Here is a 56,098-nt window from a genome sequence, read left to right on the forward strand (position 1 = left end):
CGATCTTGATAATTTTCGCCGACAATATTTTGTGTCGCGCCCATACCGGTCATCAAAAACGCAGTAACATTAAGCGCTTGCCATACCATTAAATCATCGCGCAAAATCACTTTAATTTTACTATCGAATTGCATAAGAACCCCCTTACATCATGGAAAAATAAAATATTTTCTGAACCTGCTCGCCGCATAACCATAGCGCCATAACGAGCATTGTCAGCGCCGAACCGCGTCCGAATAGTTGTGCATAATCGGGGCGTTTTTTCAGTGCAACGCCTACGCCCAAGCCCACCATCGGGTAAAGCAGTAGACAATTTGCCATGTGTATCAAACCTAAAATAAAGCTTTGCCAAACCGGATTTAACGCGGCGTGTTGATCCATAAATTGCGGTATTACCGCCAGAAACAACAGCAACACTTTAGGATTAAAACCGCTAACCACAATGCCTTTAAGCAGCCACTGTTTAGCGGAAGCGAAGGCGTTTTGCGTCTCCTGTACCCGAACCGGCGTACGCCATGCCAGAATCGCGATATAAAGCAGATACAACGCACCGGCAATATTTACCGCATACATCAAAAACGGATGATTGACTAAAACGCCTCCTACGCCCAGCATCACCAACAAACTCACCAGCAAATAGCCAAGCAGCACCCCCGCCAAGGCAGGCAATACCCGATGCAAAAGCCCTGCCGACATCATATATGCCCAGTCAATTCCCGGCACCAAACACATAGAAAAAGACACCAGCCAAAACGCCGATAACAATGCAGTATTCATATTAACTCCTTAAAAACGTTAAACACAGTTTACGCAAAAAAGCATAAAAAAGGTTTGCGAACTTTGCTATAATCTGGCTTATTTTTAGAAAAATTTTGCGCATGGATAAATTAGATAAGAAAATTTTAGCGATATTACAGGAAAATGGACGAATTTCTCTCACTGAACTGGCGGAAAAAGTAGGACTTAGCATTTCGCCCTGTCAAAGACGCGTAAAGCAATTAGAGCAGGACGGTATTATCACAGGCTACCGCGCCGAGGTTGCACCTGAAAATGTGGGGTTGAATTTTTCAGCGATTGTATTTGTCAAAATGAAAAACAATAAAGGCGACAACATCCGCGAATTTGAACGGGCGCTTTCGGATATTCCTGAAATCGTACAGGCGCAGTCTTTACTTGGCGATCCTGATTTTATTTTGCACATCGTCACGGCAGATATGAAAGCCTTTCAGGATTTATATGACCGCCGTTTAACCAAATTGCCGCACATCACGGGCATTACCTCAACGCTGGTGATGAAAACCATCATCGCACCGAGGGCGTTGTTAATTCCGTAACATGCGGCTTTTTTAATCAAAACACTCAAAAAAACGACCGCACTTTTACTTCACGGCCACAGCTTTCGAACCCCAAATTACCGGGTCGGTTTCAATCACTTTGCGGGATAAAATCATTGCTTTTGCGCCGTTCAGCCATGTTTGGAAATGCTCGGATACGCGGTGCGCCTGATAAGCGGCTTCATCAGCATAAACTTCTACGATATAGAATTTCGCAGGATCTTGCTTGTCGGTCAGCACATACATTGCCAACACGCCCGCTTCGGTATTGACCGATTGGCGAATATTATGTTCACCTAACTGTTTAAATTGCTCCACGCTTTCAGGCTTAATCTGCATTTCAAATATGCGGATAATCGGCTCGGCGCGGCTTAACGCTGCCGTCATTAAACTTGCTCCCGGAATTTTGAAAGTTTATACGAAATCTGTGTTTCAATGCGGGTTTTACCGCGACATGAACTGCAAGCGCCGCAAGCCAATTAACCGAACACTTGCTGCAAATGTCGTTGATAATCGGCCATAAACCGCGGCACATCGGGGGATTTTATCACATCATTGCAGATAAACGTCGGCAGCCTACCCATTCCGATAAATTCATGAGCTTTGAAAAAATGCAAATAAACCTCGTCCACGCCTTTGCCGGCAAAAAAATCGCCGGGCTCGGTGAACGCTTCAATCGGTGCGTTCCATGTGAGCGAAAGCATACAATTTTTGCCCTGCATTAGCCCGCCTTTGCCGTAGTTTCGGGTCGGATCGTTCCGGTGGCGGCCATCGCTGGTATAGAGCTTGCCATGCCCTGCGGTGAACACATCATCCATGTATTTTTTCACTATCCAAGGCTCGCCCATCCACCAAGCGGGCATTTGCCAGATCACGGCGTCCGACCAAAGAAATTTGTTTACTTCCTGCTCAATATCATAGCCCTGTTCAATAACGGTTTCCTGCACTTGATGCCCGAGTGTTTGCAGGGTCTCTTTGGCAACCGCCTGCAACGTGTGATTTAAAGCTCCGCCGGAATGGGCAAATTTCATACCGCCGTCCAATAATAAAATATTCATCTTTTTCTCCATAAATTCAAAAAGTTACAGGCTTAACTTGGCTTTTGCGCTTTTCACAATGCCGTCCAGCCATTCCTGGTGTCCGTTAATCATTGGGTTCGGCACGGTTTTGGCAAGCTGCTTGGCAGGTTCGCCGTTTTGCGATTCTTGGGTTAAAATCCGCACCCGTCCGCCGTCTAATGCTTCAATCAGCCAAGCGTGAATCACGTCTAAACGCTCTGCCGTACCTTGCTTGCCCGCCCAGCCGTGCCACGAAATTCGTCCTGCTACGCCGGCTTTCGGCTCAACGTATTCGACGATTTCCGCTTCCACAGGAAAACCGAAGGTTTTAAAGAAAAAACGGGCGTTTTCATAAAGTGCCGTGCCTTGATAGCCGTTGTAAAAACGTACGTCCGCCACGTTGCTGTAATAATGCGGCCAGAATTTGGTATCGTTTAAATAGTGCCAAACTTCTTCAACGCCTAAACCCGCCACAATCACTTCGTTGGAACAGAAATTATCGGTAAAGCCCGGAATATAACCTTGCGGCCAGTTAATTGAATGTTGCATTTTAATGTCCTCTGTTGAAAATCAATGCCGGCATTGTACTTTTGCTTTAGATATAAGTACAATCGTTATCCTTAATAATTAACATCAATTAAAATGATATGAAAGAGTTACGCACGCTGGATTTGAATTTACTCAAAGCCTTTCATGCCCTGATGGAAGAAAAAAGCGTCAGCCTTGCGGCACAACGCCTTGCGCTGACCCAACCGGCGATGAGCGGCACGCTGGCACGGCTACGCGACAGCTTTGACGATCCGCTGTTTCTGCGCGCACAACGTGGCATTCAACCCACCACCTTTGCCGAACAGCTCGCCCCACAAGTGAAACAGATTTTAGATCAGGTAGAAGCCTTGCTTAAACCGCCGGTGTTTGACCCTCTCACCGCGGAAATGACAATGAATATCGCCGCCACCGATTATGCTATGCGCGCCGTATTATTGCCGTTTTTGCAGTTGTTACAGCAAGCCGCCCCGAATATCAAAGTGGCCGCTTTCGCCCTTGATGAAAGTACGCTTGCCGGTCAACTCGCTCAAGGAAAGCTGGATTTCGCGCTCACTACGCCGGATTTTCAGGCGGCGGATATTCACGCCAAACCCCTGTACGACGAGCATTATCTCTGCGCCATGCGTGCCGACCACCCGCTTGCAGAAACAACACTGGATATCACCGCTTTTTGTCAAGCCAATCACGCTTTAGTGTCTTATCACGGCGGCGGATTTTCTGGCGTAACCGACCAAACGCTGACACAACTCAATCAACGTCGGAACGTCACCCTTTCTGTGCAAAATTTCCTGATTTTGCCCGACATTTTACGCACGACCGACTTAATCGCCGTGCTACCGGCACGATTGTTAAACGGCATTTCAGGCTTAAAAACCGCCGAACCGCCAATTCCTGTGCAAGGTTTTACCAAAACGCTGGTGTGGCATGCCAGAACACACCGCGATCCCGCTTTTATCTGGTTGAGGGAGTTGATAGGAAGGGCTTGTAAATAAGCGGTCGGGTTTTTCAGAGATTTTATAAAGTTATTTCAAATGGTAAATCATTCAATCACACACCAACGGTTTATCATGTTGAACAGGCTTGAACGCACATTCCAATCCCCATTTTATTTCCGTGATGGCTTTTTCAATCACCACCTTTTTATCGCACACCGCCGTGCCTTCGGCTCGTACCAAATGGCGTTTTTCAAAGCCTAATTTTTTGAACATTGCTTCCAGATAAAAATAGGCAAATTCCAGCTCGGCAAATTCGCTGTTACCTGAAAAAATTGAACCGCTTGTTTGGATAAAAATCACTTCTCGTCCGTCGTTGAGCAGCCCTGTGAGTTTGCCGTCTTCGCTGTAACGGAAAGTTTCTCGTGGCACAAGCACGTTGTCTAAATAATCTTTGAGCTTGGCGGGAATATTGTAGTTAAACATCGGATAGACAATCACTATGCGTTTGTGGGCTTTAAATTGTGCCAAAAGTGCGGTACGTTTTTCGGCAATTTTTTGCTCATCAAAAGACAACGTTTCGCCGATTTGTTGCTTGTAAATTAACGCCAAACCTTGCTCGTTCAACGCAGGCAAATCAGGAATTTTATATAAATCCACAAATTCGCTCTCTGCGGGTAGCATTTCGCGAAGTTTCGCCAAAATTTGGGCGAAAACGGATTGTGGCGACGTGGCGGGTGTGGCGTTGATAACGAGTGTTTTCATTATTTTTCTCCGTTGTTATTTTTCTTTGTGAAGCATAAACCATTGTGGGTGGTAATCAAATTTTTGGTATTTGAAATTGCCGTTTGCATCTCTAACGATTTCCACATCGTAATACGCACCGAACAATTTTTCACCGTTTTCGGTGTGGGTTTGCTCAGGGATAATGCGACCGAGTTTAACGGTGGCGTGTTTGTCGTCAATCTGCGTGATTTCCAGCACTTCGGTGGCGTGGAACAATTCGCCTGCCGCCAAGCGAAAAGCTCGCAACTGCCCAAAGGTTTCACGCAGGGTCTGGCGTTTGCCCATTGGCGTTAAATCCGATGTGATATTTTCGTCAAACACGCTGGCAAGCAAGGCGAAATCGGCAAAATCCAAGCCCCAAGCGTATTTGGCGTATAGTTCGGCGATTTGCGTTTCGGCGGTTTCGGCGTGAAATTCGTTATCGGGGAACAAATGCCAAGGGCTGTCTAGTTCGCTGACAATCGGGCGTGTTGGGTCGGCTGGCTGCCAATCTCGGCGAACCTGTTTGCCGTTTAGCCAATGTTTTGCCAACGCATTGCCGTTTAAGGCGTGCGTGCTACGGATTTCGTCAATTTGCCAATCTTGTTGCTTGGAGAGTTTCAACAGCAACACGCCGTGAAAGCTGTGTTCGCCCAGTTTGCCGTAAATATAGGCACTGACCGCCGCTTTGTCGTGTTTGCCAGCGATGTAAAGATTAGTGTATTGCACATTAAGCGGCAATGCCGAACGCTCGTTTTGAAGTTGGGTTAAAACGTCTTCTTTACCGAAAAAGCTGCCTGAAAAATTATGCAGTTGCACGTTTTCGCTTAAAAAAGGCGATGCTTCGTTGTCGTTCGTCCAAGCATTTAAAAAATCGGTAAAACGGTTTTTGAGTGTTGTTCTGGTCATTTTTTATTCCTTAAATTAAGGCGGTCGGATTTTTGAAAAATTTGCAAAATTCTCAAAAAAACGACCGCACTTTTCGCTATTTATTCCACCTATTTATTTAATTTCGCCAACACATTCTCCGCCAAATCCTGCAAGGTTTCCGCCGCTGGGCGTTCGGTCGGTTTGAGATTGACCGTAACGTGCGCCAAGCCTTGCGCTTTCTGCTCTTGCCAAAATTCCAGTAAACCTTTTGAACCGCCACGCAGATAAATGTTGTTGAACAATCGCGCAGGCTCGTTCGGATTTTCGGCAAGTTCCACAAAATTCGCGTAACCAAACGGATGCCACGCGCCGTCTTGATTGAGTTCCGCCAACGTCTGAACAATGTTCTTCGTGTCTTTTGGATTCACGCCGTGCCAAATCCAAGCGTCCGCCGTGTTCGCCAACCAGTCCAATTCTTGCCGTGCACGTCCAATCGCCACCATCGGCAGGGCAGTTTTGACTTTCGGCGTAACGTCAATATTGCCCGTCAAATTGCCGTAATGGCTGCCTGAAAAATGCGGAAAATCATGGGTTTGCGGATTAGTCAGCGTGCGGATTAAATCCCAACTCTCACGAAAACGCTCGGCGCGATTGCCAAATTCTTTTTTGAACGCAGGATATTCCACAGGGCGGTCGCCGCTGGAAAGTCCGAGAATAAAGCGACCGTTGGTTAAAGCATCCACGCTTGCCGCGCTTTTGGCGATATGAATCGGCTCACGCAGCGGCGACACAATGCCCGCCGTGCCGAGTGCAATGGTTTTGGTGCGCGCCGCCAAATAACCCAAGCTCACAAAGGGATCAAGCCCTTGCCCCACATCGCCAAAATTCGGATCGTAAAACGGCACATCACGCAACCAAAGGGCAGAAAATCCCAATTTTTCAGCGAGTTCTGCCACATCGCCCAAATCTTCCACATTCGGAATCGGCGTATCGGCATAGCCCTTGAACGGTGCAATCAAACCAAGCGTCAATTTATCTTTTTGGAACACTTGCGAAAACGCCTTGTGATTCGCCAAATGGTCTGGCAAATCCGCTTGGGTATTGGCGACGTTGTTTTCGTGGAATAGTTGGCTATTATCTTGACCGAGTACAGAAAGATTAGGCACGTTTAATTTTGTCATTTTGAAATCCTTGTAAATGGAGTAAAAAATCCGACCGCTTGTGGGTCGTGTTCTGATGTGGTGCAGTATAGATTTTTCTGTTTAAAATGATAATATGGCAAAATTTAGAAACTCTTTTGCATTTTCCGCAAAATAAGGATCACTAAAATGGACTACTTCTCCGCCTTAAACATCTTCCACCACGTTGCCGACACGGGCAGTTTTAGCCGCACGGCACAGCAACTTGGCGTGGCGGTGTCGTCCGTTACACGCCAAATTGACAGCCTTGAAAACGAACTCGGCGTGGCGTTGTTTAGCCGCTCCACGCGGCAGATTTCGCTCACCAACGCAGGAATGCTTTATTTGCAAAGCACCCGCCCGATTTTGGACGACTTGGACGCAGCGAATTTGTCGCTCAAACTGGAATTGGATCAACCACAAGGCAAGCTCCGCATTACTTTTTCGCACTCCTACGGCTCATCGGTGCTTGCCCCGATTTTGACGGAATTTGCCTTGCAATATCCGAAAATTAGGCTTGAAATTTGGGCGTCGGACGATTATGTAGATTTGCAAGCGGAACGCTTTGATTTGGCGGTGCGACTCGGCAAAGTGGACGACCCAAATCTCATCGCCAAACGCCTTACCCCACAACGCCGCTTGCTCTGTGCCAGCCCTGAATACTTGGCTCGTAAGGGAGAACCACAAACGCCAAACGACCTACAAAACCACAACTGTCTGCTGTTTTACTATCGTGGCTACACCCAACGCTGGCATTTCAAGCAGCCTGAAACGTCAAGCCAAATGGTTAGCGTTAAAGGCAGTTTGCTCGGCAACAGCACCGAAATTTTGCGTGAATACGCTTTGCGTGGCATCGGCATCGCCCACTTGCCCGATTGGTTGATTAAAGACGAACTGGCAAACGGCAAACTCATCAGTGTCTTAAACGACTGGCAAATCCAACCCACCGCCAACCCCGCCGACGACGCAATTTACGCTGTTTACCCCGCAGGCAGTCGGCAGATTGTGAAAATCAATTTGCTGGTGAAGTTTTTGGCGGAGAGATTGGGGGAGTAAGTGGTTAAAAACGTTTCAAAAAATCACCGCACTTTTACTTCACGTCCACGGCTTTCGAACCCCAAATTACCGGGTCGGTTTCAATCACTTTGCGAGACACTATCATATCCTTTGCCCCGTTAAGCCACGCTTGGAAGTGGGCGGAGTTTCGATGGGCTTGATAGGCGACTTCGTCGGCGTAGGCTTCGACGATGTAGAATTTTGCAGGATCTTGCTTGTCGGTCAGCACATACATTGCCAACACGCCCGCTTCGGTATTGACCGATTGGCGAATATTATGTTCACCTAACTGTTTAAATTGCTCCACGCTTTCAGGCTTAATCTGCATTTCAAATATACGGATGATCGGTTCGGCATAGGTGAATGCGGCGGTCATTAGGCTTGCTCCTAAAATCAATAATTGGCTGAGTTTTTTAAACATTGGTTTTCCTTGTTTTTAGGTAATGGCCGTTAGATTTTAAATTGCGCTATATTTTCCGCCACCATTTTCGGCACAAATTCGCTAATTTCGTATTTGGCCACATCGGGATAATAACTGTCTTCTGCCAAAATGCGATCCAACTCGGCACGGTTTGCGGTTTGGGCGATGATCACGCCCGCCCGTTCACGTTCGGTGAAAGGTCCGACAATTAAAAAATTGCCGGCCTGAAAATATTTTTGAAACCACGCAACATGTTGGGAAAACAGGATTTCCTGCTGTTCGGTGGAAACATCTTCGTTTACGCGAATATCAATAATGTACATTTTTTGCTCCTATAATGCTTGAATTGCGGCGATTAAGCGCTCGGCGTGTTGTTTAGCGACAATTTTTTGCTCGGCGATTTTGGCTTCGTCTCGCCCAACATAGCTAATGCCATTGGTGTAAATCGGGGCTTGATAATCCAAGCCGCAAAGCGTGGCGAAGGTTTCAAATTGCGGCAAATAATCTTCTACGCAGTGCTTGAAAAAACCGTCTGCGGAATACACTTTGCCCGGTGCGCCTGTGGTAAACGACACGATAAATTTTTTGCCTGCGATTTTAGCCGTTGAGCCGTGGGCAAAACCGTGTACGAACACTTTATCGATCCACAATTTCATCAAGCCCGGCACGGAATACCACGAAAACGGAAATTGAAAGACGACAATGTCAGCTTTTTCAATTGCCGCTTGCTCGGCGGCGATGTCAAATTGATAGTTGGGATAAAGCTCGTCCAAACGGCGAATTTCGGCGGTTGGTAAGGCGTTTGTCACTTCGTTCAAAATGGTTTGGTTGGCGACAGAGTTGGCTAAATCCGGGTGTCCGGAGACGATTAGAACGTTTTTCATTATGTGTCCTTAGAGTGTATTTAAAAGTGCGGTCAATTTTTCAAACGTTTTTACCGCTTGCGTTAATGAATGTATTATACGCAAGAAAATTGTTATGATTAGTCACACAATTTCAAAAACACTTTTAGGAAAAAGCGAAAAATGGATAACGCGTTTTACGGACAACTGCATATTTTCCAAACCATCGCCCAGGAAGGCAGTATTTCCGCCGCCGCACGCAAATTAAATATCGCCGTGCCGTCCGCCAGCCAATCGCTCAAACTGTTGGAACAGAAAATCGGCGTGCCGCTGTTTTATCGCACCACACGCCAAATTCAGCTCACGGATGCTGGCGAACAGCTTCTAGAACGCACAAAGCAAGCAATGGCGACCATTCATCAAGCCTTTGACGAGGTGCAGAATTTCGGTGAAACGCCGAGTGGCACGGTGCGGATTACCCTTGCCCGAATTGCTTATCAGCTCATTTTGCGTCCGTATCTTGCCGAATTTTCGCAGCGCTACCCGCAAATTCAGCTGGAAATTTCGCTTAATGACGGCTTATCAAATTTGATTGAAGAGGGTTTTGATTTGGGCGTGCGTTTTGGCAACCGCTTGGACGAAGGAATGGTGGCACGCCAACTGCTGCCGCCGATGAAAGAGGGCTTGTATATCAGCCAAAGTTACGCCGAACGCTACGGCATTCCCAAAACGCCTGCGGATTTGGCAAGCCACAAATTAATTGGCTACCGCTTTATCTCGTCCAACCGCATCGAACCTTTGGTTATCAGCCAAAACGGACAAGAAGCCGCCCTTGAAATGGCAACGCCGATTGCCTGCAATGATCCCGAAGTGCTGCTGGATGCTACTCGCCAAGGCATCGGTATCGGACGCATTTTCGAGCGCAATATGCAACTTTTGGACGACAAAACGCCGTTTATTCCCATATTGCAAAAACATTGGCGGCAATATCCGGCGCTTTATTTGTACTATCTGCAACACAGCCAAAAAGCGAAAAAAATTCAAGTAGTGATTGATTTTTTATTGGAAAAAATGGGCAAAGGATAGAAAAAGCAACTTGCGAACGATGCAGGTAGCAAAAGAGCGGTCAAATTTTTCAACGGATTTGCAAACAAATTAGCCTTCTCTTTTCAGACGGCCTCGAATGTACGCAAGATATGTTAAGCAAATACCTTTTTCATTATATCCGTCAATAAATCAAACACTTTCAGCACTCTGGGCGGCGTAATCGTTTGATAGGGGCGATAGAGATAAAGTTGCCATTTATCGATTTGAATTTCAGGGAAAAGCTGCACCAATTCGCCGCTGGCTAAATAGGGTTTGGCTTGAAAATCATTGATTAAGCCGACCGCTTTGCCTGCCAAAATTACTTGCAAGGCACTGTAATTGTCCACCGAATAAAACGCTGGCTTGCGTGGCGTGAGCGTGGTTTGTTCGTTGAGATACAACGCCCAAGGTTTGCCTGTACTGGCGTTAATCGGCATAACAAACGGAAAACGGCGTTGCAAATCGTCCAAATCTTGCGGATTGCCGAGTTTTGCCAGCAATTTCGGCGAAATTAGCAACAAATCGCCAATTTCCACCACTTTTCGCACCACAAAATCGGGGTTGGTTTCCAGCCCAACACGCACGCCGATGTCGATCCGATCTCGCACCATATCTAGCTTCATCATATCTTCTCGCCAGTCAATCACGATGTCGGGATAGGCTTCCAACGCCGTCATCAATTCGCTGACGATGCGGTCATTTTCTCGCCACGCAGGCACGGTAATCCGCACCACGCCTGCTAAATCCGCCGCTTTTTTACCTGCCTGAAACAGCTTTTCGCTGTCGGTAAGCCATTGTTTGGCTTGCGGCAAAAATTGCTCGCCAAAGCTCGTTAGGCTGATGTTGCGTGTGTTGCGTTTAAACAGCGGTTCGCCTAATTCATCTTCCAACTCATTGATTAAACGGGTAATCACAGACGGCGAAATGGCTTGCTGATTGGCAACTTCCCGAAAATTCAGCGTATCGGCAGCCAAGCAAAAGTAGCGAATGGCGGTGAGTTTATCCATTGTTTATTCTCTTAACACAAACAGTCTATTCTAAATTTATTGATTCTATAAAAACAAAGTCGATTCTACAATATGTTCATCAGTAACATAGGAGCAAAAAATGAAACTTAAATTAAAGCAAATTACCACCGCACTTTTACTTGGTTCAACTTTATTCGGAGCAACAACAATGAGTTACGCACAAAACAGCAGCAATGCAACCCTGATTGAAATCCCTGCACAAAGCATTCAATTAACGCAAAATTGGGACAAGGTTTTCCCAAAATCAGACAAAGTGGAACATCGCAAAGTGACCTTTAAAAACCGTTTTGGCATTACGCTGGCGGCGGATTTGTATCTGCCGAAAGGCGTTAAAGCTGGCGATAAGCTACCCGCAATCGCTGTGGCGGGGGCGTTTGGGGCGGTGAAAGAACAGATTTCAGGCTTGTATGCACAGACCTTGGCGGAGCGTGGTTTTATCACGGTGGCGTTTGACGGTTCGTTTACAGGCGAAAGTTCGGGCTTGCCACGCAATATGGCTTCGCCTGAAATCAACACCGAAGATTTCTCGGCGGCGGTGGACTTTTTAGGCAGTTTGCCCGAAGTAAACCAAGAGAAAATCGGCATTTTGGGCATTTGCGGTTGGGGCGGTTTTGCCTTGAATGCGGCGATGACCGACACACGCATTAAAGCGGTGGCAACCAGCACAATGTACGATATGACCCGTGTCGCCGCCAAAGGTTACAACGACAGCGTGGACGCAGACGCTCGCTACAAAATGAAGCAAGAACTCAATAACGCACGTTGGGCGGCGGCGAAAAACGGCTATGCGGATCTGTTGCCAGCGAACAATTTGCGTGGCGAACAAATTACCAAAGATACGCCAAAATTTATCAAAGATTATTCGGATTATTACACCACCAAACGTGGCTTCCACCCACGTTCGGTAAACTCTAATCCTGACGGTTCTTGGGCAACCACAATGACGATTGGCTTAATCAATATGCCGATTTTACAATACGCCAATGAGATGAAAACGCCTGCGTTAATCGTCCACGGCGAAAACGCCCACAGCCGTTATTTCAGCGAAGACGCATTCAAAGCAATTGGAAGCCAAGATAAAGAGTTGTACATCGTACCAAACGCCAGCCACACGGATTTATATGATGATGTAAACGGCAAAATTCCGTATGACAAGTTTGAAGCCTTCTTCAAGGCGAAACTCAACTGAACGCAACCCAACACCGCCGCTCCGAATATGCAAGCGGCGGTGTGCGTGAGATTTCATTATTTATGCGGAAAATAATCGTGGTGGACGATTGTCCGCCACTTTACACAGAGAAACCAATGAAAAATCCCTATCCAATCAATGAACTCATTGCAGAAAACAGCCCCATTTATCAAGAAATTCATCAAATTGTCGCCGAAAATCAACCGAAAATTGCCGAACTCAACAATGGCTATAAAACACCTGAACAAGTGCGGTCTCTATTAAGCGAAATTACAAATGAACCCCTTGATGAAAGCGTGGTCGTCAATCCTCCGTTTTACAGCGACTTCGGGCGGCATATTCAATTCGGCAAAAACATTTTTATCAATATGGGCGTGATGATGACCGATCTTGGCGGTATTGTGATTGAAGACAACGTACTTATCGCCCCACGAGCCAACATTATCAGTGTCAATCACCCAATCAATCCGAAAGACCGCCGTGGCGTGTTACTCTCGCCTGTTCATCTGAAAAAAGGCTGTTGGATCGGGGCAAACGCCACCATTTTGGCAGGCGTAACGGTGGGCGAAAACGCCATTGTCGCCGCAGGTGCGGTGGTAAGTCGTGATGTGCCAGATAATGCGATTGTCGCCGGCGTACCTGCGAAAGTGGTGAAGTATATTAATAAATAATGAAGTGATTAATTTTCAGACGGCCTGAAACGACATTCTGCAACGCAAAAACTCTCCTTTCAGGCAGCCTTTTCTTTTCCCACAATCGTGCGAAAGGTTAAATTGACGCGCGGTTCGCTGATTTTGCTGCTTTTCATCACGGCGTGTTGCCAGTGGCTTTGGGTTGTGCCACGCATTACGATGAGTTGTCCGTGTTTGAGCCACATTTCGCGTTTTTCAAGGCTTAATTTGTGTTTGAACGCGAATTTGCGTGTCGCGCCGAAACTCAATGACGCAATCACCGTGTTTTTGCCCAGTTCGCGTTCGTCATCGCTGTGCCACGCCATACCTTCGTTGCCGCTTTGATACAAATTCAACAAACACGAATTAAATTGCGTAGGGCTGACTTGGACAAGTTCGCTTTCTACGCGTTGTTTTAATGGCAAAAGCAAGGCATTCCACGGCAAAGCAATGTGCGACACGCCAGAATAAGTGTAGGAAAAATCCGCGTCGCCATACCACGCCACTTGCCGTGCGGTTTGAATGCGTTTGCCGCCAATCATCGCTTCATCGTGTCGCCACGGAATGTGCGTGAGCAATTCATGCAACAAAAAATCGGCCTTATCAGGCGCAAAAATCACGTCGTAATCGTTCACAATGCCGTCAAACGGCAAAAAATTGTCCGCAGGATTGGGCGGAAAATCAAAAAGATCAAAATTCATTGCGGCTCAACTCCTTTGCCAACAACGCCATTTTGCGTCCGCGTTGCCAACGGTAGCCGCCGATAATGCCGCTTTCACGAATCACACGATGACAAGGAATCAATACCGCCACTGGATTGTGTCCGATTGCCGTGCCCACCGCGCGGGCGGCGGTCGGTTTGCCGATTTGAGCGGCAAGCTCGCCGTAACTGCTTAATTTTCCGGCAGGAATAGACAACAAGGCTTGCCACACTTTCAACTGAAACGGCGTGCCCTTTAAATGTAAGGGCAGTGGCGCTGTCGCATTACCGCCTAAGGCGGACAAGGCTTGTTCGTGCAAAATGTTGGAATGCTGACGAAAATTCGCTTGCGGATATTCGTGTTGCAAATCTTGTAAGGATTGGCGGCGATCGTCCGCAAATGCCAGCCAGCAAATACCTTTTGGCGTGGCGGCAATCAACACATCGCCAAACGCGGTCGGCGCAAAAGCGTAATCCACCGTCAAACCTGCGCCGCCATTTTTGTATTCGCCCGGTGTCATACCTTCAATGGAAACAAATAAATCGTGCAAACGAGAACTGCCGCTTAGCCCGCTCTCAAATGCCGCATTTTGTACGCTGCCTTGCGCTTGTAACACGGTTTTGGCGTGTTCTATGCTGATAAATTGCAGCATTTTTTTCGGGCTAATGCCCGCCCAATCCTGAAACTGACGCTGAAAATGGGCTGGGCTGACACCAATTTTGGCCGCCACTTCGTTCAAACTCGGCTGCGTTTGAAAATGGTCATATAAATATTCAATCGCTTCGGCAATGCGGATAAACGGCACGCTGGTTTCATTATTCATTTTGCTTCTCCCTTTATTTACCTCATCATTATTGCCCAAAGCCTAAACGCAAGCGACCCGATTCTTGCGGTTTTTGAAAATTTTATAAATAAAAAAGAGCGGTCAGATTTTGGCAGGAATTTGGAAAACCCCACAAAATCCTCACCGCCAAACGCTTGCCGGCTATCGGCATTAAAGTAAAAACGGCAATCGTTTGCCTGACGAATTTGTGTGATTTTCCTCACATAACGCCATTTATTTTGTACAATAATCGGCGGATTTTATTATAGTTTGCGCTGTTAAATAAACGCCACGTTGTGGTGCAGGAGAGAGAACATGGACAGAAGACAATTTCTTAAACTCGGCGCGGCCGGGATTTTGGTGCTGACCGCCGGTCGTTATGCCGGTGCGGCGGAGAACAACATGACCACATTACGCATTATCGCCACCACCGATGTACACAGCTTTTTAACCGATTTTGATTATTATAAAGACGTGCCGACGGAAAAATTCGGCTTTACCCGCGCCGCCAGTTTAATCGCTCAGGCACGTCAGGAAGCGGTTAATAGCGTGCTGGTGGATAACGGCGATTTGATTCAGGGCAATCCGATCGCGGATTATCAGGCGGCGGTAGGTTATAAAGCCGGGCAAGAAAATCCGGCCATCGCCGCGCTGAACGCAATGGGATATGACGCGGGGACATTGGGCAATCATGAATTTAATTACGGTTTAACCTATCTTAATGACAGTATCAAACAGGCGAAATTTCCTATCGTCAATGCCAATGTGGTGAAAGCCGGTACCGATGAGCCGATGTTTACGCCTTATGTGATTCAGTCAAAGGAAATCCGTGATGAGCAGGGCGGCACACATAAGCTTAACATCGGTTATATCGGTTTTGTGCCGCCGCAGATTATGGTTTGGGATAAAGCCAATTTAGAAGGTAAGGTGCTGGCGCGCGATATCGTTAAAACCGCGCAGCAATATGTTCCGCTGATGAAAAAAGCGGGCGCGGATATTATCATCGCGCTGGCGCATACCGGCCCTTCCGACGAGCCTTACCAAGAAGGGGCGGAAAATGCGGCGTTTTATCTGGCGGATGTGAAAGGAATTGATGCCGTGATCTTCGGCCATGCTCATCGTTTATTCCCGAATAAGGAATTTGCCGCCTCGCCCCATGCGGATATCCGAAAAGGAACGATGAAAGGAGTGCCGGAAAGTATGGCGGGATATTGGGCGAATAATATCAGCGTGGTGGATTTAACCCTGACGCAACATCATGGCAAATGGGTCGTCACCGACGGTTCGGCGGCCTTGCGGGCGATTTATGATGCCGAGAAGAAAACCGCCAATGTAGAAAATCATCCGGAAATCACCGCACTTTTACAGCCGGTGCACGAAGCGACGCGTCAATTCGTCTCCCAGCCGATCGGCAAAGCCAGCGATAATATGTATAGCTATCTGGCGCTGGTGCAGGATGATCCGACCATTCAAATCGTTAATCAGGCGCAAAAAGCCTATGTGGAAAACGCCTTACAGGCGCTGCCTCAGCTGGCGGGTATTCCGGTGTTAAGCGCCGGCGCGCCGTTTAAAGCGGGCGGCCGCAAAAACGATCCGACCGGTTATACCGAAGTAAATAAAGGTGAACTGACCTTCCGCAATGCCGCGGATTTATATCTTTATCCGAATACGCTGGTGGTGGTGAAAGTCAGCGGCGAAGAACTGAAAGAATGGCTGGAATGCAGCGCCGGCATGTTCAGACAAATCGATCCGCACAGCGACAAGCCGCAAAGTCTGCTGGATTGGGAGGGCTTCCGCACCTATAATTTCGATGTTATCGACGGTGTGGAATATCAATATGATATTACTCAGCCGGCACGTTACGACGGCGAATGCAAACTGATTAACCCGCAATCTCACCGCGTTATTAACCTGACTTATCAGGGAAAACCGGTTAAAGCCGACGCGGAATTTCTGATTGCCACCAATAATTACCGCGCTTACGGCAATAAATTCCCCGGCACCGGCGACAGCCATATCGTGTTCGCCGCACCGGATGAAAACCGTCAGATTCTGGCCAACTATATCAGCGCGCAAAGCAAAGCGCAGGGGCAGGTCAGCCCGAAAGCCGATAAAAACTGGCGTTTGGCGCCGATTCAAAGTCCGACTCAACTGGATATTCGGTTTGAAACCTCGCCGAGCGACAAAGCCCGCGCTTTTATTGCCGAAAATGCGCAATATCCGATGCAATTTATCGGCACCGACGATATCGGCTTTGCAGTTTACCGGTTGGATTTGAACAATTAATTCGCCGTACGATGCCGGAAGCCTGCGTGCTTACCGGCATTTTGCTCTTTTCCCGGCTGCCATCTTACACGGTTTTACGGCATAAATGACCGCTAGTTATCGCCGGTCGCCAGTATTTGACTAATCAACGCCCGAGATTGAGTTAACAGTTCAATTTGTCGTTCAATGTCTTTCTGTTTATCGCGCAGTTTATTTCTCAACTGGGGACAAAAATGTTGCGGATTGTCATACAGACAATCCTGCAACAAGGCAATCTCCTTTAACCGCAATCCCGCCTGATTCAACAGCATCACCTTTTTGACATAAGCCGCATCTTGCGGTGAATACAGACGATAACCGTTCTGCATCCGCGCCGGCACCAATAAATTTAACTGTTCATAAAAACGCAGCATACGCACGCTGGTATGACAAGCTTTTGCCAGTTCGCCTATTTTCATTCCGTTTTCCTACTTGACCCTGACACAATGACATCCTTTATATTATGCCTTATCGACACATAAATTAAGCGGAAGATTAATGAATTTTAGCAACGCTTCACCATATATATTCTGTAGCGAAATTGTGCCGTTTGTCGTCTGTGCTATATGGCAAAAAGTTAATTAATTGAAAAAAGGAAATTATTATGTTTAAAGTCATTATGCTGGTTAAGAAAAAAGATTCGCTGACACAAGAAGAATTTGTTGCGTTATGGCAGGCTCATTCACAAAAAGTCATGACATTTAAATCGGCACTACAAATTCAATACTACAGCAAAACGTTCCCGTTGTCGGCAACTCATTCACCCTCCACACAACGTGAAACCGAACCCTTTGTTTATGATGCGATGGGAGAATTATGGTATGAATCCAAAGCGGCGTTTATTCAGGCCAGAAATTCGCCGGCCGGGCGGCAGGCATTGGCGATTTTAAAAGAAGATGAACGGCAATTTGTTGATCTGGCCCGCTCGGTGATGTGGTTGGGCGAAGAAGAACCGGTATTATCATGGTATTAAGCCTAAGCGGCGGATTATTCAATATTGATTGCAATCGGTGTTTATCGCCGTTGATAAACACCGAAAACCGGCGAAAAACCGACCGCACTTTATTCAGCCCAAATGGGTGACGTCATTGATTTTTTCGATGATAAAGCGTCCGCTTTGGGCGCTGTCATCCTGCATATAGTGCACCACATTGATCGCGGTGTTCGCCAGACTCGGGATCCGCGTGTTGGCGCGGTGGTTCTGCCAGCTGGAACCGTCCAACAGAGCAAGCAATAAACGCAAAGTATGACCGTGGGAAACCAACAGAATATTACCTTTATCATGCACCTGAATAATATCCTGCAACGCGCCCATCGCCCGTTCGGCAAGTTGTTCGTAAGTTTCGCCCTGATTGATTTCCGCGGTGTAATTGGCCGGGTCATGCTGAATCTGCCAGAACGCTTCGGTATCACGAATAGTGTCGATAACAATGCCTTCCCAGCTGCCGAAAAACTGCTCGTTTAAGCCCTGATGCTGAAATAACGGCACCGAACGGTTGCCGATAATATAGCGGGCGGTATCGATAGTGCGGCGTAAAATACTGGAATAAGCAGCGGCAAAGGGCACATCTGCAAGCGCCCGCCCCGCCAGACGGGCAGCGGAAATGCCTTGCTCCGTCAGCGGCGAATCGCCGTGTCCCTGCAATAATCCCTGATCATTCCACACGGTGCGTCCGTGTCTGATTAAATAAAATCTGAGGTCTTTTTTCATGTTACATCTCCAAATATCCCGATTATAATGCGCAGACGAAAAACCGCCAACCAAAACGCGCCGGCCGCGTTTTTATTTGTGCGCCTGCCGGATATAATACGCGTTCACACACACCACGAAAATATTTAATCCGACCACCGGAAAAGACCCGATCAATAAACCGTAAAGCACAAAACAGGCGGCGCCGACGGAATTCACCCATCTCAGTTTAACCACATCTTTTAATAAAAACGACCCTGCCACCAGACACATGGCGAGATAGCCGAGAATCTCAATAAGCATTTTTTCTCCTTAAATATAAATGGGATTGGTTAATGCGAACGGATATTCTAACGATTCTTGCGGCAAATGTACGGACGGCAAAAACGCGCAAAGGATTGCTTCATCAAAAAGTTAAACTAAATCAAAAAAAGATTTATTTTTATCGGAAAATTTATTGCGGCGGCACGGATAAGCGATCCGCGCCGCCGTGTTGTTTCGCCGATTACGACAGTCGGCCGTTTTCAATTTCAATCACCTGATCGCAAATCGCCATGGTGGAGGCGCGGTGACTGACCAGCACGATCAGTTTCTCCGCTTTGACATTCAGCAAAGATTGCAGAATGATCGCTTCGTTTAAACTGTCCAGATTGCTGGTAGGTTCATCCAGCAAAATCACCGGCGCATTATGCAAAAAGGCGCGCGCAATGCCGATCCGCTGTTTTTCGCCGTCGGATAAACTGTTGCCCAGCTCCGTCACTTTGGTGTCATAGCCTTGCGGCAGACTCATGATAAAATCATGAATCGACGCTTTTTTCGCCGCCTCGATCACTTGCTCGCGCGTACAAGTGCGGTTCGCCATCAGGATGTTTTGATAAACGGTTTCGTTGAAAATATAGGTTTGCTGCGTAATATAGGCCATATTATCGCGCAGATTACGGGTATTCAGGGCGGTCAGCGGTTCGCCGTTCAGCCGGATTTCGCCCTGCTGCGGATCATAAAACCGCATCAGCAGTTTTAACAGCGTGCTCTTGCCGCTGCCGCTGCGTCCGTGGATGCCGAGAATCTGTCCTTTATTCAATTGCAGCGAAACGTCGGATAAAATCGCCTGTTCGGCGTAAGCAAAATGAATGTTGTCCGCCTCCAGACGCTCAACCGTGCTAAGGTTTTTGCCCGTCGTGACGTCTTGCAACGTCGGCTGTTCCGCCAACAGGCTTAGCACCCGCTCACCGCTGGCCAAGGTTTGCAGCAGATTATTGGATAAATTGCTCAGCGCAATGACCGGGCCGTAACTGGACATTAACAGGATAACCGCAATCAACAGGCCGTCAAAGCCGATGTGCCGGCCATAAAACAACGCCAGTGCGGCGAATAACATCAGAATATTAAACGCCGAGACCGCGATTTCCGTATAAGTGCGTACCTTGGCTTCCTGTTGTTTAATGCGCCGGAAGGCTTGATCAATCTCTTCGCTGCGACGGTTGATTTGCGCCAGACGCCGGCTTTCGTTGCCGAACAGCTGAATTTCTTTCATGCCGCGCAGGCTGTCGAGAAAATAATCGTTCATTTCGCCCACCAGTTCACGGTATTTGCGCCCGTCATCGCGTGCCATTTTAGTGGTCAGCACCGGCAGGAAAAACCCGACGGTTAAATACGCCAGCAACGCAATCAGCGCCAGCCACGGCGAAAGATGCACAAAAACCAGCAATAATATCAGCGAGGTCAGCAGCGCGATCACAATCGGCGCAATCGTGTGAGCATAAAACACTTCCAGCAGTTCAATATCATTAGTCACCAGCGACAGCAGCTGACCGGCCTGTTTGCCCTGCAATTTGACAAACGCCAGTTTACGCAATGCGCCGAATACTTTGTCGCGCAGCAGCGCCAGTAATTTGAACGCGATATAATGGCCGGACATCTGTTCCAGATAACGCAACACACCGCGCAGTGCCGCCAGCACTAAAAGTGCGGTCAAAATCTGACTGAAATTTAAATGGGTGGCAAAGCCCAGCAGATTTACCAGCCCCATGGCGCCGAGCACCATAATAAAAATTGCCGCCAGAAAGCCGAGCGTGCCCATAATCACGGTAAAGCTCATAATATGCGCCAGCGGTGCCACCAGTTTGAGCAAATGCCACATTACAATAAACCCGTTTCTACGCATGTTTTGCCTCCGCTCTGAGATTTTCCAGCTTTTTCTGTTGCTTGAACATCGCGGCATAAACGCCGTCTTGCGCCATCAGCTGCGCATGGCTTCCCTGTTCGGCTAACGTGCCTTCCTGTAGCACATAAATGGCATCCGCCGCCACGGCATTGGCCAAACGGTGAGAAATCATCACAATGGTTTTATCCTGTTTTAAGCGCTGAATAAAATTGAGAATAATTTCTTCGCTTTCCACATCAATATTGCTGGTGGCTTCGTCGAAAATATACAGCGCGGCATCATGCAGCAAAGCACGCGCCAGCGCCAGACGCTGAATCTGACCGCCGGACAGATTACTGCCGCGGCTGAGCAACGGCATTGCCAGTCCGCCGTTTTGCCGCACAAAATCGGCTAAATTCACCTGTTCCAGCGCCTGATAAATTTGCTCGTCCGTCGCCGTCGGGCAGGCCATTTGCATATTTTCCCGCAGCGTGCCTTTAAAGACATAACTGCTGTGGCTGACCAGCGCAACATGACGGTAAAAAGAGGCTCGGTTCAGTGATTCCGACGGCTGACCGTTAAACAGAATCTGCCCCTGCTGCGGGCGATAAAATCCCATTAGCAGCGAAACCAGCGTGGATTTGCCGCAACCGCTTTTCCCTACAATCACGGTCAGCCGTTTCGGTTCGAGAGTCAGGCTTAAACCGTTTATTGCGCTTTTTGGCGCCGAATAGGCAAAATGCACATCACGAACCGTAACCTGCACGCTATTTTCCGGCGCAAAATCCACCGCACTTTGACGGGCTTCCAGCGGGGTATCCAATAAGGTAAAAATCTTTTCCGATGCGGCTTTGCCGTTCATCGCCACATGGAAAAAAGAGCCCAGCAGACGCAGCGGAATAAAAAATTCGGAAGACAGCAAAATAAACAAAATGACCCCGAAAATGCTTAAGCTGCCGTTTTGATATTGCAGCAGCGCGGTTAAAATGCCGATTGCCGCTCCGCCGTAAGCCAGTAAATCCATAATGGAGACGGAATTGAGCTGCATCGTCAGCACTTTCATGGTAATGGTACGGAAATTTTCCGCCTCAATATCCATTTGTTTGGCTTTGTAGGCATCGTCCTGATAAATTTTCAGCGTTACCAATCCCTGTAGATTGTCCAGAAAACTGCTGCCGAGCCCCACATAAACCGACCAGTATTTGCTTAGCAGCCGTTTGGCGATTTTATTCACCGCGATAATCGATAGCGGAATCAATGGCACGCAGACCAGTAAAATCAATGCAGTGGGCAAATTGAAAAAAACCAGAAACACAAACAGCGTCAACGGCGCAAGCAGACTGTAAAACAGCTGCGGCAAATAACGCCCGAAATAAATTTCAATCTGTTCCACACCTTCGGAGGCAATCTGAATCACCGATGAGGTGGATTGCCGATTAACCTGATTTAACGGCATGGCGCAAAGTTTGCGGTAAATCAGCGTGCGCAACTGATGCTTAACCTTGGTACTGGCGTAATAAGAGGCGTTTACCGCTTTTTTTCCGGCCAGCGCCCGCAGGATTAACGCCAGCAGCAAAACGGCGGCAAAACCGACCGCACTTTCTGCGCTCAGGGTTTGCGCAAACGCCGCCTGCAGGCACAGCGCAAACGCCACCGCACTGACAATCGCGCCAAGCAGCGCAACCCAGTTCCATAACACCGTTACGGCAATCCATTTTTTGCTGTCCGGCACCGTATTAATTAATCGTTTATCGATCATCATAAAATGATTTCCTTACTGCGACGATTGAAAATAAGAAAACTTGAGTGACGCAACATCACTCAAGTCGGTTAAAAAAATCATAACGGATTAAAATATAATTTCAGCGCTTAACCTGAAATTTCTGCCCGGCGAATAAAAACGGTTAATGCCTCTGCCGGTGGCCTGATCGATTAAGTTGCTCGTACCGAACGGCTTAATCGATCGCGCCGATTCCCAAGTAATGTATTTACGGTCGGTTAAATTATAAATCCCGGCCTGCAGCGTCAGATTTTTTATCGGTTTGTAATAACCGATCAGATCAATCATGGTATAAGCATCACTGCGCCATTTCATATAACTGTCTTTCGAGCCGTCTTCTTTGTGATACATATTATAGGTATCTTCTTTATTTTTCCGCCCCACATGGGTCACGAATAAATCTATACCGAAAATATCCTCCGCATGCCGATAGCCTAAGCCATAGACGCTGGTGCGCGGCTGAATGGCGTTCATCGGGATCGTGCCTTCCATCCGACCTTTCTGATATGTGTATTGATAACTCATATGAAGACCGTCAAGTGCGGTTAAAAATTTGCCTAATTCCAGTTTGGATTGCACTTCAAAGCCGTTTACCACCGCATTCTGACGGTTTTTATTCTGGTACAGTGAGAACGGAATCGTGCTGCCGCCATTGGTGATTTTGTAGTTTTTCTGCCCCAAATAAACCAAATCGATAAAATTCTGATACTTCGTTCTGAAAAAACCGGCGGTCACAAATCCCCACTCATCGTGATGCAGGGTTAATGCGATTTCGCGGGTGCGCGCAACTTCAGGTTCCAAATGCAGGTTCGGCAAAATAGTAAAGTCCGGATGTTTAAAGGTGAAATAAATTTCATCCTGTGTCGGCGCTCTGAAACCTTTTGCATATCTGGCCTGCACGCGCAGGAAATCCAGCGGATCAAAAGTGGTACTAAAATCGTAAGAATGCGCTTTAAATTTTTTCCGTTGCGCAATGTAATTGATATTATCAATGGCATTTTGTCTCTGCACGTCTTCACTCGGCGGATCATAGCTTCCCATCCAGTTTTTCTTGCCCGGCGGCAATGGAATGTACAGATCTTTCACCATATCATCCGATAATTTCGGGGTCACGCCCGGAATATAATTAGGCTGATATTGAATATGATCATAACGATAACCAAAATCAAAACCGAGATAATCGTTCAGCTTGATTTTGTCGATAAAATATAACGCCCCGTTTTTCGACTTCACCGGCAGCAGAAAAGAGAACTTAGGATCGGTTTTCGGGCAAAGATAACTGTTGGTATTATAACCGCACTCTCTTAACCGACCGTTCCAGTCCAGACCGAGAGAACTTTCCGTCCACCATCTGGCTTCCGTGGCATCATGACCGGCCTGATTAACCATTTGTTTTTTAGTGCGGTTATACACTCCGCCGTATTCCACCTGATGTTCGGTACTGAGCAGGGTAAAACTTTTGGTTAAATCAAGATTGAGCTGGCGGGATTTGGTATCCAGATCACGCTCCTGCCATAAACGGCCGAGATAACCTTTGCTGTTAGGAATGATGATGGTATCTTTCCAACTGGCCGCCGAAGAAGAGGCAAAGGTTTTTCCGGTGTTCGGATCGGTATATTTTTTATCTAACGTAAGCGGCACTTTTTCATAATTATCCGTCCAGCCGATTTTCCGATCGGCAATAAGCGGCGAGTTACAGTCAAATATCGAACAGTCGAACCAGAAACTGTTTAAACTCTGGCGTCTGAAACTGCTTTTCGTCGGATCGCCCAAACCGTAATAAGGGAACGGATTGCCGTTTTTATCGACAATTTCTTCTTTACCGTCAATGATTTTTGTCCGCACCGGATCGCCGTTGGCATCAACGATTTTACCGTTTTTCAGCTGTAATCCCACCGGATTGCGGTTTTCCTCACAATGAGCGCCGTCACAGTATTCATCGGTTCTGGCACGGTTTTTGATGAATTGATCGGAATAACTGATCTTTAAGCTATCCCAGAACAAATTACCGGCATAATTTTCATAACTGACAAAATAGTGCTTGCGCTTACTTTTATCATTGGTACGGCGCAAATCTTCCGTATCAAAATCAATGGTTTTCGCCTTATTCAGATTATAGGAAAAATCATGCCCCCGACTGCGGTTTTCATACAAATCCGTACCGACGGTCAAACGATGATTTTCATTCGGCGCAAAAGAAAATTTCACCAGCGTACTGTCTTTCTCAATGGTGTAAGGATCGGTTTTTTCCCTTAATTTTCCTTTAATTTCTTCGGCATATTTATAATCATAATTTTCCAGTTCATGCCCTTTGCGTTTGGTTTTAATGATTAACGCATCAAACCATTTGTAACGACCGGCCAGCGTTAAAGTATTCAGCTGCTGATTATCGCGGGTGGTATAGCCGGTTTTGTAACCGATGTGATAATCCTTATCAAGCAGAAAATCCCTCGCATCTTTGGTTTCAAACATGACCGCACCGCCCAGCGCACCGCTGCCCGCTTTAACGGAATTCGCACCTTTGGTAATGGAAACCTGTTTTAACGTTTCGATTTCGACCGAATTACGCGTATTGTTAAAATTGCCGTAACCTTCGAATAATTCTTTAAACCCTTGAGAAGACAGGGTTTCCGCCTGATGCAGGCCGTCCACCGTAATCGCCACCCGGTTTTCATCCACCCCGCGGATAGCATAACCGCTACTGCCGAAACGACCGCTTTCTACAACGCTGACCCCCGTTTCATAGCGGACTAAATCACGACTGTCCTGAACCTGTTGCTTCGCCAGCGTTTGCGCCGTTTTTTTGATTTCGCCGATTTTACGTTCGCGGATGTTTTGCTGCTGCATATCGCCATCCACATGAATGGTTTCCAGCGCGGCCGCATCGGTTGCGACCGTTTCGCTTAACGCCGCAGCGCTGTAACCCCAGATTGCAATTGTTATTATTGAAATTTTAAATAGCGTTTGATCACAAGGCATAAGTTAATCCTTTTAAGACCCCAAAATATAAAAACCGCGCTATTTTAAAGAGTTTAACTTAATAAAACAAATGATAATTATTACCATTACATAATATTTTTGAAGAGGATCACATTTTCTTGTAAAAACGGATAAAAAAATGACCGCACTTTTGAAGTACGGTCATCAATTGGAAGAGGATTATCTAAATATCCAGATTGGCTCTCAGCGCATTGGCTTCGATAAATTCGCGGCGCGGTTCCACTTCATCGCCCATCAGCGTGGTGAACAGCTGATCGGCGGCGACGGCGTCTTTAATGGTGACCTTCAGCATGGTGCGGGCTTCCGGATCCATTGTGGTTTCCCATAACTGTTCCGGGTTCATTTCGCCCAGCCCTTTATAACGCTGTACCATCAAACCGCGGCGCGATTCTTTTACCAGCCAATCCACCGCCTGCTCAAAAGTCTGCACCGGATACTGACGTTCGCCGCGCGCCACATAGGCGCTGTCTTCCAGCAGGCCGTTCAGCTGATGGCCTAATTTGACAATGCGCGCATATTCATTGCCGTTGGCGAACTGGAAATTCAGCGCATAATCCGTATCAATGCCGTGAGTGCGGACGGTCAGCACCACTTCATGCAGATGACGTTCGCTGTTAAACTGTATCTGATAGCGATAATGATTGCCGCTGCTTTCTTTTTCCGCCAGTTTGTCCACCAAAGATTTCGCCCAGAAATCCACCGCACTTTGTTGCTGCATCAATTCGGTGGTCAGCACCGGATGATAAATCAGTTCTTTCAGCACATTTTCCGGGTAATGACGGGATAACCGGCCGATCATGCGCAACACGCCGTTATATTCGGCCACCAGTTTTTCCAACGCCGCACCGTTCATCGCCGGCGCATTTTCGCTGATATGCAGCGCGGCGCCGTCCAGCGCGAGATTCAGCTCATATTGCGCCATCGCTTCATCATCTTTGATATATTCTTCGTTTTTGCCTTTTTTTACTTTATACAGCGGCGGCTGGGCAATATATACATGGCCGCGCTCGATTAACTCCGGCATCTGACGATAAAAGAAGGTCAGCAGCAATGTACTGATATGGGCGCCATCCACGTCCGCATCGGTCATAATGACAATGCTGTGATAACGCAGTTTGTCCGGATTATATTCATCGCGTCCGATACCGCAGCCCAGCGCGGTGATTAGCGTTCCCACTTCCTGCGAAGACAGCATTTTGTCAAAACGGGCTTTCTCCACATTCAGAATTTTCCCTTTTAGCGGTAAAATCGCCTGATTTTTACGGTTCCGTCCCTGTTTTGCCGAACCGCCGGCGGAATCGCCTTCCACCAGATACAGCTCCGACAGCGCCGGATCCCGCTCCTGACAGTCGGCCAGTTTTCCCGGCAAACCGGCAATATCCAGCGCGCCTTTGCGGCGGGTCATTTCACGCGCTTTACGCGCCGCTTCACGGGCGCGCGCGGCATCGACGATTTTGCCGGCGATAATTTTGGCATCGTTCGGGTTTTCTTCCAGATATTCCTGCAAACGTTCGTTCATAGCCGATTCCACCGCGCCTTTCACCTCGGAAGACACCAGCTTGTCTTTGGTTTGCGAGGAAAATTTCGGATCCGGCACTTTCACCGAGATAATGGCGACCAAACCTTCACGCGCATCGTCTCCGGAAGTTTCCACTTTATCTTTATCGCTTTTGCCTTTTTTATTCAGCCCGGATTTGTCCATATAGGCGTTCAGCGTGCGGGTCAGTGCGCTGCGAAATCCCGCCAGATGGGTGCCGCCGTCGCGCTGCGGAATATTATTGGTGAAACAATGGATATTTTCCGACTGATAACCTTCGTTCCACTGCAACGCCACTTCCACGCCGACGCCGTCTTTTTCGGTGGAAAAATAAAACGGTTTCTGGTGAATCGGGTTTTTATTTTTATTCAGATACTCGACAAACGCCTGAATACCGCCTTCGTAGTGGAAATGATCCTGTTTGTCGCTGCGTTTATCGAATAATTTGATCGAAACGCCGGAATTCAGGAAGGATAACTCCCGCAGGCGTTTAGCCAGAATATCGTATTCGAATTCGATATTATTAAAAATTTTCGGGCTCGGCCAGAAACGTACCGACGTACCGGTTTGTGCGGTTTCGCCGATAATCGCCAGCGGCGCCTGCGGTTCGCCCAGATGATAAAACTGTTCGTGCACATGCCCCTGACGGCGAATGGTAAGCTGTAGTTTATCCGACAGCGCATTCACCACCGACACACCGACGCCGTGTAAGCCGCCGGAGACTTTGTAAGAATTGTCATCAAATTTACCGCCGGCATGCAGCACGGTCATGATCACCTGTGCGGCCGACACGCCTTCTTCCGGATGAATATCCACCGGAATACCGCGCCCGTCATCCTGTACCGAAACGGAATTATCGCCGTGAATGGTTACGATAATATCTTTACAGTAGCCCGCCAACGCTTCATCAATGGCATTATCCACCACTTCAAAAACCATATGGTGCAAGCCTGTGCCGTCGTCGGTATCACCGATATACATACCGGGACGTTTACGCACCGCATCCAGCCCTTTCAGCACTTTAATACTGTTGGCACCGTAGTTTTCAGGAGTATTTTCTGACATAAAATTTCTCTGTTTTTATTAATAAAAATTGAGCGGATTATAGCAAATTTTTGCGTGTTTGGCTAAGGTTAAAGTGCGGTCGTAATTTCGCTATTTTTTAATCGCCATACGGCCCTGATATATGCTTGCAGGCCTTTTAGTCAACTTGAAAAAACATCACAAAAAACGACCGCACTTTATAACTGAAAACACGGCCGGCAGAAAATCCGGCCGCATAACCGGTCGATCAGGCACCGATCAAACGGTAAAGTGCGGTGTCTTTACGGTCTAAATAATGGGTGGACTGAATGCGCCGGATAGTGCGCGAACGGCCGCGAATCAGCAGGGTTTCGGTGGTGGCCAGATTGCCGCGGCGGTGAATGCCGCGTAACAGATCGCCGTTGGTAATCCCGGTGGCGGAAAAGACCAAATTATCATCACGCACTAATTCTTCCAGCTTAAGCACCACATTGACTTCAATGCCCATTTCTTTGCAGCGGCGGATTTCATCGGCGGCAATCGCCTGATTTTCCGGCGAACTGCCTTTGACCTGATGACGAGGAATCAACCGCGCCTGCATTTCGCCGCCCAGCGCACGAATCGCCGCCGCAGCCACCACGCCTTCCGGCGCACCGCCGATGCCGTACAGCATATCCGCCCCGCCATCCGGTAAACAGCATAAAATCGCGGCCGCCACATCACCGTCGGGAATCGCCAGCACTTTAACGCCGAGCCGCTGCATTTTTTTAATCACCTCGGCATGGCGGGGTTTATCCAGCGTAATGACCGTCAGTTGAGACAGCAGCTTGCCCATTTTGGACGCCACCCGGCGCAGGTTTTGTTCAAGCGGCAGGTTTAAATCGATCATGCCTTTGGCTTCCGGCCCGACCACCAGTTTTTCCATATACATATCCGGTGCGCGCAAAAAGGTATCCTTGCCGCCCGCCGCCAGTACGGATAACGCATTGGCCTGACCCATTGCCGTCATTCGGGTGCCTTCGATGGGATCAACCGCAATAGATACCTCCGCGCCCTTACCGCTGCCGAGTTTTTCACCGATATACAGCATCGGCGCTTCGTCGATTTCGCCTTCACCGATGACGATTTCTCCCGCCATATCAATTTGATTCAGCATCAAGCGCATCGCCTGCACGGCGGCGTCATCCGCCGCATTTTTATCGCCGCGCCCCAACCAAGCAAAGCCGGCCAGCGCCGCCGCTTCCGTTACTCGTGAAAATTCAATGGCCAATGCTCTGTTCATTTTCTTATCCTTTCAAAATAGTTAACCGACAAAAAACCGCGCCTATTTTAGCACCGGGCAAACGGTTGCTCTATTAAAAATAAAAAATTTGCGCTAATTTTTTATACCGCAGTAAAAAATATGCTAAGGTAAGCAGAAATTTGATTCAAAGCTTTAACAATCGCCGTCAACTAAGGTAAAATACGGCCACATTCACAGAGACACATTTAGAGGAAATTGACCATGTCACTAGAAATTTTAGATCAACTGGAAGAAAAGATTAAACAGGCGGTTGAGACCATTCAGTTACTTCAATTGGAAGTAGACGAATTAAAAGAGAAAAACACTCAGGCGCAACAGGAATGCCATAATCTGCGCAGCGAAAACGAGCAGCTTAAAAGTGAACACAACAATTGGCAGGAGCGTCTGCGTTCACTGTTAGGTCGTATTGATAACGTCTAAAAATAGTCGGCATAAATCAAGGCTTAGGTAATCATCTAAGCCTTATTTTTTAGGAGTAAAGATGACAGCGAAAATCTGCATTATCAGCGGCAGCACCCTCGGCGGGGCGGAATATGTAGCGGAACATTTGAACGATGTATTACAGCAACAGGGCTTTATTACACAATTGATTCACGGTGCGTACCTTGATGAAATCCCTCATCGCGAGGTGTGGTTAATCGTAACCTCAACCCACGGCGCCGGTGAGCTGCCCGACAACCTACAGCCGCTGTTTAAACAAATCGCCGCACAGGATCCGGATCTGTCTACGCTGCGTTTTGCCGTCGTGGGATTAGGTAATTCCGATTACGATACTTTCTGTTATGCGGCGGACAAAGTGGAAAACGCGTTGCGGGAAAAAAGTGCGGTGCAAATTTGCCCTTCTTTAAAAATTGATATCCTACAGGTGGATGATCCCGAACAATACGCCGAACACTGGCTACCTAACTTTACCGCGCAATTATCATAAAAAACCGGTGGCAGGCGATCGCTGCCGCCGGATCATCATTAAAAATACTGTCTTTTCATTTAGGATCCGATTGTGGATAAGATCCGATAAACCTGTCAAAAACCTGTCATTATGCGTTGAACAAAAATGATATGCCGGCGAGCTGTGGATAACCTCGCTGGTTATACACAGCAAATACGCCTGTACAGGATCTGGATCTTAACACCTTAAAAAGGGATCTAACTTTTTCATTTTACGGCAAAATTATGCCTTACCCACAGCGATCTGCGATCCTAATAATTATCATCATAAGATCTTTATCTATAAAAAGAGATCTTATATAAATAAGCGCACGATCAAAAACGATCCTGTGTGCGGTCATTTGCGTTTTTCCGCATAAAGGATCCGAAATCTTATTTTATGGGCGGCGTAATTTGGGGTAGAATACGGCGCAGATTAAATAATGAGATAAATTACATAAAGGTGATTATGTTTTATACGGAAAGCTATGATGTGATCGTAATCGGCGGCGGTCATGCAGGAACAGAAGCGGCGTTGGCACCGGCCAGAATGGGATTAAAAACCCTGTTACTTACCCATAATGTGGATACGCTGGGACAAATGTCCTGCAATCCGGCCATCGGCGGGATCGGTAAAGGTCACTTAGTTAAGGAAATCGATGCCATGGGCGGCTTAATGGCCACTGCCGCGGATAAAGCCGGTATTCAGTTTCGCACCTTAAACGCCAGCAAAGGGCCGGCGGTACGGGCGACCCGTGCGCAGGCCGATCGCGTGTTATATCGTCAGGCGGTCAGAATTGCGCTGGAAAATCAGCCGAATCTGGATATTTTTCAGCAGGAAGTCACCGATATTATGATTGAGCAGGATCGTATCAGCGGTGTGCAAACCAAAATGGGTTTGAAATTTCGCGCCAAAGCGGTGATCCTGACCGCCGGTACTTTTCTGGCCGGGAAGATCCATATCGGACTGGAAAATTATGCCGGCGGACGGGCGGGCGATCCGGCTGCGGTGAATTTAGCGCATCGTCTGCGCGATCTGAACCTGCGGGTGGATCGTTTAAAAACCGGCACGCCGCCGCGTATTGATGCGCGCACCATTAATTTTGATATTCTGGCGAAACAGTACGGTGATGCGCAGTTGCCGGTATTTTCGTTTATGGGATCGGTGGCGCAACATCCGCGCCAGATCCCGTGTTTTATTACCCATACCAATGAACAAACCCATGATCTGATCCGGCGCAATCTGGATCGCAGCCCGATGTACACCGGGGTGATCGAAGGGATCGGGCCGCGTTACTGCCCGTCCATTGAAGATAAAGTGATGCGCTTTTCCGATCGGAATTCTCACCAGATCTATCTTGAACCGGAAGGCTTAACCAGTCAGGAAATTTATCCGAACGGCATTTCCACCAGCTTACCCTTTGATGTGCAGATGGGGATCGTCAATTCTATGAAAGGGTTGGAAAAGGCACGGATTATTAAACCGGGTTATGCCATCGAGTATGATTATTTCGACCCGCGCGATCTGAAACCGACGCTGGAAACCAAAGCCGTTAACGGGTTGTTTTTCGCCGGTCAGATCAACGGTACCACCGGCTATGAAGAAGCGGCGGCGCAAGGATTGCTGGCGGGGATTAACGCGGGATTATTGGTGCAGGACAAAGAAAGCTGGTTTCCGCGCCGTGATCAGGCTTATGTGGGCGTCTTGGTGGATGATCTCTGTACGTTGGGCACCAAAGAGCCTTATCGCGTATTTACTTCCCGTGCCGAGTACCGTTTACTGCTGCGTGAGGACAATGCGGATAGCCGCCTTACACCGATTGCCCATGAGCTTGGTTTAATCGATGAGCAACGCTGGGCGCGCTTTAATCAGAAAATGGAAAATATTGCAAAAGAAACCCAGCGTTTGCGTCAGATTTGGCTGCATCCGCGTTCTGAATATGTCGAGCAGGCCAATAAGGTGCTGGGCAGCCCGTTAGTGCGGGAAGCCAATGGGGAGGATTTGCTGCGCCGTCCGGAAATCAATTACCGCCTTTTAACCGCGCTGACACCTTTCGCGCCGCCGATGGAAGATAAAGAAGCGGTGGAACAGGTCGAAATTGCGGTTAAATATCAAGGTTATATCGAACACCAGCAGGAAGAAATCGAACGCCAGAAACGGCATGAGAATACTGCGATTCCGGCGGATTTTGATTATGCTTCGGTTTCCGGTTTGTCCAACGAGGTGCGGATAAAACTGCAGCAGCACCGCCCGGTTTCCATCGGACAGGCCGGCCGCATTTCCGGAATTACCCCGGCGGCGATTTCCATTTTACTGGTTAATCTGAAAAAACAGGGCATGCTGAAACGTGGTGAATGATGACTGACTTACAGCGACAATTAACCGACAGATTGAATTCTCTGTTAAAACAGACCGCACTTTGTATAACCGATCAGCAAAAATCGCAGTTGGTGCAGTTGGTTTTACTGCTGCATAAATGGAATAAGGCCTATAACCTGACATCAGTGCGCGATCCGGCGGAAATGCTGGTTAAGCATATTCTCGATAGTATCGTGGTGAGTCCTTATTTACGGGGTAAACGCTTTATTGACGTCGGAACTGGGCCGGGCCTGCCCGGTCTGCCGCTGGCCATTATTAATCCGGATAAACAATTCGTCTTGCTTGACAGTCTGGGCAAGCGCATCAGTTTTATTCGCAACGCCGTACGCGAGCTGGCACTGACCAATGTGGAGCCGGTATTAAGCCGGGTTGAACAATATCGGCCGGCGCAATTGTTCGACGGCGTGTTAAGCCGCGCGTTCGCCTCTTTAAAGGATATGACCGACTGGTGCCGGCATCTGCCGGCCGAAGAGGGGATGTTTTATGCCTTAAAAGGCATTTATCAGCCCGATGAAGTGCAGCAACTGGCGCAAACGTTCCGTGTCAATCAAGTGATAAAGTTGAAAATTCCTGATTTAATTGGAGAGAGAAATTTAATTTTGTTAAGTTCAGGTTAAGTTTTTGTTTTGTTTGTTTTTATTTTTTTATAAAAATGTGATGAATTTAACGCTTTTTATGTAGTTTTAAGTTGAACGCAGGTAAAACTAGCGTATAATTAACGAGATTTTTTTTGATTAAATTGAGTCTATTTTCAGGCAAAGACAATAATCGTAATGTCGGCAATTATTAAACAGGCTAAAAGACAATATCAATTTGCTTTAGGCATAGAATTACTGGTTTTACTGGTGATTTTTTCCGTTTTAATTGCACTGCAATGGAATATAGCGGTTTCTTTTGTATTAGGAGCAATATCAGTTTTTATTCCTCATTGTTTTTTTGCGGCGTCGGTTTTTTTTACCGAACGGCAATATGCAAATAAACTGAGCGCGTTTTATCGCGGTGAAGTGATTAAGTTTGTCTTCACGATCATCTTAATTATCGTTGCTTTTAAACTGTTTTTATCAATGAATTTTATTGCTTTTTTTGCGGGCTATTTTCTGGGTCTTGTACTCAATAATCTGCTTCCGTTTTTGATAAGTAAGTACGTTAGAATTTAGTTTTAAATATCAAAGGATTAACTATGGCTGAGCTCACTACTTCAGGGTATATCCAGCACCATCTGGAATTTCTTAAAACCGGGGATTCGTTCTGGAATATTCATATCGATACGCTTTTCTTTTCCGTTTTATCCGGTGTCATTTTTCTTTTCCTGTTTTATAAAGTTGCGACCAAAGCCACTTCCGGCGTGCCGGGCAAATTACAGTGTTTAGTTGAAATTCTGGTGGAATGGGTCGATGGTATCGTGAAAGAAAATTTCCATGGTCCGCGCAATGTTATCGCGCCTTTAGGATTAACCATTTTCTGCTGGGTATTTATTATGAATACCATTGACCTGATTCCGGTGGACTTTTTGCCGCAAATCGGTAATTTGTTCGGTATTCATTATTTAAGAGCGGTGCCGACCGCCGATATCAGCGCGACGCTCGGGATGTCAATCTGCGTATTTTTCCTGATTCTTTTTTATACCGTCAAATCGAAAGGCATCAGCGGATTGGTTAAAGAATATACCCTGCATCCTTTTAACCACTGGGTGTTTATTCCGGTCAATTTTATTCTTGAATCCGTCACCTTGCTGGCTAAACCGATTTCCCTGGCTTTCCGTTTGTTCGGTAATATGTATGCCGGCGAACTTATCTTTATTTTGATTGCGGTCATGTACAGTGCCAATATGGCCATTGCCGCACTGGGGATTCCGCTGCAGCTGGCATGGGCGATTTTCCATATTCTGATCGTGACCCTGCAGGCGTTTATCTTTATGATGTTAACCATTGTTTATTTGAGTATCGCTTATAACAAAGCGGATCATTAAGACGGTCATGTAACAGTTTGCGGCCGTAAAGCGCAGCAGATTGTTAATGAAACGATTTACTAACTAACCCGGTCGTCAGGCCGAATTTTAAAAATCTAACGGAGAAAATTATGGAAACTGTAATTACAGCTACTATTATCGGTGCATCAATCCTGCTTGCTTTCGCTGCATTAGGTACTGCGATTGGTTTTGCTATTTTAGGCGGCAAATTCTTAGAGTCATCTGCCCGTCAGCCTGAATTGGCAAGCAGCCTGCAAACCAAAATGTTTATTGTTGCCGGTCTGCTTGATGCTATCGCGATGATTGCAGTGGGTATTTCTTTACTTTTCATTTTCGCAAACCCGTTTATCGGATTATTACAATAATTGTCGGCTGTGCCGATCACGGCAAGGATTACTCGCAAAGAGTAATGATTAGACATTATTGAGGAGGGCGTTGTGAACTTAAATGCAACATTAATCGGCCAGCTGATTGCATTCGCACTGTTTGTGTGGTTCTGCATGAAGTTTGTATGGCCACCGATCATTAAAGCGATCGAGGAACGTCAGAGTTCGATTGCCAATGCCTTGGCATCGGCGGAAGCCGCTCGTAAGGAGCAGGCCGACAGCAAAGTACTGGCGGAACAGGAAATTAATCAGGCAAAACTTCAGGCGCAGGAAATTGTGGATTTAGCCAATAAACGCCGCAATGAAATTTTAGATGAAGTGAAGACTGAAGCCGAAGCATTGAAAGCGAAAATTATTGAACAGGGACATGCGGAAATCGAATCCGAACGTAAACGCGTTCAGGAGGAATTGCGTGTCAAAGTGGCTTCGCTTGCCATTGCCGGTGCGGAGAAAATTGTGGGTCGTACGGTTGATGAAGCGGCAAACAATGACATTATTGATAAATTAGTTGCAGAACTATAAGAAGGTTGAGCTTATGTCAGAATTAACTACGATAGCTCGCCCTTATGCAAAAGCGGCATTTGATTTTGCGGCGGAGCAGTCCGTCACTGATAAAAGTGCGGTTGAAAAATGGACTGAAATGTTAAATTTTGCCGCGCAGGTGTCGGAAGATGATGCCATGCAGGATTTGCTGACCAGTTCATTATCGGCAAAAAAACTGGCCGATATTGTCATTTCGATTTGCGGCGACCAACTTGATCAATATGGGCAAAATCTTATTCGGTTAATGGCTGAAAATAAGCGTTTAACGGTACTTCCCGCTGTGTTTGAAGAATTTCAGCATTATGTGAAGGAACATCAGGCTAAAGCGGAAGTGGATGTGATGTCGGCGCAGCCGTTAAGTGCGGCACAGCAACAGAAAATCGCCGACGCAATGGAAAAAAGACTTGCCCGTAAAGTTAAATTAAATTGCAGCGTAGATAGCACGTTAATTGCAGGTGCTGTTATCCGTACAGATGATTTTGTAATCGACGGCAGTAGTCGCGGACAACTGACCCGTCTTGCAAATGAGTTGCAATTATAAGAGGAATAAAAGATGCAACTAAATTCGACTGAAATTAGTGAATTGATTAAAAAACGTATTGCCCAGTTTGACGTGGTCAGCGAAGCGCGTAATACGGGAACCATTGTTTCCGTCAGCGACGGTATTATTCGCATCCACGGTCTAAGCGATGTGATGCAGGGCGAAATGATCGCCTTACCGGGTAATAACCGTTATGCCATGGCGCTTAATCTGGAAAGAGATTCCGTAGGTGCGGTGGTAATGGGGCCTTATGCGGATTTAGCGGAAGGCATGGAAGTACAGTGTACCGGCCGTATTCTTGAGGTGCCGGTCGGTCGCGGTTTGCTGGGGCGTGTGGTAAATACTCTGGGTCAGCCTATCGATGGTAAAGGCGAAATCGAACACGACGGTTTTTCGCCGGTTGAAGTTATTGCGCCGGGCGTAATTGATCGTCAATCCGTTGATCAGCCGGTGCAAACCGGTTATAAAGCGGTTGACTCCATGGTACCGATTGGCCGCGGTCAGCGTGAGTTGATTATCGGCGATCGTCAGACCGGTAAAACCGCATTGGCTATCGATGCCATTATCAACCAACGGGATTCCGGCATTAAATGTATTTATGTGGCCATCGGTCAGAAAGCTTCGACTATCGCTAATGTGGTGCGCAAGCTGGAAGAACACGGTGCGTTAGCCAATACTATCGTAGTGGTGGCATCGGCTTCCGAATCGGCCGCATTGCAATATCTGGCGCCATATTCCGGTTGTGCGATGGGGGAATATTTCCGTGATCGCGGCGAAGATGCGTTGATCGTTTATGATGACCTGTCCAAACAAGCGGTGGCTTATCGTCAGATTTCCTTATTATTACGTCGTCCGCCGGGTCGTGAAGCCTATCCGGGTGACGTTTTCTATTTACACTCCCGTCTGTTGGAACGCGCTTCCCGCGTAAACGAAGACTATGTGGAACGTTTTACCGAAGGAAAAGTGAAAGGTCAAACCGGTTCGTTAACCGCCCTGCCGATTATCGAAACTCAGGCCGGTGACGTTTCCGCTTTCGTACCGACTAACGTTATTTCCATTACCGATGGTCAGATTTTCCTGGAAACCAGCTATTTTAACTCCGGTATCCGTCCGGCGGTTAACCCGGGTATTTCGGTTTCCCGTGTGGGTGGTGCCGCGCAGACTAAAGTGGTGAAAAAATTAGCTGGTGGTATTCGTACCGCACTTGCGCAATATCGTGAGTTGGCGGCATTTGCTCAATTTGCTTCCGATCTGGATGATGCAACCCGTAAACAGTTATCACACGGTCAGAAAGTTACCGAATTGTTGAAACAGAAACAATACGCGCCGCTAAGCGTTGCGCAGCAGGCATTGGTATTGTTTGCGGTAGAATTCGGCTATCTGGATGATGTGGAATTGGATCGTATCGCTTCTTTCGAATCTTCGCTGTTAGAGTATGCGAAAAACAACCATGTGGAATTTTTGGCGGAATTAACCAAAACCGGTAATTACAATGATGAAATTAAAGACACATTGAAAGGTATTTTGGATAAATTTAAAGCCAACAGTACATGGTAGTCAGAAATTAACGGAGAAACGAAATGGCAGGTGCAAAAGAGATAAGAACCAAAATTTCCAGTGTGCAAAGTACACAAAAGATTACTAAGGCAATGGAAATGGTTGCTGCGTCGAAAATGCGTAAAACGCAGGATCGAATGTCTTCTTCACGTCCGTATTCTAATGCAATACGCAACGTAATCAGCCATGTCTCGAAGGCCAATATCGGTTATAAACATCCGTTTTTAGTAGAACGAGAAATTAAACGCGTCGGTATTCTGGTGGTCTCTACGGACCGCGGATTATGTGGCGGTTTAAACGTTAATTTATTTAAGACCATCTTAAATGGAATGAAAGACTGGAAAGAACAGCGCATTGAAGCGGTTCTCGGTTTAATCGGTGCGAAAGGTATCGGTTATTTTCATTCTCTCGGTCTGGAGATTAAAGCGCAGCTTTCCGGTATGGGCGACAGCCCGTCCGTTGAGGAATTGATCGGTATCGCAAACCGTATGTTTGAAGATTATAAAGCAGGTGAATTGGATGCTATCTATATTGCCTACAATAAATTCATCAATACGATGTCGCAGAAATCGACGCTGCAAAAACTCGTTCCGTTGCCGGAATTAGATAACGATAATTTAGGCGAAGTAAAACAAACCTGGGATTATTTATACGAACCGGATCCGAAAGAACTGCTGGACAGTTTGCTGGTTCGTTATCTGGAATCTCAGGTTTATCAGGCGGTAGTTGAAAATCTGGCCTCTGAGCAAGCGGCTCGAATGGTGGCGATGAAAGCGGCAACTGACAATGCGGGTAATCTGATTAAAGAATTGCAGTTGGTGTATAACAAAGCTCGTCAAACAAGTATCACAAATGAATTAAATGAAATTGTAGCCGGTGCGGCAGCAATTTAATCAAAATTAGAGGATCGGTAATGGCAACTGGAAAAATTGTACAAATCATCGGTGCGGTTATTGACGTTGAATTTCCACAAGATGCAGTACCAAAAGTATATGAAGCCCTTAAAGTTGAAACGGGGTTAGTCCTTGAAGTTCAACAACAATTAGGCGGCGGTGTCGTTCGTTGTATCGCGATGGGTTCATCGGACGGTTTAAAACGCGGATTAACGGTAGAAAATACCGGCAGTCCAATCTCGGTTCCGGTCGGCGTGAAAACGCTGGGCCGGATTATGAACGTACTCGGCGAACCTATCGACGAACAAGGCCCAATCGGTGCGGAAGAAAACTGGTCCATTCACCGCGCGGCGCCGGATTATGAAGATCAGTCCAACAGTACGGAATTACTGGAAACCGGGATTAAAGTTATCGACTTGATTTGCCCGTTTGCAAAAGGGGGTAAAGTCGGTCTGTTCGGTGGTGCCGGGGTAGGTAAAACCGTGAATATGATGGAATTAATCCGTAATATCGCTATCGAACACTCCGGTTATTCCGTATTCGCCGGGGTGGGGGAACGTACTCGTGAAGGTAACGACTTCTACCACGAAATGACCGAGTCCAACGTATTGGATAAAGTGTCGCTGGTTTACGGTCAGATGAATGAGCCGCCCGGCAACCGTCTGCGTGTAGCGTTAACCGGTTTGACTATGGCGGAAAAATTCCGTGATGAAGGTCGTGATGTGTTGTTCTTCGTGGATAACATTTACCGTTATACGCTTGCCGGTACCGAAGTATCCGCCTTATTAGGCCGTATGCCGTCAGCGGTAGGTTATCAGCCGACCTTAGCGGAAGAAATGGGTGTGTTGCAGGAACGTATCACTTCCACCAAAACCGGTTCTATCACTTCCGTGCAGGCGGTTTATGTACCGGCGGATGACTTGACCGACCCGTCGCCGGCGACCACCTTTGCTCACTTGGACTCTACCGTGGTATTAAGCCGTCAGATTGCCTCGTTAGGGATTTATCCGGCCGTTGACCCGTTGGATTCCACTTCCCGCCAACTGGATCCGCTAGTTGTCGGTCAGGAACATTATGATGTGGCACGCGGCGTGCAGGGTATTTTGCAGCGCTATAAAGAATTGAAAGATATCATTGCCATTCTGGGGATGGATGAACTTTCCGAAGAAGATAAACTGGTGGTGGCGCGTGCGCGTAAAATCGAACGCTTCTTATCGCAGCCGTTCTTCGTCGCCGAAGTGTTTACCGGTTCGCCGGGTAAATATGTTTCGCTGAAAGATACCATTCGCGGTTTCAAAGGTATTTTGGACGGTGAGTACGATCATATTCCGGAACAGGCGTTCTATATGGTTGGTTCAATTGAAGAAGTGCTAGAAAAAGCCAAAAATATGTAATCACTTCAAGCCTGATTAACAGAACACTTGAAGGAGAATAAAATGGCAACATTTAAATTAACAGTCGTAAGTGCGGAACAGAATATTTTCAGCGGTGACGTGCGAAGTATTCAGGCAACCGGGAGCGAAGGTGAACTGGGTATTTTACCGGGACATACGCCGTTGCTTACCGCGATTAAACCGGGTATTGTAAAACTCACGCTGGAAAACGGCAGTGAGGATGTGATTTACGTTTCCGGCGGTTTTTTAGAAGTTCAGCCGAATGTGGTGACGGTGCTTGCCGATGTCGCAATTCGCGGTAAAGAGCTGGACGGTGATCGTATTCGGGAAGCTAAACGCCGGGCCGAGCAAAATATCGTATCCGGTGCGAAAGATGCCAATTATGAATTACTGGCATCCAAACTTTCCAAAGAACTGGCGAAACTGCGCGCTTACGAATTAACGGAAAAATTAGTAAAAAATAAACGCTGATTTGACCGCACTTTTAACTAAAACCACCTTCGGGTGGTTTTTTGTTTGCGCTTATGCTTTAATTTTCCATATTATAAAATATATGACTAGCCGAGGAAGTTATGAGCACATATAAAGCCGTCTTCAGCGATATGGACGGCACGTTGTTAAACAGCCGACACCAGATCAGCCCCGCAACTTTTGCCGCAATCCGCCGCATTATCCGCCGGGGCGTTGCTTTTATTCCCGTCTCGGCGCGCCCGCCTTATGCGATCACCCCTTACACTCAACAGCTGCAAACCCGGCAGGCGATTATTTGTTACAGCGGCGCATTAATTCTGGATAAGGATTTGCATCCCTTGTATTCGGTAAGTTTGCAGGCTCAGGATTTGCCGGCATTAGAGAAAAAACTGGCCGATTTTCCTCATTTATCGGTCAGTTATTATACCGGACTGGATTGGTTCACCGATAATCCCCAAAGTGATTGGATTAAACAGGAAGCGGAGATTACCGGTTTAACGGCAAAAAGCAAACCGAATCATTTACCTGCGGTACATAAAATACTGGTAATGGGCGAGGGGGCTGAAATTGCGCGGCTGGAAAAACAGCTACAGCACCGGTTTCCGCAGCTGTCGGTGCATCGTTCTAAAGGCGAATATCTGGAAATAATGCATAAAGCCGCCAGCAAAGCGAAAGCCATTCGGTTTATGGAAACGTACCTCAATATTTCGGCACAAGATGTGATTGCGTTCGGAGATAATTTTAATGATCTGGACATGCTGCAATATGCCGGATTCAGCGTTGCGATGGGAAATGCGCCGGATGCCATTAAGCAAGCGGCCAAGCTGGTGACGGCCGGCAATGATGACGACGGTATCGCCTTGGTGCTGAACCGCCTTTTTGCTTAAAACGTCACGGTGAAAACGTTCGTTATTTTCACCGCACTTTATTACTCGATTACACTTATCCGCAATACAAAAAGCGCCGATCATAACGGCGCTGCGGAAAATTATGTCGAATTATTTGCGCGCCAGTGGCGGTACAAAGCAAATGCCCATATCCCAAGGTTGTTCGATCCAAGTGTTTTGCGGAATATCCACGACGTAATCGTCCACCAGCTGTGCGCCGGCTGGTTTGGCAAACACAGTAACAAAACGCGCGTTCGGATATAATTCCCGAATCGCGCGCGCGGTGTTGCCGGTATCGACCAAATCATCCACCACAATAAAGCCTTCACCGCCGTTTTCCACTTGAGCGGCGTGCAATACGTTCAGTTCGCCCTGTTTATTGTGATCATAGCTGGAAATGCAGACGGTTTCCACATGGCGGATATTCAGTTCACGGGCAATCACCGCCGCCGGAAACAAACCGCCGCGGCTGACGGCAATCACGCCTTTCCATTGTGCGGCAGGCAGTAAACGTTCTGATAATTTGCGGGCATGCATTTGGAACATATCCCAGGTCACAACATATTTTTCGCTCATAATTCACCTTGACTTATCATAGAGGGCAAAACATTACCCAAGAAATAAAATTGCGTTAGCATAACCCGAAACAGGTTTTTATGCTATTATTTTGCATAAATTTTTTCGTTTCGGAGGAAAACAGAGATGTCAGAGATTCAACAATTACAACCGCACTTATTATGGCAATGGTTTGATCGGATTTGCGCCGTGCCGCATCCTTCTTACCATGAAGATCAATTAGCCGACATGATTCTCAATTGGGCGAAAAGCAAGGGATTGTTTGCCGAACGCGACGAGGTCGGTAATCTGCTGATTCGTAAACCGGCGACTGCGGGCATGCAAACGCGCAAACCGGTAGTATTGCAAGCGCATCTGGACATGGTACCGCAAGCTAATGAAGGCACCCAGCATGATTTTACCGTCGATCCGATCAAACCTTACATTGACGGTGATTGGGTCACGGCGCAAGGTACTACGCTGGGTGCCGATAACGGTATCGGTATGGCGTCGGCGCTGGCGGTGCTGGACAGCGACGATATCGCTCATCCGGATTTGGAAGTGCTGCTGACCATGACGGAAGAGCGCGGCATGGAAGGGGCGCTCGGATTACGTCCCGGCTGGCTGCGGTCTGATATTTTAATCAATACCGATACTGAAGAAAACGGCGAAATTTATGTAGGTTGCGCCGGCGGCGAAAATGCCAATATCCGGCTGCCGGTGGAATGGGAAAGTAATACCTATACGCAATCGTATCAGCTCAGCTTAAAAGGGTTGCGCGGCGGCCATTCCGGTTGCGATATCCACACCGGCCGGGCGAATGCGATTAAACTGCTGGCGCGTTTTCTGGCACAATTCAGCCAAAATCAACCGCACTTTGCCTTCAGCCTCGGCAATATTCGCGGCGGTTCCATCCGCAACGCGATTCCGCGCGAAGCCTTTGCCACACTGGTATTTAACGATGATGCGACAATACTGAAAAGTGCGGTGGAAAATTTCGCCGTTTTAGTCAAAAATGAACTGGCGCAGGCAGAACCGAATCTGGCTTTCAGCATAGAGGCAGCGGATAACCCGTCGCAGGTGTTTTCCCGCCCAACGGCACAGCGTGCGATTAACCTGCTGAATTTGCTGCCGAACGGGGTAATTCGCAACAGCGATGTGATTGCAGGCGTGGTGGAAACCTCACTCAGCGCCGGCGTATTAAGCACCGAAGAAGACAGCATCAATATCACGATTTTAACTCGTTCGCTGATTGAAAGCGGCAAAGCCTATGTGGCGGGGTTATTGCGTTCTCTGGCCGATTTAACCGGCGCCTCGGTGGCCTTTTCCGGTGATTATCCGGGCTGGGAACCGCAAAGCCAAAGCGAAATATTGAATCTGACCCGCAAACATTATGCCGAAATTTTAGGCCATGAACCGGAAATTAAGGTGATTCACGCGGGATTGGAATGCGGATTATTAAAGAAAATTTATCCGGCTATGGACATGGTTTCCATCGGACCGACGATTGTCAATGCTCATTCGCCGGATGAAAAAGTGCATATTCCGGCGGTTCAGACTTATTGGCGGTTATTAACCGCACTGTTGGCAAACATTGCGCCGAAATAATGGTACGGGAGCTAATGCTCCCGGTTTTGCCGCAGTTTATTGATCACCATCACTCTGGCGTTATCGTAACACCAGTTGAAAATAAAGGTATAAACCAGAATCAGCAGGGTCAACCCCACATCCATCATAAAGGCGGTGAGCCAGTCCACCTCGAGAACATAAGCCACCATCGGAATGGTGAAAATCAGCAAACCGCCTTCAAACAACAGCGAATGTACGCAGCGCGTCAGTACGGAACGCTTTTCCCGGGCGCCGGTGACGAATAAATCGAACACCCAGTTAAAAATAACATTCCATACTACGGCGATTACGGAAATTAGCACCACTACTAGCGTCAGACCGTCAGTTTGGTGATCGGTCACCAGTTTAAGCGCCAGTATGGAAATGACGATTGCCAGCAGCTCAAATAGCACGGCATGAAAAAGGCGTTCTGTTGCGCTCATTGCGGTTAAGTGCTTCCTGTGTAGATAAAAGTGCGGTGAAAATATTAAACGTTTTTTAAAAGGGCGAGTATAGCACTAAAAAACGGACAGCATAACCCTGCCCGGTGTGAGCGGGCAGGCAAGTGACGGCGATTAAGGAATATCATGCCCCTGCGAGGCGACATACACCTTAATCCATTCCTCTTGGCTGAACGAAATATTCAGCGCATCGGCCGCATTTTTTACCCGTTCGATATTACCTGAACCGATAATCGGCATAATGTTTGCCGGATGCGCCAGTAACCAGGCGTAAGCCAGCGTATCCAGCCGCCGTTCGCCCTTCGACTCGCCGATTTCCAGCAAAGCCTGCGCCGTTTTTCGGCTTCGTTGATCCGGTCGGGTGATTAATTTCCCGCCGGCAAGGGGCGACCATGCCATCGGTTTGATGCGTTTTTCCAGTAAAAAATCCAGAATACCGTCATCAAAAGGCGTCAGATGCAGCGCGGATATTTCGATTTGGTTAGTGATCAAAGGTTGGCTGAGGTAAGATTGCAGCATGGAAAATTTTGCCGCGCTATAATTGGATACGCCGAAATAGCGTACTTTTCCTTCCTTGTGCAACTGTTCAAAGGCGCGCGCAATCTGTTGCGGATCGGCGCAAGGTGACAAACGGTGAATCAGCAGGACATCGATATAGTCGCATTGCAGTTTTTGAATGGAACGCTCCGCCGACCAGACGATATGCTGATAACTGTTATCATAATAATGGCTGCGGATGTTCGGCAATTCGTCATTCGGATATAAAATACCGCACTTGGTGACCAGCGTCAGCTTGTCGCGCAGGGTTTTATCCAATGCCAGCGCCCGGCCGAATTCGCCTTCGGTTTTAAAGCCGTCGTAACAGGCAGCATGATCCAGCGTATCAATACCCAACTCCAGCCCTTGTTTGATGAAAGTCAGTAATTGCTGCGGTGTTTTTTGCCAGTTTTTCAGCCGCCAGAAGCCCTGAATCAGGCGGCTGAAGCGCAAGCCGCTCTCCAGTTGAAGATATTGCATTGATTTCTCCCATAAAAATACCTTGTTATGTTGATGTCATAACAAGGTATCCGGTTTTTAACGATTACATGATCACTGAAACGTATTTCAGCATCACCCCGGCGGCAATGGCAGAACCGATAACGCCGGCGACGTTCGGCCCCATGGCGTGCATCAGCAGGAAGTTTTGGTGATCGGCTTCCAAACCGACTTTATTGGCAACGCGCGCCGCCATTGGTACGGCAGATACGCCCGCCGCGCCGATAAGCGGGTTGATTTTGTTTTTACTGAAGCGGTTCATTAATTTCGCCATTAACACCCCGCCGGCAGTACCGATGCCGAAGGCAATAACGCCGAGCACTAAAATACCCAGTGTTTGCGGTTGTAGGAATTTATCCGCCACCAGTTTCGCGCCCACCGATAAGCCGAGGAAAATGGTGACGATATTGATCAAAGCGTTTTGTGCCGTATCGTTTAACCGTTCCACCACGCCGCTGACGCGCATCAGATTACCGAAACAGAACATCCCCAATAACGGTGCCGCATCCGGCAGCAACAGCGCGACCAGCACAAGCAATACGATCGGGAACAGGATTTTTTCGTGTTTGCCGACATTGCGCAATTGTACCATGCGGATTTTACGCTCCTGCTGTGTGGTCAACGCTTTCATAATCGGCGGCTGAATTAACGGCACCAGCGCCATATAAGAATAGGCCGCTACCGCAATCGCACCGAGTAATTCCGGCGCCAGTTTGCTGGCCAGATAAATCGCCGTCGGGCCGTCGGCTCCGCCGATAATCCCGATGGCTGCGGCCTGCGGCAGGGTAAAATCAATAACGCCCAGCCAGTTAAGCCCCAACGCTCCCAATACGGTGGCGAAAATACCGAACTGCGCCGCCGCACCGAGCAGCAGCGTACGCGGATTCGCCAGCAGCGGGCCGAAGTCGGTCATTGCGCCGACGCCCATAAAAATAACCAGCGGCGCTACCCCATAGCCGATCGCCACTTTATAAAACAGTGCCAATACGCCCGCGCTGTAGCCCATATCGCCAGCGATGGCTTCCAGTTCATTCACGGTGGAAGGCAGGGCGCTGTTAAGTGCGGTCTTAATTGCCGCCGGATCCGCTGCGCTATTCAGCTTCGCCGCGACGATCGCCAGTTGTTCCGTTGTTCCGCCGTGCAGCAGGTTATCCAGTGCGGTCATTGCCATGCCCGCTTCCGGAATATTGGACAATAAACCGCCGAAACCGATGGGTAATAACAGCAACGGTTCGAATTTGCGCGCAATAGCCAGCCATAACAGCAGCAGACTGACGACAATCATTACGGCTTGTCCCCATTCCATGTGCATGATGCCCATACCGCGTATCAATGCTAAAATACTTTCCATGGTTTACCGCCTATGCCAAGGTCATTAGGGTATCGCCCACCGCGACCGCATCGCCGGCTTTCACTGTGATACCGCGAACCGTACCTGCCTGTGCGGCACGGATTTCGGTTTCCATTTTCATCGCTTCCAGAATCAGCAATACGTCGCCTTCCGCAACCTGCTGCCCTTCGCTGGCAACCACTTTCCAAATATTACCCGCCATCGGTGCGGTAACCGCGCTACCGCCGCCGGCAGCGACCGGTGCGCCGGCCGGCGTTTGTGGTGCGGCAGGTTGGTTCGGTGCGGCGGGTGCCGGTGTGATATTGCCGATATCGCCGCCTTCGCTGACTTTCACCACAAAGGCTTTGCCTTCCAGCTCAACGGTATAAACTGCCGATCCGCCGGCCGGGGCGGCTTTGGCCGCAGGTGCGGTAGTTTTTTGCGCTGTTTTCTCTGCTGTCGGCGCCGGTTCGAATGCCGCCGGGTTGCCGCGATTTTGCAGGAATTTCAAACCGACCTGCGGGAACAGGGCGACGATCAACACATCGTCGACTTTATTTTCCGCCAGCGTAATGCCTTTTTCCTGCGCCAGTTGTTCCACTTCCGCGGTCAGTTTATCCATTTCCGGTGCAAGGTGATTAGCCGGGCGATCGGTAATCGGCTGCGCGCCGTCCAGCACTTTCGCCTGTAATTCGGCATTTACCGGCGCCGGCGTGCGGCCGTATTCGCCTTTCAGAATGCCGGCGGTTTCCTTGGCAATGGTTTTATAGCGCTCGCCCATTAATACGTTGATGACCGATTGTGTTCCGACAATTTGCGATGTCGGTGTCACCAGCGGAATATAACCCAAATCCTGCCGCACTTTCGGAATTTCCTGCAACACCAAATCCAGTTTATCGGACGCGTTTTGCTGTTTTAACTGGCTTTCCAGATTGGTCAGCATACCGCCCGGCACCTGTGCGACCAGAATGCGGCTGTCAACCCCTTTCAGCTGACCTTCGAATTTGTGGTATTTTTTGCGGACGTTACGGAAATAGGCGGCGATTTTTTCAAGCTGCGCAATATCCAGACCGGTGTCGTACTGGGTATCTTTTAGCGCGGCTACCAAGGCTTCGGTGGCCGGATGGCCGTAAGTGCCGCTCATGGAGGAAATTGCGGTATCAATGCCGTCGATACCGGCTTCCACCGCTTTTAATAAGGTCATTTCCGCCATGCCGGTGGTGGAATGGCAATGCAGGTGCAGCTGCACGTCGAAACGTTTTTTGATTTCACTGACCAGCTTATAAGCCTCCACCGGACTTAAAATGCCGGACATATCTTTAATCACTAAAGAGTCGATACCGATTTCGAGCAATTGTTCGGTGGTATCCAGCCAGGTTTGCAGCGTATGCACCGGGCTTGTGGTATAACTTAGGGTGCCTTGCGCATGGGCGCCGTTTTTGCGTACCGCTTGTAGCGCCTGCTGCATGTTGCGCGGGTCGTTCATGGCGTCGAACACCCGGAAAACGTGCATGCCGTTAGTGACGGCGCGTTCGACGAAGCGATCCACCACGTCGTCGGCGTAATGACGATAACCCAACAGATTTTGACCGCGCAACAGCATTTGCAGCGGCGTGTTGGGAATGGCTTTTTTCAGTTCACGCAGGCGAACCCAAGGGTCTTCGCCTAAAAAACGAATGCAGGCGTCGAATGTCGCACCGCCCCAGGCTTCTAATGACCAATAACCTACTTTATCCAGTTCCGCGGCAATCGGTAACATATCATCCAGACGTAAACGGGTCGCGAAAAGAGATTGGTGAGCGTCACGTAAAACAACGTCGGTAATTGCAATTTTTTTTGTTTGTGCAGTAGTCATTATTTTCTCCAACTAAATTATTTAAGCCCTTGTTGACGGCGATGATGTGCGACGGCGGCGATGATCACCGGACGTAAACGTTCCAGATCACTGATCGCTGCGGTTTGAATCGGTTTGGCTGAGGGGGTGGACGGGACGGGTTCGGGAAAGAATCGGTTAACCAGTTTTGACATCAGTCCGATTGCGAGAATTAAAATCCACAAAAAGACTAATACGAATCCCATTCCCGAGATCATCAGGTTTACACCTTCCTGCATTAGCGCTGCATTTGTCATTGTTATACCTCTTTATGAAAAACAACCTTGCTATCATACCTGCTTTAAAAAAGAAAGTATTTGAACCGGATCACATTGTTAACGCTTTAGGAGTATCGGCCACGACCGGATTGGCATAGTGCGGTTGAAAAATCCGTTAAATTTCGACCGCACTTTTATGTTGCGGTCAACCCACCTGCGTGAAGAAATCGCGAATGCCGACCAGCATATTATTGATGGCTACCGCCGCCAGAATTAACCCCATCACCCGGCTGATAATGGCCGCGCCGGTATTGCCGATTAGACGCTGAATATTGTTGGCGGCTAAAAACAGCAGATAGGTAATAAACAAAATCGCCAGCATGATAAAGGTGGTTAATACCTGATCAAAAAAACTGAAGCGGTGATTATCCGTTAACAGCACGATCGCCATCATCGCGCCGGGCGAGGCGATGGACGGCACCGCCAGCGGATAAACGGCGATTTCGCTGATACTGGAGGAGATTTTCATTTCCTGTTCCGGTTTGCCTTCGCCGAAAATCATGGTTAATGCGAATAACAGCAGAACCAGACCGCCGGCGATCTGAAACGCGGTGAGCGGAATCTGCATCGCTTCCAGCAGCGCCTGACCGACAATCAGGAAGAACAGTAAAATACCGGCGGAAATAAGGATCGCTTTTAACGCGATTTTGCGTCGGTCTTCGAGAGATAAACCGACGGTTTTGGTTGAATAAACCGGAATGGAACCGATAGGATCAATCACCGCCCATAACACCACAAATTGAACAATAAGAGAATCAAACATTTGCAACCCCGGTAAAAAAGTGGAAAATAATAAAAAAAATTTAACAATGAATATCTTATAACAAATTCTAAGCAAAATAATGATTTTTTTTACAAATCTTACCTTAAAACGCGGCCAGTCGCTTTTACTGGAAAACGCCGATGCCGCCGTTAACCCCGGACAAAAAGTGGGCTTGGTGGGCAAAAACGGCTGCGGTAAATCCTCCTTGTTTGCCTTGTTAAAACACGAAATGAGTGCGGAAGGCGGCAGCGTCAGTTATCCGGCCGCTTGGCGGGTGAGTTGGGTGAATCAGGAAACCCCGGCCTTAGCCATGTCCGCTCTGGATTATGTGATTGAAGGCGATCGCGAATATTGCCGTTTGCAGCGTCAATTGCATGCGGCCAATGCCGACAACGACGGTAACGCCATTGCGGCAATTCACGCCCAGCTTGACATTATCGACGCCTGGACCATTCATGCCCGCGCCGGCGCACTGCTGCACGGCCTCGGCTTTGAACCGCAAGCGCTGCAACAGCCGGTAAAATCCTTTTCTGGCGGCTGGCGGATGCGCTTGAATCTGGCGCAGGCTTTATTATGCCCGTCGGATTTGTTGCTGTTGGACGAACCCACCAACCATCTGGATTTGGATGCGGTTATCTGGCTGGAACGCTGGCTGATGCAATATCCCGGTACCTTGATTCTGATTTCTCACGATCGCGACTTTCTGGATCCGATTGTGAACAAAATCCTGCATATGGAAAATCATAAGCTGAATGAATATAGCGGCGATTATTCCTCGTTTGAAGTACATCGCGCCGAAAAACTGGCGCAACAGACCGCACTTTTCCGCCAGCAACAGCAGAAAATCAGCCATTTACAACGTTATATCGACCGTTTTAAAGCCAAAGCCACCAAGGCCAAACAGGCACAAAGCCGGGTCAAGGCGCTGGAGCGGATGGAATTAATCGCGCCCGCTTACGTGGACAACCCCTTTACCTTTCATTTCCGTGAACCGCAGGCGCTGCCCAATCCGCTGGTGACTATCGAAAAAGCCGCCGCCGGTTATGCGGAAGGAGAGCAGGTGCATACCGTGCTGGAACAGATTAAGCTCAATCTGGTGCCGGGCTCGCGCATCGGCTTGCTGGGCAAAAACGGTGCCGGTAAATCCACCCTGATCAAATTGCTGGCGGGCGAACTGAGCGCGTTGTCCGGCCGGGTGCAACTGGCGAAAGGCGTGCAGCTGGGCTATTTCGCTCAGCATCAGCTGGACACCCTGCGCGCGCAGGAAAGCGCCCTGTGGCACTTACAGCAAATCGCCCCGCAGCACACCGAACAGCAGCTGCGCGATTATCTGGGCAGCTTTGCCTTTCACGGTGAGAAAGTCAATCAGCCGGTGAATGCCTTTTCCGGCGGCGAAAAAGCCCGTCTGGTGCTGGCGCTGATCGTCTGGCGGCGGCCGAATTTATTGCTGCTGGACGAGCCGACCAACCATCTGGATCTGGATATGCGTCAGGCTTTGACGGAAGCGCTGGTGGATTATCAGGGATCGCTGGTGGTGGTATCCCATGACCGCCATTTATTGCGTAATACGGTGGAAGAATTTTATCTGGTGCATGATAAACAGGTGGAAGAATTTAAAGGCGATCTGGCGGATTATCAACAATGGCTGAGCGATACCAACGGGGCAACACAACATGCCGCCAAAGCGGAGAACGCCGCCGACAACCCGGGCGAAAGCCGCAAAGCGCAAAAACGCCGCGAAGCGCAATTGCGCCAGCAAACCGCGCCGCTGCGCAAAAAACTGGCGCAGTTTGAAGCCGAAAGCGCACGGTTGTCGGCACAGCTGGCGGAGATTGAAGCGCAATTAGCGCACGGCGAATTGTATCAGCCGGAAAATAAAGAAAAACTGACCGCACTTTTAGCCGAACAGGCGGAATGCAAAAAAGCTCAGGAAATCACGGAAAACCAATGGTTCGAATGTCAGGACATGCTGGAACAACTGCTTGATACGGAATAAACAACATATCGGCGGCGCAATGTCGCCGAATTCATTTTTTGTGAAAAAAAGTGTGCGTTACTAATTCTGCCCTAATTTTCCCCGCTTAGAATACTCCCCATCGAAAGACGAAAGTCTTCCGATACGAAACAATCAATCCTCTATTTATTAGATTGCAGAATTAAGGAGACGACGATGTCACATTCAGGTAAAACATTACTTTCAACTTGGTTAGCGGCGGCTATGGCGTTCGGCGCTGTGGGAATGGCGTATGCGGCAATGCCGGCGGCAAAACAGAACGCACTGAATCAGGCGCCGATCAGCGCAACTCAGGCGATTAAGCAGGCGACGGCAACGGTGGCGGGCGATGCGACGGAAGTGGATTTTAAACATAAAAACGGCGCCGGCTATTATGCCGTGGATATTCTGGCCGGCGGCGAAAAACATGAAGTTAAAATCGACGCTAAAAGCGGTGAAGTATTAAGCAGCAAACAGGCATCCCATAAAAAAACCGTACAAAAACCGACAGTGGCGGTATCTTTATCGCAAGCCATCGATATCGCATTGGCGAAAACCGGCGGTAAGGTAAAAGAAGCGGAACTGAAATATAAAGACGGAACCCCGCGTTACAAAGTGGAAACGCTGGCCGGCGGGCAGGAATACGACACGATTGTGGATGCCGGCAATGGGAATATCATCAGTTCACAGGCGGATTCCAACTAGGTCGGATGTGCCGAAAACCGCAAAAAAACGACCGCACTTTCGGCTGATGAACAGCATGGAAAGTGCGGTTTAAATTCGGCTTGTTTCCATGCCGGTATTTTCTTATGCTTGGCTTATCGGTTAATGGGTTATAACGGTGGACAGCATGCGTATTTTATTGGTGGAAGATGACAGAATGATTGCCGAGGCGGTTGCCGCCGGCCTGAAGGATGCGCGTTATGCGGTGGATTGGGTGAATAACGGCAACACTGCGGAGCAGGCCTTATTCGCCCAGCATTATGATTTGGTGTTGTTGGATCTGGGGCTGCCCGGACAGGACGGTCTGCTGGTGTTACAGCATATGCGCCGGGAGAAAAACACTATTCCGGTGCTGATTGTCACCGCCCGGGATGAGCTGGCAAGCCGCGTATCCGGGCTGGACGGCGGCGCGGACGATTATATCGTAAAACCCTTTGACATGGCGGAGTTGCAGGCGCGCATCCGCGCGGTGCTGCGCCGTCATCACGGGCAATGTTCGCCGAAACTCAGCAACGGCGTCATTACGCTTGATCCCGCCTCTTATCAAGCGGAAGTGCAAGGTCTGGCGCAGCCGGTGGCGCTGAGCAACAAGGAATTTACCGTATTGCAGGCGTTGGTTTCACGCCCCGGCATCATTCATTCGCGCGCGGAGTTGGAAGATAAGGTGTACGCCTGGGGTGAGGAAGTGGAAAGCAACGCTATTGATTTTCTGATCCATGGTCTGCGTAAAAAAATCGGCAAGGCGCATATTAAAAATGTGCGCGGTGTCGGCTGGTTGGTGGCGAAAAACGGGGAAACGGCGTGAAAAACTCAATTAAGCTGCGTCTGACAATGGCGTTTTTGCTGGTTGCTGCCCTTGTCGGTACGGTAGCGGGCGGTGTGGCGTTTTATGATACTTACCGTGAAACCTACAAATTGCAAGACGATTTGTTAAAACAGATTTCCGCTTATATTGATCCGCAAAATATTCACCTGCAGCGGGTGAACAGCGACAATGACGCCCGCATATCGGTATTCGTGTTTAACCGTTTGAATCCGCAAAACAAAATTCAGTTGCCGGCGGACAGCAAAGATAATTTTTATACGTTAAAAAAAGACGACGGCAAATTTAAACCGGTGAATGAAAAAAAACAGCGACGCCTTTTCTATACCTTGAAAAATGCCGGTGAGCTGTACCGCGCTTATGTTCGTTCGACCCCGGCGGGAACGATTGTGGTGATGCAGGAAAACGAATACCGTGAGGAGCTGGCGAGCCGTTCCGCCTGGGCGAGTGTGATTCCGCTGCTGGTGATGCTGTCGCTGATTACGCTTCTGACGGTTTTTATTGTCGGGCGGGCGATGCGACCGATCACCCGTTTATCAAAAAAAGTGGCGCAACGGCGGGAACAGGATTTAACCCCGCTTTCCACCGCCGGCATTCCGACTGAAGTGACGGGCTTTGTGGTGGCGATCAATGAATTGCTGAGCCGCACACAGCGCTTTATTCAGCAGCAACAACGCTTCATCGCCGACGCCGCCCATGAACTGCGCAGCCCGATGACGGCATTATCCTTGCAGGCGGAACGTCTTAGCGCACAGACATTGCCCGATCCCGCACGGGAGCAGCTGGCACAACTGAAACAAGGGATTCGCCGTAACCGCGCGTTGCTGGAGCAGCTGTTGTCTCTGGCGCGGGTGCAAAATGCGCCGCCGGTGCCGTGGGAACGAATTTCCCTACAGACGATATTTGCCCGGGTGATTGAAGATCTGCTGCCGCTGGCGGAACAGAACGCGCAGGATGTCGGAGTGGTGTCGCAAGGCGATGCGGTTTTTTACGGGCGTGCAACCGATATCTATTTATTAATCAAAACCTTGGTGGATAATGCGATTCGCTATACGCCGGCAGGCAGCCGGATTGATTTAAGTGCGGTGGAAACTCCGTCAGAATTGCTTATTCAGGTGGAGGATAACGGCCCGGGCATTGCGCGGCAGGAACGCGAACGGGTATTTGATCCTTTTTACCGTATTCTCGGCAGCGAGCAGCAGGGGTCAGGTTTGGGACTGGCGATCGCCGCCGGTATCGTTAAACATTATCAGGGCGAAATCCGTCTGCGGGACAGCGTTCATTTCGAGCACGGCTTGCTGGTAATCGTCAGATTAAAAAACCGCAAGCAACACAACCTGTGAAAACCGGTATGGCTATCGGCTTGCACGGGATGAAAAAACGAAAGAAAAAACCACCGCACTTTGCTCAGCATAAAACAGGAGCCGCAATTGCATGAAAATGTAAAAAAGAAATAGAAATTTCCGCAAATCCCGTTATCATTCATCAGGAATATTGATGAACAGGAATAACCACATGAAAAAACTGATTTCGATTTGCCTATTAAGTTCGTTCCTCTTTCTGCTCGGCGGCTGCGGTGTGAAAGGGCCGCTTTACTTTCCGGACAAAGCGCCGGCGCACACACAGCAACAATAAACGGCGGGAGAACCTATGGATTTTTTCCACTATCAAAACGGTCAGCTTATGGCCGAGCAACTGCCGGTGCGGCAAATCGCCGAACAATTCGGCACGCCGGCTTATATTTATTCCCGCGCCACGCTGGAGCGTCATTGGCATGCCTTTGACGACGCGCTGGGCGAACATCCCCATTTAATCTGCTTTGCGGTGAAATCAAACCCGAATATTGCCATTTTAAATCTTATGGCGCAGCTTGGTTCCGGCTTTGATATTGTATCGCAGGGCGAGCTGGAGCGCGTGCTGGCCGCCGGCGGCGATCCCGGCAAAGTGGTTTTCTCCGGTGTGGCGAAATCGCCGACGGAAATCCGCCGTGCGCTGGAGGTGGGCATCCGCTGTTTTAATGTGGAAAGCCGCGCGGAATTGCTGCGCATTAATGACATCGCCGCCCAGCTGGGCAAAATTGCGTCGATTTCGCTGCGCGTCAATCCCGACGTGGATGCACACACGCATCCTTATATTTCCACCGGTCTGAAAGAAAATAAATTCGGCATCAGCGTGAACGAGGCGCGCGAGGTTTATCGCACCGCAAGCCGGCTGCCGCATATTAAAATCAGCGGTATGGATTGCCATATCGGTTCGCAGCTGACGGAATTACAGCCGTTTCTGGACGCGGCGGATCGCCTGATCGTACTGATGAATCAGTTACAGCAAGACGGCATTGCGCTGCAACATCTGGATCTGGGCGGCGGTCTGGGCGTGACGTATCACGATGAAAACGCCCCGCACCCGACACAATACGCCGCCGCCCTGCTGGATAAATTAAAGGATTATCCGGCGCTGGAAATTATTCTCGAACCGGGGCGCGCCATCACGGCAAATGCGGGGATTTTGGTCACCAAAGTGGAATACCTGAAAAGCCACGAAGACCGCCATTTCGCCATTGTGGACACCGGTATGAACGACATGATCCGCCCGGCGTTGTATCAGGCTTATATGAATATCGTCGAAATCGACCGCACTTTAGCGCGCGAACGCCGGGTTTATGATGTTGTCGGCCCGATTTGCGAAACGGCGGATTTTCTCGGCAAACAGCGCGAACTGACCATCGCAGCGGGCGATTTCATCGCACAACGCTCCGCCGGCGCTTACGGCGCCAGCATGGCCTCCACCTACAACTCCCGCCCGCGCGCCATTGAAATCATGGTGGACGGCAATCAAGCTCACCTTATCAAACGCCGCGAAAGTTTCGACGAATTATGGCGCTTAGAGGCGATGTTGCCGTGATATCACCGGCTATTTTGGCGAAAGAAAAACCACCTATTGATCATAATCGGTGGTTTTTTGTTTATGTTTGCAAATAAGTTTAGCGGATATTCTTTATATTATACGAGTTGCAGCGGAATATTCAGCGCAGCTAATTCTTGTTTGTTTTTGTTTGGTAAATTGTTATCGGTAATGATTAAGTCCAGTTTATTCATCGGCAATACCTGATTAAAACCGTTTCGATTGAATTTTGTTGAATCCACAACGGCGACAACTTTTGCGGAAATATTCGCCATTACCGAACTGATGCTGTAACCTTCGTTAAACGTCGTTAGCCCGGTTTTAGCATCAACTCCGTCGGCACCGACAAACATAATATCACCGCGGATACCATGCAGGGCGTTTTCCGTAATGCTACCGTGCATTGAACGGGTTTTATGACGCACGGTTCCGCCACAAATCACCAAGGTAATATCCGGTGAATCGGAAAGTACGAATGCAGCGGGCAGATTATTGGTTATAACGGTAATATTTTTTATTTTCAG

At 48.4% G+C, this 56,098-nt stretch carries 59 protein-coding genes (2 of these 59 running past the window's edge); 29 read left to right on the forward strand and 30 right to left on the reverse strand.

The features are described from left to right. Both ACESOH_RS03600 and ACESOH_RS03605 read right to left on the reverse strand, forming a co-directional pair. Nucleotides 1-134, reverse strand: partial view of a DUF2000 family protein gene (locus tag ACESOH_RS03600; protein ID WP_373099712.1) — the beginning only. Its footprint begins 274 nt before the window's first position; the window shows 134 of its 408 coding nt (coding positions 1-134); it begins with the start codon at nucleotides 132-134; the stop codon falls past the left edge of the window. Nucleotides 135-144: 10 nt separating this feature from the next. Then, nucleotides 145-777 (reverse strand): LysE family translocator, encoded by a 633-nt coding sequence (locus tag ACESOH_RS03605; protein WP_373099714.1) that lies wholly within the window; start codon nucleotides 775-777, stop codon nucleotides 145-147. A gap of 101 nt (nucleotides 778-878) precedes the next feature. Between ACESOH_RS03605 and ACESOH_RS03610 the strand changes: the two genes are divergently transcribed. After that, nucleotides 879-1,334 carry an Lrp/AsnC family transcriptional regulator gene (locus ACESOH_RS03610; RefSeq protein WP_373099716.1) on the forward strand — a complete coding sequence of 152 codons (456 nt, stop codon included), beginning with the start codon at nucleotides 879-881 and terminating at the stop codon, nucleotides 1,332-1,334. Between the two features lie 45 nt (nucleotides 1,335-1,379). Here ACESOH_RS03610 and ACESOH_RS03615 read toward each other — a convergent pair whose 3' ends face one another. The 3 genes from ACESOH_RS03615 to ACESOH_RS03625 all read right to left on the reverse strand — a co-directional run bounded on the left by ACESOH_RS03615 (nucleotide 1,380) and on the right by ACESOH_RS03625 (nucleotide 2,941). Beyond that, the gene (locus ACESOH_RS03615; RefSeq protein ID WP_373099717.1) at nucleotides 1,380-1,721 is read right to left on the reverse strand and encodes a putative quinol monooxygenase; all 342 of its coding nucleotides are present in this window, start codon (nucleotides 1,719-1,721) and stop codon (nucleotides 1,380-1,382) included. A 92-nt stretch (nucleotides 1,722-1,813) separates the two neighbouring features. Further along, entirely contained in the window at nucleotides 1,814-2,392 is a 579-nt protein-coding gene (locus ACESOH_RS03620) for an NAD(P)H-dependent oxidoreductase (protein ID WP_032093159.1), read from the reverse strand. A gap of 24 nt (nucleotides 2,393-2,416) precedes the next feature. Then, on the reverse strand, nucleotides 2,417-2,941 hold the full coding sequence (locus ACESOH_RS03625) for an SRPBCC family protein (RefSeq protein ID WP_032093158.1): 525 nt from the start codon (nucleotides 2,939-2,941) through the stop codon (nucleotides 2,417-2,419). Between the two features lie 98 nt (nucleotides 2,942-3,039). Between ACESOH_RS03625 and ACESOH_RS03630 the strand changes: the two genes are divergently transcribed. Then, nucleotides 3,040-3,933: a LysR family transcriptional regulator gene (locus tag ACESOH_RS03630; RefSeq protein WP_373099720.1), complete on the forward strand. Its 894-nt coding sequence runs from the start codon at nucleotides 3,040-3,042 to the stop codon at nucleotides 3,931-3,933. 51 nt (nucleotides 3,934-3,984) lie between these two features. Here ACESOH_RS03630 and ACESOH_RS03635 read toward each other — a convergent pair whose 3' ends face one another. The 3 genes from ACESOH_RS03635 to ACESOH_RS03645 form a co-directional block, all read right to left on the reverse strand. Further along, a complete protein-coding gene (locus ACESOH_RS03635) occupies nucleotides 3,985-4,638 on the reverse strand; it encodes an FMN-dependent NADH-azoreductase (RefSeq protein ID WP_373099722.1) in 654 nt (217 codons plus the stop codon). 15 nt (nucleotides 4,639-4,653) lie between these two features. Next, a complete protein-coding gene (locus ACESOH_RS03640; RefSeq protein WP_373099724.1) occupies nucleotides 4,654-5,547 on the reverse strand; it encodes a nuclear transport factor 2 family protein in 894 nt (297 codons plus the stop codon). A gap of 89 nt (nucleotides 5,548-5,636) precedes the next feature. Next, nucleotides 5,637-6,689 (reverse strand): TIGR03571 family LLM class oxidoreductase, encoded by a 1,053-nt coding sequence (locus ACESOH_RS03645; protein WP_373099725.1) that lies wholly within the window; start codon nucleotides 6,687-6,689, stop codon nucleotides 5,637-5,639. Between the two features lie 147 nt (nucleotides 6,690-6,836). Between ACESOH_RS03645 and ACESOH_RS03650 the strand changes: the two genes are divergently transcribed. Continuing rightward, nucleotides 6,837-7,742: a LysR family transcriptional regulator gene (locus ACESOH_RS03650; protein WP_373099726.1), complete on the forward strand. Its 906-nt coding sequence runs from the start codon at nucleotides 6,837-6,839 to the stop codon at nucleotides 7,740-7,742. 34 nt (nucleotides 7,743-7,776) lie between these two features. Here ACESOH_RS03650 and ACESOH_RS03655 read toward each other — a convergent pair whose 3' ends face one another. The 3 genes from ACESOH_RS03655 to ACESOH_RS03665 are packed head-to-tail and all read right to left on the reverse strand — an operon-like array spanning nucleotide 7,777 to nucleotide 9,047. Next, nucleotides 7,777-8,163, reverse strand: a complete 387-nt coding sequence (locus ACESOH_RS03655; protein ID WP_373099728.1) for a putative quinol monooxygenase — start codon at nucleotides 8,161-8,163, stop codon at nucleotides 7,777-7,779. A 29-nt stretch (nucleotides 8,164-8,192) separates the two neighbouring features. Further along, nucleotides 8,193-8,486, reverse strand: coding sequence for a YciI family protein (locus tag ACESOH_RS03660; protein ID WP_373099730.1), 294 nt, complete (start codon nucleotides 8,484-8,486; stop codon nucleotides 8,193-8,195). Nucleotides 8,487-8,495: 9 nt separating this feature from the next. After that, the gene (locus ACESOH_RS03665) at nucleotides 8,496-9,047 is read right to left on the reverse strand and encodes an NAD(P)H-dependent oxidoreductase (RefSeq protein WP_373099731.1); all 552 of its coding nucleotides are present in this window, start codon (nucleotides 9,045-9,047) and stop codon (nucleotides 8,496-8,498) included. Nucleotides 9,048-9,188: 141 nt separating this feature from the next. Here ACESOH_RS03665 and ACESOH_RS03670 point away from each other — a divergent pair, with 141 nt between their 5' ends. Beyond that, nucleotides 9,189-10,091, forward strand: coding sequence for a LysR family transcriptional regulator (locus tag ACESOH_RS03670; protein WP_373099733.1), 903 nt, complete (start codon nucleotides 9,189-9,191; stop codon nucleotides 10,089-10,091). Nucleotides 10,092-10,204: 113 nt separating this feature from the next. On the opposite strand, the gene ACESOH_RS03675 is transcribed toward ACESOH_RS03670, so the two are convergent. After that, nucleotides 10,205-11,098 (reverse strand): LysR family transcriptional regulator, encoded by an 894-nt coding sequence (locus ACESOH_RS03675; protein WP_373099735.1) that lies wholly within the window; start codon nucleotides 11,096-11,098, stop codon nucleotides 10,205-10,207. 100 nt (nucleotides 11,099-11,198) lie between these two features. On the opposite strand from ACESOH_RS03675, the gene ACESOH_RS03680 reads away from it, so the two are divergent. Then, nucleotides 11,199-12,308, forward strand: a complete 1,110-nt coding sequence (locus ACESOH_RS03680; protein ID WP_373099736.1) for an alpha/beta hydrolase — start codon at nucleotides 11,199-11,201, stop codon at nucleotides 12,306-12,308. Nucleotides 12,309-12,424: 116 nt separating this feature from the next. Beyond that, complete coding sequence (locus ACESOH_RS03685) at nucleotides 12,425-12,979, forward strand: DapH/DapD/GlmU-related protein (RefSeq protein ID WP_373099738.1); 555 nt, start codon at nucleotides 12,425-12,427, stop codon at nucleotides 12,977-12,979. Nucleotides 12,980-13,038: 59 nt separating this feature from the next. Here ACESOH_RS03685 and ACESOH_RS03690 read toward each other — a convergent pair whose 3' ends face one another. Then, complete coding sequence (locus ACESOH_RS03690) at nucleotides 13,039-13,680, reverse strand: alpha-ketoglutarate-dependent dioxygenase AlkB family protein (RefSeq protein WP_373099740.1); 642 nt, start codon at nucleotides 13,678-13,680, stop codon at nucleotides 13,039-13,041. Beyond that, nucleotides 13,670-14,503 (reverse strand): bifunctional transcriptional activator/DNA repair enzyme AdaA, encoded by an 834-nt coding sequence (locus ACESOH_RS03695; RefSeq protein WP_373099741.1) that lies wholly within the window; start codon nucleotides 14,501-14,503, stop codon nucleotides 13,670-13,672. Before ACESOH_RS03695 ends, ACESOH_RS03690 begins: the two co-directional genes overlap by 11 nt. A gap of 315 nt (nucleotides 14,504-14,818) precedes the next feature. On the opposite strand from ACESOH_RS03695, the gene cpdB reads away from it, so the two are divergent. Then, nucleotides 14,819-16,789, forward strand: a complete 1,971-nt coding sequence (gene cpdB, locus ACESOH_RS03700) for a 2',3'-cyclic-nucleotide 2'-phosphodiesterase (RefSeq protein ID WP_373099743.1) — start codon at nucleotides 14,819-14,821, stop codon at nucleotides 16,787-16,789. Between the two features lie 92 nt (nucleotides 16,790-16,881). Here cpdB and ACESOH_RS03705 read toward each other — a convergent pair whose 3' ends face one another. Further along, nucleotides 16,882-17,226 (reverse strand): MerR family transcriptional regulator, encoded by a 345-nt coding sequence (locus ACESOH_RS03705; RefSeq protein WP_373099745.1) that lies wholly within the window; start codon nucleotides 17,224-17,226, stop codon nucleotides 16,882-16,884. Between the two features lie 185 nt (nucleotides 17,227-17,411). Between ACESOH_RS03705 and ACESOH_RS03710 the strand changes: the two genes are divergently transcribed. Next, on the forward strand, nucleotides 17,412-17,780 hold the full coding sequence (locus tag ACESOH_RS03710) for an EthD domain-containing protein (RefSeq protein ID WP_373099747.1): 369 nt from the start codon (nucleotides 17,412-17,414) through the stop codon (nucleotides 17,778-17,780). Nucleotides 17,781-17,873: 93 nt separating this feature from the next. Here the strand turns inward: ACESOH_RS03710 and ACESOH_RS03715 are convergent, their stop codons facing one another. The 7 genes from ACESOH_RS03715 to glpX all read right to left on the reverse strand — a co-directional run bounded on the left by ACESOH_RS03715 (nucleotide 17,874) and on the right by glpX (nucleotide 29,262). Further along, nucleotides 17,874-18,518 (reverse strand): histidine phosphatase family protein, encoded by a 645-nt coding sequence (locus tag ACESOH_RS03715; RefSeq protein WP_373099748.1) that lies wholly within the window; start codon nucleotides 18,516-18,518, stop codon nucleotides 17,874-17,876. A 72-nt stretch (nucleotides 18,519-18,590) separates the two neighbouring features. Beyond that, nucleotides 18,591-18,800 carry a lactate dehydrogenase gene (locus ACESOH_RS03720; RefSeq protein WP_373099750.1) on the reverse strand — a complete coding sequence of 70 codons (210 nt, stop codon included), beginning with the start codon at nucleotides 18,798-18,800 and terminating at the stop codon, nucleotides 18,591-18,593. Between the two features lie 202 nt (nucleotides 18,801-19,002). Then, on the reverse strand, nucleotides 19,003-20,661 hold the full coding sequence (locus ACESOH_RS03725) for an amino acid ABC transporter ATP-binding/permease protein (protein WP_373099752.1): 1,659 nt from the start codon (nucleotides 20,659-20,661) through the stop codon (nucleotides 19,003-19,005). After that, nucleotides 20,654-22,402, reverse strand: a complete 1,749-nt coding sequence (locus ACESOH_RS03730) for an ABC transporter ATP-binding protein/permease (protein ID WP_373099753.1) — start codon at nucleotides 22,400-22,402, stop codon at nucleotides 20,654-20,656. The genes ACESOH_RS03725 and ACESOH_RS03730 overlap by 8 nt, the downstream gene beginning before the upstream one ends. Before the next feature lie 87 nt (nucleotides 22,403-22,489). Next, nucleotides 22,490-25,399, reverse strand: a complete 2,910-nt coding sequence (locus ACESOH_RS03735) for a TonB-dependent hemoglobin/transferrin/lactoferrin family receptor (protein ID WP_373099755.1) — start codon at nucleotides 25,397-25,399, stop codon at nucleotides 22,490-22,492. Nucleotides 25,400-25,583: 184 nt separating this feature from the next. Continuing rightward, nucleotides 25,584-28,022 carry a DNA topoisomerase (ATP-hydrolyzing) subunit B gene (gene gyrB, locus ACESOH_RS03740; protein WP_373099757.1) on the reverse strand — a complete coding sequence of 813 codons (2,439 nt, stop codon included), beginning with the start codon at nucleotides 28,020-28,022 and terminating at the stop codon, nucleotides 25,584-25,586. Nucleotides 28,023-28,248: 226 nt separating this feature from the next. Next, nucleotides 28,249-29,262: a class II fructose-bisphosphatase gene (gene glpX / locus ACESOH_RS03745; protein ID WP_373099759.1), complete on the reverse strand. Its 1,014-nt coding sequence runs from the start codon at nucleotides 29,260-29,262 to the stop codon at nucleotides 28,249-28,251. A 222-nt stretch (nucleotides 29,263-29,484) separates the two neighbouring features. Here glpX and ACESOH_RS03750 point away from each other — a divergent pair, with 222 nt between their 5' ends. The 14 genes from ACESOH_RS03750 (at nucleotide 29,485) to ACESOH_RS03815 (ending at nucleotide 41,231) form a co-directional block, all read left to right on the forward strand. Beyond that, complete coding sequence (locus tag ACESOH_RS03750) at nucleotides 29,485-29,703, forward strand: cell division protein ZapB (RefSeq protein ID WP_032093262.1); 219 nt, start codon at nucleotides 29,485-29,487, stop codon at nucleotides 29,701-29,703. Nucleotides 29,704-29,764: 61 nt separating this feature from the next. Continuing rightward, nucleotides 29,765-30,211, forward strand: coding sequence for an FMN-binding protein MioC (mioC, locus tag ACESOH_RS03755; RefSeq protein WP_373099761.1), 447 nt, complete (start codon nucleotides 29,765-29,767; stop codon nucleotides 30,209-30,211). Between the two features lie 468 nt (nucleotides 30,212-30,679). Next, the gene (mnmG, locus tag ACESOH_RS03760) at nucleotides 30,680-32,569 is read left to right on the forward strand and encodes a tRNA uridine-5-carboxymethylaminomethyl(34) synthesis enzyme MnmG (protein ID WP_373099763.1); all 1,890 of its coding nucleotides are present in this window, start codon (nucleotides 30,680-30,682) and stop codon (nucleotides 32,567-32,569) included. Continuing rightward, nucleotides 32,569-33,207, forward strand: coding sequence for a 16S rRNA (guanine(527)-N(7))-methyltransferase RsmG (rsmG, locus tag ACESOH_RS03765; protein WP_032093265.1), 639 nt, complete (start codon nucleotides 32,569-32,571; stop codon nucleotides 33,205-33,207). Before mnmG ends, rsmG begins: the two co-directional genes overlap by 1 nt. Before the next feature lie 156 nt (nucleotides 33,208-33,363). Continuing rightward, nucleotides 33,364-33,747, forward strand: coding sequence for an ATP synthase subunit I (locus ACESOH_RS03770; protein WP_032093266.1), 384 nt, complete (start codon nucleotides 33,364-33,366; stop codon nucleotides 33,745-33,747). Nucleotides 33,748-33,770: 23 nt separating this feature from the next. After that, a complete protein-coding gene (atpB, locus tag ACESOH_RS03775; protein ID WP_373099765.1) occupies nucleotides 33,771-34,559 on the forward strand; it encodes a F0F1 ATP synthase subunit A in 789 nt (262 codons plus the stop codon). A 110-nt stretch (nucleotides 34,560-34,669) separates the two neighbouring features. Continuing rightward, nucleotides 34,670-34,924: a F0F1 ATP synthase subunit C gene (gene atpE / locus ACESOH_RS03780; protein WP_005539567.1), complete on the forward strand. Its 255-nt coding sequence runs from the start codon at nucleotides 34,670-34,672 to the stop codon at nucleotides 34,922-34,924. A gap of 72 nt (nucleotides 34,925-34,996) precedes the next feature. Then, entirely contained in the window at nucleotides 34,997-35,467 is a 471-nt protein-coding gene (gene atpF / locus ACESOH_RS03785; protein WP_373099767.1) for a F0F1 ATP synthase subunit B, read from the forward strand. A gap of 13 nt (nucleotides 35,468-35,480) precedes the next feature. After that, on the forward strand, nucleotides 35,481-36,029 hold the full coding sequence (atpH, locus tag ACESOH_RS03790) for a F0F1 ATP synthase subunit delta (RefSeq protein WP_373099769.1): 549 nt from the start codon (nucleotides 35,481-35,483) through the stop codon (nucleotides 36,027-36,029). Between the two features lie 12 nt (nucleotides 36,030-36,041). Beyond that, the gene (atpA, locus tag ACESOH_RS03795; protein WP_373099771.1) at nucleotides 36,042-37,586 is read left to right on the forward strand and encodes a F0F1 ATP synthase subunit alpha; all 1,545 of its coding nucleotides are present in this window, start codon (nucleotides 36,042-36,044) and stop codon (nucleotides 37,584-37,586) included. A gap of 23 nt (nucleotides 37,587-37,609) precedes the next feature. After that, complete coding sequence (gene atpG / locus ACESOH_RS03800; RefSeq protein ID WP_373099773.1) at nucleotides 37,610-38,479, forward strand: F0F1 ATP synthase subunit gamma; 870 nt, start codon at nucleotides 37,610-37,612, stop codon at nucleotides 38,477-38,479. 20 nt (nucleotides 38,480-38,499) lie between these two features. Next, complete coding sequence (gene atpD / locus ACESOH_RS03805; RefSeq protein WP_032093272.1) at nucleotides 38,500-39,873, forward strand: F0F1 ATP synthase subunit beta; 1,374 nt, start codon at nucleotides 38,500-38,502, stop codon at nucleotides 39,871-39,873. A gap of 42 nt (nucleotides 39,874-39,915) precedes the next feature. Next, nucleotides 39,916-40,344: a F0F1 ATP synthase subunit epsilon gene (locus ACESOH_RS03810; protein ID WP_032093273.1), complete on the forward strand. Its 429-nt coding sequence runs from the start codon at nucleotides 39,916-39,918 to the stop codon at nucleotides 40,342-40,344. A 101-nt stretch (nucleotides 40,345-40,445) separates the two neighbouring features. Continuing rightward, nucleotides 40,446-41,231: a Cof-type HAD-IIB family hydrolase gene (locus ACESOH_RS03815; RefSeq protein ID WP_373099775.1), complete on the forward strand. Its 786-nt coding sequence runs from the start codon at nucleotides 40,446-40,448 to the stop codon at nucleotides 41,229-41,231. Nucleotides 41,232-41,342: 111 nt separating this feature from the next. Here ACESOH_RS03815 and gpt read toward each other — a convergent pair whose 3' ends face one another. After that, complete coding sequence (gpt, locus tag ACESOH_RS03820; RefSeq protein ID WP_032093274.1) at nucleotides 41,343-41,807, reverse strand: xanthine phosphoribosyltransferase; 465 nt, start codon at nucleotides 41,805-41,807, stop codon at nucleotides 41,343-41,345. 126 nt (nucleotides 41,808-41,933) lie between these two features. Between gpt and ACESOH_RS03825 the strand changes: the two genes are divergently transcribed. Then, nucleotides 41,934-43,394, forward strand: a complete 1,461-nt coding sequence (locus ACESOH_RS03825; RefSeq protein ID WP_373099777.1) for an aminoacyl-histidine dipeptidase — start codon at nucleotides 41,934-41,936, stop codon at nucleotides 43,392-43,394. A gap of 11 nt (nucleotides 43,395-43,405) precedes the next feature. On the opposite strand, the gene ACESOH_RS03830 is transcribed toward ACESOH_RS03825, so the two are convergent. The 6 genes from ACESOH_RS03830 to ACESOH_RS03855 all read right to left on the reverse strand — a co-directional run bounded on the left by ACESOH_RS03830 (nucleotide 43,406) and on the right by ACESOH_RS03855 (nucleotide 49,134). Continuing rightward, nucleotides 43,406-43,837 (reverse strand): PACE efflux transporter, encoded by a 432-nt coding sequence (locus ACESOH_RS03830; protein WP_032093276.1) that lies wholly within the window; start codon nucleotides 43,835-43,837, stop codon nucleotides 43,406-43,408. Between the two features lie 132 nt (nucleotides 43,838-43,969). Continuing rightward, on the reverse strand, nucleotides 43,970-44,872 hold the full coding sequence (locus ACESOH_RS03835) for an aldo/keto reductase (protein WP_373099778.1): 903 nt from the start codon (nucleotides 44,870-44,872) through the stop codon (nucleotides 43,970-43,972). 64 nt (nucleotides 44,873-44,936) lie between these two features. Then, nucleotides 44,937-46,241 (reverse strand): sodium ion-translocating decarboxylase subunit beta, encoded by a 1,305-nt coding sequence (locus tag ACESOH_RS03840; RefSeq protein WP_032093278.1) that lies wholly within the window; start codon nucleotides 46,239-46,241, stop codon nucleotides 44,937-44,939. 10 nt (nucleotides 46,242-46,251) lie between these two features. After that, entirely contained in the window at nucleotides 46,252-48,075 is a 1,824-nt protein-coding gene (gene oadA, locus ACESOH_RS03845; RefSeq protein WP_373099780.1) for a sodium-extruding oxaloacetate decarboxylase subunit alpha, read from the reverse strand. A gap of 17 nt (nucleotides 48,076-48,092) precedes the next feature. Beyond that, the gene (locus ACESOH_RS03850) at nucleotides 48,093-48,350 is read right to left on the reverse strand and encodes an oxaloacetate decarboxylase subunit gamma (RefSeq protein WP_032093280.1); all 258 of its coding nucleotides are present in this window, start codon (nucleotides 48,348-48,350) and stop codon (nucleotides 48,093-48,095) included. Nucleotides 48,351-48,516: 166 nt separating this feature from the next. After that, nucleotides 48,517-49,134, reverse strand: coding sequence for a MarC family protein (locus ACESOH_RS03855; protein WP_373099782.1), 618 nt, complete (start codon nucleotides 49,132-49,134; stop codon nucleotides 48,517-48,519). Between the two features lie 79 nt (nucleotides 49,135-49,213). Between ACESOH_RS03855 and ACESOH_RS03860 the strand changes: the two genes are divergently transcribed. From ACESOH_RS03860 to lysA, 6 genes are all read left to right on the forward strand, one after another. Beyond that, nucleotides 49,214-51,130: an ABC transporter ATP-binding protein gene (locus ACESOH_RS03860; protein ID WP_373099784.1), complete on the forward strand. Its 1,917-nt coding sequence runs from the start codon at nucleotides 49,214-49,216 to the stop codon at nucleotides 51,128-51,130. Nucleotides 51,131-51,304: 174 nt separating this feature from the next. Next, the gene (locus ACESOH_RS03865; protein WP_373099785.1) at nucleotides 51,305-51,832 is read left to right on the forward strand and encodes a PepSY domain-containing protein; all 528 of its coding nucleotides are present in this window, start codon (nucleotides 51,305-51,307) and stop codon (nucleotides 51,830-51,832) included. Nucleotides 51,833-51,977: 145 nt separating this feature from the next. Continuing rightward, nucleotides 51,978-52,655 (forward strand): response regulator, encoded by a 678-nt coding sequence (locus ACESOH_RS03870; RefSeq protein WP_373099787.1) that lies wholly within the window; start codon nucleotides 51,978-51,980, stop codon nucleotides 52,653-52,655. Then, nucleotides 52,652-54,016 (forward strand): ATP-binding protein, encoded by a 1,365-nt coding sequence (locus ACESOH_RS03875; RefSeq protein WP_373099788.1) that lies wholly within the window; start codon nucleotides 52,652-52,654, stop codon nucleotides 54,014-54,016. Before ACESOH_RS03870 ends, ACESOH_RS03875 begins: the two co-directional genes overlap by 4 nt. A 172-nt stretch (nucleotides 54,017-54,188) precedes the next feature. After that, entirely contained in the window at nucleotides 54,189-54,308 is a 120-nt protein-coding gene (gene lptM, locus ACESOH_RS03880) for an LPS translocon maturation chaperone LptM (protein ID WP_084703472.1), read from the forward strand. Between the two features lie 15 nt (nucleotides 54,309-54,323). Beyond that, the gene (lysA, locus tag ACESOH_RS03885; RefSeq protein WP_373099790.1) at nucleotides 54,324-55,574 is read left to right on the forward strand and encodes a diaminopimelate decarboxylase; all 1,251 of its coding nucleotides are present in this window, start codon (nucleotides 54,324-54,326) and stop codon (nucleotides 55,572-55,574) included. Between the two features lie 98 nt (nucleotides 55,575-55,672). Here the strand turns inward: lysA and ACESOH_RS03890 are convergent, their stop codons facing one another. Continuing rightward, a protein-coding gene (locus ACESOH_RS03890; protein ID WP_032093349.1) for a DeoR/GlpR family DNA-binding transcription regulator crosses the window boundary here: on the reverse strand, nucleotides 55,673-56,098 show its 3' portion. It continues 336 nt past the right edge of the window; only the last 426 of its 762 coding nucleotides appear in the window; its start codon lies beyond the right edge, outside the window; it ends in the stop codon at nucleotides 55,673-55,675.

The organism is Necropsobacter rosorum (assembly GCF_964241405.1).
GTDB classification, from domain to species: domain Bacteria; phylum Pseudomonadota; class Gammaproteobacteria; order Enterobacterales; family Pasteurellaceae; genus Necropsobacter; species Necropsobacter rosorum.

Excerpts from the sequence above, each read along its gene's own strand:
- ACESOH_RS03750 (WP_032093262.1), top strand. The coding sequence starts at position 29,485 with ATGTCACTAGAAATTTTAGATCAACTGGAAGAAAAGATTAAACAGGCG.
- ACESOH_RS03850 (WP_032093280.1), bottom strand. The coding sequence starts at position 48,350 with ATGACAAATGCAGCGCTAATGCAGGAAGGTGTAAACCTGATGATCTCG.
- ACESOH_RS03640 (WP_373099724.1), bottom strand. The coding sequence starts at position 5,547 with ATGACCAGAACAACACTCAAAAACCGTTTTACCGATTTTTTAAATGCT.
- atpE (WP_005539567.1), top strand. The coding sequence starts at position 34,670 with ATGGAAACTGTAATTACAGCTACTATTATCGGTGCATCAATCCTGCTT.
- ACESOH_RS03680 (WP_373099736.1), top strand. The coding sequence starts at position 11,199 with ATGAAACTTAAATTAAAGCAAATTACCACCGCACTTTTACTTGGTTCA.
- ACESOH_RS03685 (WP_373099738.1), top strand. The coding sequence starts at position 12,425 with ATGAAAAATCCCTATCCAATCAATGAACTCATTGCAGAAAACAGCCCC.
- ACESOH_RS03715 (WP_373099748.1), bottom strand. The coding sequence starts at position 18,518 with ATGAAAAAAGACCTCAGATTTTATTTAATCAGACACGGACGCACCGTG.
- ACESOH_RS03690 (WP_373099740.1), bottom strand. The coding sequence starts at position 13,680 with ATGAATTTTGATCTTTTTGATTTTCCGCCCAATCCTGCGGACAATTTT.
- ACESOH_RS03655 (WP_373099728.1), bottom strand. The coding sequence starts at position 8,163 with ATGTTTAAAAAACTCAGCCAATTATTGATTTTAGGAGCAAGCCTAATG.
- atpH (WP_373099769.1), top strand. The coding sequence starts at position 35,481 with ATGTCAGAATTAACTACGATAGCTCGCCCTTATGCAAAAGCGGCATTT.
- ACESOH_RS03650 (WP_373099726.1), top strand. The coding sequence starts at position 6,837 with ATGGACTACTTCTCCGCCTTAAACATCTTCCACCACGTTGCCGACACG.
- gpt (WP_032093274.1), bottom strand. The coding sequence starts at position 41,807 with ATGAGCGAAAAATATGTTGTGACCTGGGATATGTTCCAAATGCATGCC.
- ACESOH_RS03670 (WP_373099733.1), top strand. The coding sequence starts at position 9,189 with ATGGATAACGCGTTTTACGGACAACTGCATATTTTCCAAACCATCGCC.
- atpD (WP_032093272.1), top strand. The coding sequence starts at position 38,500 with ATGGCAACTGGAAAAATTGTACAAATCATCGGTGCGGTTATTGACGTT.
- ACESOH_RS03645 (WP_373099725.1), bottom strand. The coding sequence starts at position 6,689 with ATGACAAAATTAAACGTGCCTAATCTTTCTGTACTCGGTCAAGATAAT.
- ACESOH_RS03770 (WP_032093266.1), top strand. The coding sequence starts at position 33,364 with ATGTCGGCAATTATTAAACAGGCTAAAAGACAATATCAATTTGCTTTA.
- atpB (WP_373099765.1), top strand. The coding sequence starts at position 33,771 with ATGGCTGAGCTCACTACTTCAGGGTATATCCAGCACCATCTGGAATTT.
- ACESOH_RS03730 (WP_373099753.1), bottom strand. The coding sequence starts at position 22,402 with ATGATGATCGATAAACGATTAATTAATACGGTGCCGGACAGCAAAAAA.
- ACESOH_RS03835 (WP_373099778.1), bottom strand. The coding sequence starts at position 44,872 with ATGCAATATCTTCAACTGGAGAGCGGCTTGCGCTTCAGCCGCCTGATT.
- ACESOH_RS03725 (WP_373099752.1), bottom strand. The coding sequence starts at position 20,661 with ATGCGTAGAAACGGGTTTATTGTAATGTGGCATTTGCTCAAACTGGTG.
- ACESOH_RS03620 (WP_032093159.1), bottom strand. The coding sequence starts at position 2,392 with ATGAATATTTTATTATTGGACGGCGGTATGAAATTTGCCCATTCCGGC.
- gyrB (WP_373099757.1), bottom strand. The coding sequence starts at position 28,022 with ATGTCAGAAAATACTCCTGAAAACTACGGTGCCAACAGTATTAAAGTG.
- ACESOH_RS03825 (WP_373099777.1), top strand. The coding sequence starts at position 41,934 with ATGTCAGAGATTCAACAATTACAACCGCACTTATTATGGCAATGGTTT.
- oadA (WP_373099780.1), bottom strand. The coding sequence starts at position 48,075 with ATGACTACTGCACAAACAAAAAAAATTGCAATTACCGACGTTGTTTTA.
- atpG (WP_373099773.1), top strand. The coding sequence starts at position 37,610 with ATGGCAGGTGCAAAAGAGATAAGAACCAAAATTTCCAGTGTGCAAAGT.
- ACESOH_RS03815 (WP_373099775.1), top strand. The coding sequence starts at position 40,446 with ATGAGCACATATAAAGCCGTCTTCAGCGATATGGACGGCACGTTGTTA.
- ACESOH_RS03625 (WP_032093158.1), bottom strand. The coding sequence starts at position 2,941 with ATGCAACATTCAATTAACTGGCCGCAAGGTTATATTCCGGGCTTTACC.
- ACESOH_RS03720 (WP_373099750.1), bottom strand. The coding sequence starts at position 18,800 with ATGCTTATTGAGATTCTCGGCTATCTCGCCATGTGTCTGGTGGCAGGG.
- cpdB (WP_373099743.1), top strand. The coding sequence starts at position 14,819 with ATGGACAGAAGACAATTTCTTAAACTCGGCGCGGCCGGGATTTTGGTG.
- lptM (WP_084703472.1), top strand. The coding sequence starts at position 54,189 with ATGAAAAAACTGATTTCGATTTGCCTATTAAGTTCGTTCCTCTTTCTG.
- ACESOH_RS03710 (WP_373099747.1), top strand. The coding sequence starts at position 17,412 with ATGTTTAAAGTCATTATGCTGGTTAAGAAAAAAGATTCGCTGACACAA.
- ACESOH_RS03860 (WP_373099784.1), top strand. The coding sequence starts at position 49,214 with ATGATTTTTTTTACAAATCTTACCTTAAAACGCGGCCAGTCGCTTTTA.
- atpA (WP_373099771.1), top strand. The coding sequence starts at position 36,042 with ATGCAACTAAATTCGACTGAAATTAGTGAATTGATTAAAAAACGTATT.
- ACESOH_RS03865 (WP_373099785.1), top strand. The coding sequence starts at position 51,305 with ATGTCACATTCAGGTAAAACATTACTTTCAACTTGGTTAGCGGCGGCT.
- glpX (WP_373099759.1), bottom strand. The coding sequence starts at position 29,262 with ATGAACAGAGCATTGGCCATTGAATTTTCACGAGTAACGGAAGCGGCG.
- ACESOH_RS03605 (WP_373099714.1), bottom strand. The coding sequence starts at position 777 with ATGAATACTGCATTGTTATCGGCGTTTTGGCTGGTGTCTTTTTCTATG.
- lysA (WP_373099790.1), top strand. The coding sequence starts at position 54,324 with ATGGATTTTTTCCACTATCAAAACGGTCAGCTTATGGCCGAGCAACTG.
- ACESOH_RS03610 (WP_373099716.1), top strand. The coding sequence starts at position 879 with ATGGATAAATTAGATAAGAAAATTTTAGCGATATTACAGGAAAATGGA.
- ACESOH_RS03810 (WP_032093273.1), top strand. The coding sequence starts at position 39,916 with ATGGCAACATTTAAATTAACAGTCGTAAGTGCGGAACAGAATATTTTC.
- rsmG (WP_032093265.1), top strand. The coding sequence starts at position 32,569 with ATGACTGACTTACAGCGACAATTAACCGACAGATTGAATTCTCTGTTA.
- ACESOH_RS03735 (WP_373099755.1), bottom strand. The coding sequence starts at position 25,399 with ATGCCTTGTGATCAAACGCTATTTAAAATTTCAATAATAACAATTGCA.
- ACESOH_RS03675 (WP_373099735.1), bottom strand. The coding sequence starts at position 11,098 with ATGGATAAACTCACCGCCATTCGCTACTTTTGCTTGGCTGCCGATACG.
- ACESOH_RS03855 (WP_373099782.1), bottom strand. The coding sequence starts at position 49,134 with ATGTTTGATTCTCTTATTGTTCAATTTGTGGTGTTATGGGCGGTGATT.
- ACESOH_RS03665 (WP_373099731.1), bottom strand. The coding sequence starts at position 9,047 with ATGAAAAACGTTCTAATCGTCTCCGGACACCCGGATTTAGCCAACTCT.
- ACESOH_RS03630 (WP_373099720.1), top strand. The coding sequence starts at position 3,040 with ATGAAAGAGTTACGCACGCTGGATTTGAATTTACTCAAAGCCTTTCAT.
- mnmG (WP_373099763.1), top strand. The coding sequence starts at position 30,680 with ATGTTTTATACGGAAAGCTATGATGTGATCGTAATCGGCGGCGGTCAT.
- mioC (WP_373099761.1), top strand. The coding sequence starts at position 29,765 with ATGACAGCGAAAATCTGCATTATCAGCGGCAGCACCCTCGGCGGGGCG.
- ACESOH_RS03660 (WP_373099730.1), bottom strand. The coding sequence starts at position 8,486 with ATGTACATTATTGATATTCGCGTAAACGAAGATGTTTCCACCGAACAG.
- ACESOH_RS03615 (WP_373099717.1), bottom strand. The coding sequence starts at position 1,721 with ATGACGGCAGCGTTAAGCCGCGCCGAGCCGATTATCCGCATATTTGAA.
- ACESOH_RS03635 (WP_373099722.1), bottom strand. The coding sequence starts at position 4,638 with ATGAAAACACTCGTTATCAACGCCACACCCGCCACGTCGCCACAATCC.
- ACESOH_RS03840 (WP_032093278.1), bottom strand. The coding sequence starts at position 46,241 with ATGGAAAGTATTTTAGCATTGATACGCGGTATGGGCATCATGCACATG.
- ACESOH_RS03870 (WP_373099787.1), top strand. The coding sequence starts at position 51,978 with ATGCGTATTTTATTGGTGGAAGATGACAGAATGATTGCCGAGGCGGTT.
- ACESOH_RS03695 (WP_373099741.1), bottom strand. The coding sequence starts at position 14,503 with ATGAATAATGAAACCAGCGTGCCGTTTATCCGCATTGCCGAAGCGATT.
- ACESOH_RS03830 (WP_032093276.1), bottom strand. The coding sequence starts at position 43,837 with ATGAGCGCAACAGAACGCCTTTTTCATGCCGTGCTATTTGAGCTGCTG.
- ACESOH_RS03705 (WP_373099745.1), bottom strand. The coding sequence starts at position 17,226 with ATGAAAATAGGCGAACTGGCAAAAGCTTGTCATACCAGCGTGCGTATG.